Origin of the sequence: Pseudomonas sp. HS6, from assembly GCF_023375815.1 — a bacterium.
Lineage (GTDB): Bacteria > Pseudomonadota > Gammaproteobacteria > Pseudomonadales > Pseudomonadaceae > Aquipseudomonas.
The window spans coordinates 4,398,509-4,454,682 of sequence record NZ_CP067412.1 but is presented as its reverse complement, the minus strand read 5'-3'; the positions used below and the strand labels follow the sequence as shown (position 1 = coordinate 4,454,682).

Sequence of the window (56,174 nt, the reverse complement as noted above, 5' to 3'; positions counted from 1 at the left end):
CGGCCTCGGCGGTTTGAGGTGCGTCTTCTGCGCTGTTTTCGATCTGTGCGAAGGGCGAGGTTACTGGCTCGTTTGTGGCTTGAACCGCCTCAGCAGCGTCTTGATCTTGTGTCAGTTGTTCAGCAGGACTTTCCAGTTCAAGGCTCAGGGTCGTCTTTTTGGCTTCAACATCACTGGAAGGAAATACCAGGAGCGCCAAGCTGAGAAGGGCGGCGATCCCACTCGCGGCAAGCAGGTGGGTCTTCGGGTAAAGCGGTGGCGCTTTAGACGGTTCAGTGGTCATAAGTAGTTTTGACTTTGAAAAGATGAATTGGAAAAGATGAATGACATGATGAAGATGAAATAACTGTATAAAATATAACCAAATCATCTCTGAGGCAAGTCCGCAGGCATCTCGCCCGTGGATTGGTGTCCGTGCGCCGGGCAAAACTTGTAATTGGTGTGCGATCTTGTATGGTTGGTTCCCTTTGAATCTGAGCCTTGCGGGTCTGTTATGAAGTCGGTTGAAGAGCAGCTAGCGCTGATTAAACGTGGTGCGGAAGAATTGTTGGTCGAGTCCGAGCTGATCGAAAAGCTCAAGCGTGGCCAGCCGCTGCGAATCAAGGCCGGCTTCGATCCAACGGCGCCGGATCTGCACCTTGGTCACACCGTGCTTATTAATAAGCTGCGCCAGTTCCAGGAGCTGGGGCATCAGGTGATCTTCCTGATTGGTGACTTCACCGGAATGATCGGCGATCCGAGTGGCAAGAGTGCAACTCGCCCTCCGTTGACCCGTGAGCAGGTTCTGGAAAACGCCGAGACCTACAAGACTCAGGTATTCAAGATTCTCGATCCGGCGAAAACCGAAGTTGCATTCAACTCCACCTGGATGGATCAGATGGGGCCTGCGGACTTTATTCGCCTGACTTCGCAGTACACCGTGGCTCGTATGCTCGAGCGTGATGACTTCGACAAGCGCTACACCACCAATCAGCCAATCGCCATTCATGAGTTCCTCTATCCGCTGGTTCAGGGGTATGACTCGGTTGCATTGCGCGCTGATGTGGAGCTTGGCGGTACCGATCAGAAGTTCAACCTGCTGATGGGGCGCGAGCTGCAGCGTGGTTATGGTCAGGAAGCTCAGTGCATTCTGACAATGCCGCTGCTCGAGGGGCTGGATGGCGTGAAGAAGATGTCCAAGTCGTTGGGCAACTACGTCGGCATCCAGGAAGCTCCGGGTGTCATGTATAGCAAGCTGGTTTCGATCCCGGATGCGTTGATGTGGCGTTACTTCGAGCTCCTCAGCTTTCGTTCGATGGATGAGATCAATGCCTTCCGTGCTGATGTAGAGGCGGGTGCCAACCCTCGCGACATCAAGATCAAACTGGCTGAAGAGATCGTCGCGCGCTTCCATGGCGAAGAGGCTGCTGCCAATGCTCACCGTGGTGCGGGTAACCGTATGAAGGATGGCGAGTTGCCGGATGATTTGCCGGAAGTCGAACTGACAGCTGCCGAAGATATGCCGATTGCTGCCGTCCTTAATAAGGCAGGCCTGGTGAAGAACTCCGCGGCTGCTCGTGATCTGCTGGCTTCCGGTGGTGTGCGTATAGATGGTGAGGTTGTTGATCGCTCCTTTATATATGTACTGGGCGCGACTCACGTTTGTCAGGCCGGCAAGAAGGCTTTTGCCCGGATTACGCTGAAATCCGAGTAAAGTTGAAATTAGGGGTTGACGGCGAATTCTAGATACTGGCGTGATGCGTCACGCCGACGCCGGTTACCAGATCGCCATCGACTGCGCCAAGGAGCAGGGCCTGAACCTGCCAATGATTACTTCGGTTAAAGGAGCCTGAACATGACTGCACTGAACCTGATCCCTGGCCAGCTGAGCCTGTCGCAACTGCGTGACGTCTACCAGAACCCGGTCAAACTGACCCTCGATTACAGCGCCGCTGCGCAGATCGAAGCCAGCGTTGCCTGCGTCGAGCAGATCCTCGCCGAGAACCGCACCGCCTACGGCATCAACACTGGTTTCGGCCTGCTGGCCTCGACCCGCATCGCCAGCGAAGACCTGGAAAACCTCCAGCGCTCGCTGGTGTTGTCCCACGCCGCTGGCATTGGTCAGCCGATCAGCGATGAGCTGGTGCGTTTGATCATGGTGCTCAAGGTCAACAGCCTGAGCCGGGGTTTCTCCGGCATTCGCCGCGTGGTGATCGATGCGCTGATCGCGCTGATCAATGCCGAGGTTTACCCGCACATTCCGCTGAAAGGTTCGGTCGGCGCATCCGGCGACCTGGCACCGCTGGCGCACATGTCGCTGGTACTGCTGGGCGAAGGCAAGGCGCGCTACAAGGGCGAGTGGATGGAAGCGACCGAAGCGCTGAAAGTTGCCGGTCTGACCCCGCTGACGCTGGCGGCGAAAGAAGGTCTGGCGCTGCTCAACGGTACTCAGGTGTCTACCGCATTCGCGCTGCGGGGTCTGTTCGAAGGTGAAGACCTGTTCGCCGGCGCGCTGGCGCTGGGTGGTCTTACAGTTGAAGCGGTATTGGGCTCGCGCTCGCCGTTCGACGCGCGCATTCATGCCGCCCGTGGCCAGAAAGGCCAGATCGACACCGCCGCCGCTTACCGCGATCTGCTGGGTGAACGCAGCGAAGTCTCCGATTCGCACCAGAACTGCGAAAAGGTTCAGGACCCGTACTCGCTGCGTTGCCAGCCGCAAGTCATGGGCGCCTGCCTGACCCAGTTCCGTCAGGCTGCCGAGGTGCTGGTCATCGAGGCCAACGCCGTCTCCGACAACCCATTGGTGTTCGCGGCCGAAGGTGACGTGATTTCCGGTGGTAACTTCCACGCTGAACCCGTGGCCATGGCTGCTGACAACATGGCGCTGGCCATTGCCGAAATCGGCTCCCTCAGCGAGCGTCGTATCTCGCTGATGATGGACAAACACATGTCGCAATTGCCGCCGTTCCTGGTGGCCAATGGCGGCGTGAACTCTGGCTTCATGATCGCCCAGGTGACCGCTGCGGCCCTCGCCAGCGAGAACAAGGCACTGGCTCACCCGCATTCGGTGGACAGCCTGCCAACCTCCGCCAACCAGGAAGACCACGTGTCGATGGCCCCGGCCGCCGGCAAGCGCCTGTGGGAAATGGCCGAAAACACTCGCGGGATTCTCGCGGTGGAATGGCTGGCGGCGGTGCAAGGTCTGGACCTGCGCAACGGTCTGAAGACCTCGACCAAACTGGAACAGGCCCGGGCGATTCTGCGTCGCGAAGTGCCGTTCTATGAGAAGGACCGCTTCTTTGCGCCGGACATCAATACGGCGAGTGAGCTGCTGGCTTCGCGGTGTCTGAACGAGCTGGTTCCCGACAAGCTTTTGCCTAGCCTGTAAGGGCCTCTTCGCGGGCAAGCCCGCTCCCACAGTTGGAATGTCTAGCACTGTGGGAGCGGGCTTGCCCGCGAATCGATTTTTGCGTCGAATAACAATAAATAAGGACGAAAAATGCAGCAGCCAGCAAAAGGTTTGAAACGCGGGCTCTCGGCCCGACACATTCGCTTCATGGCCCTGGGATCCGCGATCGGTACCGGGTTGTTCTACGGTTCTGCCTCGGCCATCCAGATGGCCGGTCCTGCCGTCCTGCTCGCTTACCTGATTGGTGGCGCGGCGGTGTTCATGGTCATGCGCGCCTTGGGCGAGATGGCGGTGCACAACCCGGTCGCCGGCTCGTTCGGGCATTACGCGAGCACCTATCTTGGCCCGATGGCGGGCTTCATCCTCGGTTGGACCTACGCGTTCGAAATGGTCATCGTCGGCATGGCCGATGTGACCGCGTTCGGCATCTACATGGGGTTCTGGTTTCCGGAAGTCTCGCGCTGGATCTGGGTGCTCGGCATCGTTTCGGTGGTCGGCGGCCTGAACCTGTGCAACGTCAAAGTCTTCGGTGAAATGGAGTTCTGGCTGTCGTTGCTCAAGGTTGCAGCTATCGTCGCGATGATCCTCGGCGGCTTCGGCATCATGTTGTTCGGCATCAGTACCGCCTCCGGGCAGGCGACCGATATCAGCAATCTGTGGACCCAGGGCGGCTTCATGCCCAATGGCGTGGGCGGCCTGATCGCCTCGTTTGCGGTGGTAATGTTTGCCTTCGGCGGTATCGAAATCATCGGTGTGACCGCCGGTGAAGCCAAGGACCCGCACCGTGTGCTGCCCAAGGCGATCAACGCCGTGCCGCTGCGCATCCTGCTGTTCTATGTGCTGACGATGCTGGTGCTGATGTCGATCTTCCCGTGGCAGCAGATTGGCAGCCAGGGCAGCCCGTTCGTGCAGATTTTTGACCACCTGGGCATCAGCTCGGCGGCCACGATTCTGAACATCGTGGTGATTTCGGCGGCGGTGTCGGCCATCAACAGCGACATCTTCGGTGCGGGCCGCATGATGTACGGGCTGGCGCAGCAAGGGCATGCGCCCAAAGGTTTTGCTCAGCTATCGCGCAATGGCGTGCCGTGGCTGACGGTGATCGTGATGAGCTGCGCGCTGCTGCTGGGCGTGTTGCTGAACTACCTGATCCCTGAAAACGTGTTCCTGTTGATCGCTTCCATCGCGACCTTCGCCACGGTGTGGGTCTGGCTGATGATTCTGTTCACCCAGGTGGCCATGCGTCGTTCCATGACGGCTGAGCAGGTAGCGCAACTGAAATTCCCGGTACCGTTCTGGCCGTATGCGCCGATGGCGGCGATTGCCTTCATGCTGTTCGTGTTCGGCGTGCTGGGTTACTTCCCGGATACCCAGGCTGCATTGATCGTCGGCGTGGTCTGGATCGTGTTGCTGGTGCTGGCTTATCTGACGTGGGTCAAACCGGCGGCCGGGCAGGCTGCGCGGGTGACCGGCGATCAGCCGGTTTCTCAGTCCTGATCTGAATGAAGGGGCGCCCAGGATTTACCGGCGCCCCCTTCACGCATCATTTCTTCGGCGTTTTGCTGCCGTTGGGGATGTGCAGGTAAGACATCACACTTTCGGTGAGTTCGGTCGCCAGTTTGACCGCTTCCTTGTTGCGCGCCATCACGCCCGCGACCAATCCCTCGATCAACGCCAGCATGGCCACGTTGGAGCTGGTCAGCACCGGATGATCGCAAGGCGCGAACAACACATGCTCGGCGATGCTGGTGAGCGGCGAGGCCGGTGAGTCGGTGATGGCCAGTACCGACGCGCCGCGTTCGTTGGCGAATCGGGCCAGTTGCAGCGTATCCAGGGAATAGCGCGGCAGGGAAATCGCCAGCAACACATCCTGATCGGTGATCGCGGCCAGACGGTACGCAGCGTTTTCGTTGCCGCCCTCCATGCTGATGGCGGTGGCGTCGGCGCAGAACGGCATCAGGGTCGAGGCGGCGAGGCCGGCGAAGTAGACGCTGTTGCCGAACCCGAGGATGTAGATCTTGCGCGCAGTGGTCAGCCGGGTGACGAAGGCTTCGAACGCGTCGGCGTGGTTGTTGGTCGCCGCTGTTTCCAGGTTGCTGCTGGCGCTCTCGATCTGCTCATGCAGGCCAAACGCTCCGCCCGGACGATGAGCCAGTTCATTGCGCAGCTTGTCGACCGGCGACACCATCTGCTGCAACGTCGCCACCAGTTCAGCCCTCATGCCCATGTAGCCACCGAGGTCCATCGCCTTGGCCAGTCGATTGACGGCGGCGGGCGAGGTCGATGTTTCGTGGGCCATTTCTTCGATTGTCAGCGTCGCGGCTTTCAGCGGATGACGCAGGATGAAGTCAGCCACCTTGCGCAGCGATGGCGGCAAATCGGCAACGATTTCCGCCAGTTTGCGCATGACCGGTGCGGCATAGACCGTGGTGTCTTTCGATGGGCTGGGCATATCCGGATCAACAGTTCCTGAACGTGAGAGAAAGGCTGCGCCTGACAAGGTTGGCTGGAGTGTATCCGAAGCCAACCGTTGCGGGACAACGCCGAGCGAGCAGGCTTATTTCAGGCTGCCGGCGAGAAACTGCTGGAGGCGTTCGGATTGTGGATTGACCAGCACTTCACGCGGGTCTCCACGTTCCTCGACCCGCCCTTTGTGCAGGAACACCAGTTGATTGGAGACCTCACGGGCGAAGCCCATTTCGTGGGTAACGACCACCATGGTGCGGCCTTCCTGGGCAAGGTCCTGCATGACCTTGAGCACTTCGCCCACCAGTTCCGGATCGAGCGCCGAAGTCGGCTCGTCGAACAGCATCACTTCCGGCTCCATGGCCAAAGCGCGGGCAATCGCCACGCGCTGCTGTTCGCCACCCGACATGTGGGCGGGCCAAGCATCCTTGCGATGCGCCACGCCGACCTTGTTCAGATAGTGCTCGGCCTTTTCCCTGGCCTCTTTCTTGCCCACGCCCAGCACATGCACCGGGGCTTCCATGACATTTTCCAGGGCGCTCATGTGCGACCACAGGTTGAAGTGCTGAAACACCATCGACAACCGTGAGCGCATGCGTTGCAACTGCCGGGGTTCGGCAGCCTTGAGCCCGCCGAGTTTGTTGGCCACCAGTTTCAGCGGTTCGCCATTGAGCACAATGCTGCCGGCGTTGGGTTGCTCCAGCAGGTTGATGCAACGCAGGAAGGTGCTTTTGCCTGACCCGCTGGAGCCGATGATGCTGATCACGTCGCCGGCCTGGGCCTGCAGGGACACGCCCTTGAGCACCTGGTGGGCGCCGTAGCTTTTGTGCAGGTCCTGAATTTCAAGTTTGTACATGGTGTGAACTCTCTGGCATCAGTCGCTGAGCAAGCGGCCTTGGCGAATAGGGGTGAAACCAGCGACCTTGGCCAGCCACAGACCGGGCTGGGCAAAGCGCAGGCGTTCGCGGGCATAGAGCACGCCGTCGGTGCAGGCGCGGACGATGCTGTGGCGGTCGTTGAGCGGGTCATGGACTTCGAACAGCGGATCGCCGACCTTGACCCGCGCCCCCAGCGGTTGCAGGAAACTGACCACGCCCGGATGCGGCGCACAGGCGTACTGCGCGCCGGCGAACGGCATCGCTTCGCAACGACTCGACGGCGCTGGCGGCCATTCACCGCTGATCAATCCCTGCTCGGCGAGGTAGCCGAGAATCGCCTGCGCGCTGTTGGCACATTGCTCGCGTTCGGTGTCGGCCATGCCGCGCAATTCGATGGTGGTCGCTGCGCAGGCCAAGGGGATGTTGGCTTCCGGGAACAGCTCGGTCAGGCGCAGCCACGGCACCGCGCAGGCCTCGTCGAAGGCACTGCCGCCGGCATCCTCGGCCAACAACGTAACTTCGGCACCGAGACGCGCGGCCAATGAATCCAGGCGTCCCCAGTGTTGCGGCATGGTGTAGAGCAACATCACCGACTCGAAATCGCAGTGCAGGTCGAGCACCACATCGGCGTCACAGGCATGTTGCAGCAACAGGCGGCGCAGGCCATCGAGTTCCGAGGTCGGTGGCGGCATGTCGGCGAGGGTGTCGATCAAGGCGCGGCGGATCAGCGCGACGTTGGCGTCGGCGTCATCGCCCAACCGGCCTTTGAGCAGCGGTGCCACCGCTTCGGCCAGCTCCGGAAAGTCGCGATTGAAGTTCTTGCCGCTGGCGAACTCGAAGCGACCTTGATGGGTGGCCTGGAACATCTGGGCGATGCCGATCGGGTTGGCCATCGGCACCAACTCGATCACCCCGTTCAGGCGGCCCTGAGCTTCCAGTTCCAGCAGGCAGCGCTTGAGTTCGACGGCCACGCGCATCCCCGGCAGCTCGTCGGCATGCAGGGAGGCCTGAATGTACGCCTTGCGCGGGCCGGCGCCAAATTGGAACACCGATAGCGTTCGCTCGGTGCCCGAAGCGCTCCACGGCAACAGGTATTGAATCTTTTCCATGTCAGCTCCTTAGTGCTTGCGCGGTGCCAGGTAGGCCAGCCAGCGGCGTTCGGCCAGCTTGAACAGGCGCACCAGAATGAAAGTCAGGGCGAGGTAGACGAGGCCGGCGGTGATGAACGCTTCGAACGGCATATAGAACCGCGAGCTCACCGTGCGCGCCGCGCCGGTGATATCCACCAGCGTAACGATGGAGGCCAGGCTGGTGGTTTGCAGCATCATCAACACTTCGTTGCTGTACTGCGGCAATGCCCGGCGCAAGGCTGAGGGCAGCAGGATGCGGCGGTACAGGGTCAGGCGGGACATGCCCATCGCCCGGGCGGCTTCGATTTCGCCGTGGGACGTGGACTTCAGGCTGCCCGCCAGCAACTCCGCGCTGTAGGCGCTGGTATTGATGGCGAACGCCAGGCAGGCACAAAACGTGGCACTGGAGAGGTAAGGCCAGAGCACGCTTTGGCGCACCGATTCGAACTGCGCCAGGCCGTAATAGATCAGGAACAGTTGCACCAGCATCGGCGTGCCGCGAATCACGTAGGTGTAGAGCCACGCCGGGAAGCTGAGCAGTGGCGAGCGCGACACTCGCATCAGCGCCAGCGGAACCGCCAGGACCAGCCCCAGGCTCAGGGAAATGAGCAGGACTTTGAGGGTCAACAAGGCGCCGTCGAAATACAGCGGCAGGTTTTCCCAGATCAGGTTGTAGTCGAGCATCATCGGCAGGTTCTCCTCACAACTCGGCGGCTTTGATGCCGACCGAATAGTGTTTTTCCAGGGCGCGCAGCACCAGCAGCGACACGCTGGTGAGCATCAGGTACAGCGCCGCCACCGCAATGAAAAACGTGAACGGCTCGTGAGTGGCGTCGGCGGCGTTCTTGGCCTTGAACATCATGTCCTGCAGGCCGATGACCGAAATCAGCGCGGTGGATTTGGTCAGCACCAGCCAGTTGTTGGTGAACCCCGGAATGGCGAAGCGGATCATCTGCGGCACCAGAATCCGCCAGAACACTTGCGTGCCGCGCATGCCGTAGGCCGCACCGGCTTCCGCCTGACCTTTGGGGATGGCCATGAACGCACCGCGAAAGGTTTCCGAGAGATAGGCACCAAAAATGAAGCCCATGGTGCAGACGCCAGCGATGAAGGGATTGATGTCGATATAGCGGGTGTAACCGCACGCCAGTGCGATGCGGTTCACCAGATCCTGGCCGCCATAGAAGATCAGCAGGATCAACACCAGATCGGGAATGCCGCGAATCAGGGTCGTGTAGCCTTCCCCGAGCATGGCCAGCCATTTGAGCGGCGACAGGCGAAACGCCGCGCCGATCAGGCCCAGGGCAATGGCCAGCGACATGGAAGTCAGGGCCAGGTTGATGGTCAGCCAGGCACCATCGAGAATGCTCGATCCGTAGCCGTGGAGCATGATGAAGTTCCTCAAGCGAGCGCCCGAAGGCGCGCAAGACAAGCCCGAAGGGCGCCCGCAGCGGGCCGGCGCCGGGCGGAGGCGACGGTTTATTCGCCGTAGATATCGAAGGCGAAATACTTGCCCATCACTTGCTGGTATTTGCCGTTGGCGCGGATGGCGTCGATCGCCGCGTTCAGGCGTGCAGCGTTGGCGGTGTCACCCTTGCGCAGCGCGATCCCGGCGCCGCGACCGAAGTATTTCGGGTCGTTGATGTCCGGCCCGGTCAGTGCGAAACCTTGTCCGGCCGGTGTCTTGATGAAGCTTTCGTCGGTGTTGACGATGTCGGCGAGGGTGGCGTCCAGACGACCCGAGGCGAGGTCGAGGAAAGCTTCGTTCTGCGAGCCGTAACGCACCACGACGACGCCGGCCTTTTCCAGTTGCTCGGTGGCAAACCGGTCATAGGTCGATGAGCGTTGCACGCCGAGTTTCTTGCCCTTGAGGTCCACCAGCGGGTCGTTGATCACGCTGCCGGCCTTCATCGCGAACTTGCCTGGCGTGTGGTAGTACTTTTTGCTGAAGTCGACCGACTTCATCCGGTCTTCGGTGATCGACATCGATGACAGCACGGCATCGATCTTGCGCACCTTGAGCGACGGAATCATGCCGTCGAACTCCTGAATCACCCACTCGCACTTGACCTTCATCTCTTCGCACAAGGCGTTGCCGATGTCGTAGTCGAAGCCGCTGACATTGCCTTCCGGCGTTTTGTAGGAAAAGGGTGGGTAGGCGGCTTCGATACCGATACGCAGGCTGTCTTCATCGGCATGGGCCATGAAGCTGAATGCGCACAGCGCCAGAGCACCTAGAAGTTCTGTCTTGTTCATGTTGTCGACTCCTGGGAGGGCGTTAGGGAAACAGGTGCCCGCCATCCGGGATGGCGCGCTGGATCATTCCTGTGATCGGCGAGGCTATAAATGACATGAAATAAATCATTCATCAATACAACTGAAAATAAAAATATCAATTCTGGATCGACGGTCGTTCGCCTATCCCCGTTGAAGATCGGGTACTGCCTATAATGCGAGGCGGTTTTTCATCCACTTCGGGGACACCATGGATCGCTTCCAGGAAATGCAGGTTTTCGCGGCTGTTGCTCAGGAGCAGGGCTTTTCCGCGGCGGCGCGGCGCTTGGGTCTTTCGGCGGCCAGCGTCACCCGGGCGGTGGCGGCGCTGGAGCAGCGGATCGGCACGCAATTGCTGATTCGCACCACCCGCAGTGTGCATCTGAGCGAGGCGGGCCAGCGTTACCTGGAGGACTGTCGGAGGATTCTTGCCGAGGTGCAGGAAGCGGAAGACTCCGCCGCCGGCAGCCACACCCAGCCCCGTGGGCAATTGACGGTGACCGCGCCGGTGTTGTTCGGCGAGTTGTTTGTCACACCGGTGATGGCGGGTTATCTGACGCAGTACCCGGACGTTTCCATCAACGCCTTGTTGCTGGATCGCGTGGTGAGCATGGTCGAGGAAGGGGTCGATGTGGCGATCCGCATCGGTGATTTGCCGGACAGCAACCAGCATGCGATCCGGGTCGGCGAGGTGCGCCGGGTGATCTGCGGCTCGCCGGGGTATTTTGCCGTTCACGGCCGGCCAACCCATCCACAGGCATTGGCGGGTGCGCCGGTGGTGGCGACTTCGGCCATCGGCCAGTTGCGCAGTTGGCCATTTCTGGAGAACGGTGAACCCTTGAGTGTCAGGCCCGAGCCTCGGTTGGTGGTCACCGCCAATCAGGCCGCGATTGCGGCCGCTTGCCTGGGGCTTGGATTGACCCGGGTGCTGTCTTATCAGGTCGCCGGAAAGATCGCCTCCGGTGAGCTGGAAATCGTCCTCGCCGAGTACGAGTTGCCGCCGCTGCCGATCCACGTGGTGTATCAGGGTGGGCGCAAGGCACCGACTCGGGTGCGCAGTTTTGTCGACTACGCTGTGAACGCCTTGCGCGAGCATCCGGCCCTGAAGAACGCGGCGTTATTTCACCCAGAGAAATAATGGATTGCATTTGCTGGTGATTCTGTTGTTTTCGCGATAGGTGGAAAATAGCTGCCACGGCCGCCAACCCTCCTGAGCGGCACCCATGCCCTGCGGAGTCGACCATGCAAGCGATCAAACTCTACAACTTCCCGCGTTCCGGCCACGCCCACCGCGTCGAGCTGATGCTGTCCCTGCTGCAACTGCCGACCGAACTGATCTTCGTCGACCTGGCCAAGGGCGAGCACAAACAACCTGATTACCTGGCGATCAACAGCTTCGGGCAAGTGCCGGCCATTGATGACAACGGCGTGGTGCTGGCCGATTCCAATGCAATCCTGGTGTATCTGGCGCAGAAGTACGGCAACGGTCGCTGGCTGCCGAGCGATCCGGTCGGCGCGGCGCGGGTCCAGCGTTGGTTGTCGGCGGCGGCCGGGCCGATTGCCTTTGGCCCGGCGGCAGCGCGATTGATCACGGTATTCGGGGCAAAACTCAACGCCGATGAGGCGATCACCCGTGCGCACAACCTGCTCAAGGTGATGGACCTGGAACTGGGCAAGACTCCGTTCCTGGTCGGCAGTGAGCCCACCATCGCCGACGTCTCGGCCTACAGCTACATCGCCCATGCGCCGGAAGGCAATGTGTCCCTGGACGACTACGCCAATGTTCGCGCCTGGCTGGCGCGGGTTGAGGCATTGCCCGGTTTCATCGGCATGCCACGCACCGTCGCCGGTCTGCAAACCAGCGCCTGAGGTTCACCATCCAGACTGCGCCGCGGGCGTGGGGGAGAGGTCGTCATGGAACGTTCACCCTGGCACGCCGGCGAGCGACAACTGCAAGCGCAGGTCGGTGTTGCCGAGCGCATGGAGGAATTCGGTCGTAAGGTGATTCGCACCTGGATGCCGGATCAGCACCGTCAGTTCTATCAACAATTGCCGTTCATGTTGTACGGCGCGGTGGGTGCCGATGGCCGTCCGTGGGCCAGTGTGTTGGAGGGCGAGCCGGGTTTCGCGCATTCTCCTGAACCGACGCAATTGCACTTCGACAGTCTGCCCGCCACCGATGACCCGGCGCAGTTGCAGGCCGGCGCGGCGATTGGTTTGCTCGGCATCGAGTTGCACACCCGCCGGCGCAATCGCCTCAACGGCCACATTGGCAATCTGGGTGCGAGCGGTTTCGACTTGACGGTCGATCAGTCCTTCGGCAACTGCCCGCAGTACATTCAGTTGCGCCAGTTCCAGCGGGTGCCGCTGGCGGATCCGCAGACCCGGCGCGCCGAACACTTCGACGGGCTCGATGACGCGGCGGTCGCGCTGATCGAAACGGCCGACACCTTCTTCGTCGCCAGTTATGTCGATGTCGACGGTGAGCGTTCGGTGGATGTTTCCCACCGTGGCGGCCAGGCCGGCTTCGTGCGGGTGGAAGGCAATCGCCTGACCATTCCGGACTTTGCCGGCAATCTGCACTTCAACACCCTTGGCAACCTGCTGCTCAATCCCCGGGCCGGCTTGCTGTTCATCGACTTTTCCACAGGCGACGTGCTGCAGCTCAGCGGTCGCACCGAGGTTATTCTCGACGGGCCACAGATCGCAGCCTTTCAGGGCGCCGAGCGGTTGTGGACGTTCGAGGTGGAAAAAACGGTGCGGCGTCCGGGCGCGTTGGCCTTGCGTTGGCGCTTCGACGGCATGTCGCCGACCAGCCTTCTGACCGGCACCTGGGCCCAGGCCGATGCACGTTTGCAGGCCCAGGCTCTAGGTGACAGCTGGCGGCCGCTGCGGGTGACGCGGATTGAAGCGCAGAGCCGACACATTCGTTCGTTCTACCTCGAACCGGTAGACGGTGCCGGTTTGCCGGTGTTCCAGGCCGGGCAGCATCTGCCGTTGCGCTTCACCCTTGATGGCGAGGTGTTCATCCGCACCTACAGCCTGTCGGGAGCGCCGTCGGACGACTTTTTCCGGATCAGCGTGAAGCGTGAAGGGCGGATATCGACGCATCTGCACGATCAGGTGCGTGTCGGTGATGTACTGGAGGCGCGCTCGCCTCAAGGGCATTTCACCGTGGCGCCGCTGGAGCGTCGGCCCTTGGTGCTGCTGGCAGCCGGGGTCGGGATCACGCCGTTGCTGTCGATGTTGCGAGAGGTGGTGTATCAGGGCCTGCGCACCCGGCGGATTCGTCCGACGCTGTTTGTTCAGAGTTCTCGCAGCCTCGCCGATCAACCGTTTCGCGCGGAGCTGGACCGTTTGCTGGAGGACGCAGGGGACGCCGTGAAGGTGTTGCGAGTGCTCAGCCAGCCGGAGCCCGATCTGATGGAAGGTGAGGATTACGACCTGCACGGGCGCATCGACGGCTCATTGCTGAGGAACCTGCTGGACGTCGAGGACTTCGATCAGATCGACTTTGTGCTCTGCGGCCCCGGCGGTTTCACCCAAGGCCTTTACGACAGCCTGCGCGAACTGGATGTGCGCGACGACCAGATCCACGCCGAAACTTTCGGCCCCTCGACCCTCAAGCGCCAGGCCGATCCGGACGCCATCGTGATCGAGCAATTACCGGCTGCCACCACCTCGGTGCCGGTGGTCTTCGAGCGTTCGGCCAAGGAAGCGCGATGGCAGCCCGATGGCGGCAGTCTGCTGGAACTGGCCGAGAGCCGTGGTCTGCGTCCGGAGTTCAGCTGTCGGGGTGGCTCGTGCGGCACCTGCAAGACGCGGCTTATCAGCGGCGCGGTGAATTATCCACAGCCCCCGGCCGAAGTGCCGGAGGAAGGGCAGGTGCTGATCTGCTGTGCGGTGCCGGCGCAAAGTGCTCAGCCGCTGGTGCTGGATCTATAGAGGGTCAGGCGTAGGACAGCGCCTTTTCCTCCAGCAGTTCCTGATACAGCGCCGTCCACTTGCGGCCCATTTCGTCGGCTGTGAATAACTGCCGGTAACGGGCTTCAGCCTTGACGCCCATTTCGGCGGCGCGAGTCGGGTTTTCCCACAGGGTTCGCATCGCTTCGCGAAACGCCTGTGGATGACTCGGCGGCACGACCAGTCCGGTTTCGTTGTGGATATTGATGTAACTGGTGCCGGTGCCGATCTCGCTGGAGATCATCGGCTTGCCGTACATCGCACCTTCCAGCAGGGAAATGCCGAACGCTTCCGAACGCAGGTGCGACGGGAAGACAATGGCATAGCTCAGTTGCAGCAGCGCGACCTTGTCTTCATCGCTCACGCGTCCCAGGAAGTGGATGTTGCGCAGCCCCAGCGCAGCGGCCTGAGCGTGCAGTTCCTGCTCCAGCGGGCCGGCGCCGACAATCACCACCGGGTAATCCACGTCCTTCAACGCGTCGAGCAGGATGTGCAGGCCTTTGTAATAGCGCATCACCCCGACGAACAGGAAAAACTTATCCCCAAGCTGCTGACGCCAGCGGTTCATGCGTTCGACGTCGGGCTGTGGATAACCGGCCTTGTTCAAGCCGTAGGGGATGACGCGGGTCTTGTCCTGGAACTGCTGCAACACATCGCTGGTGTGCAGGTAGTTCGGTGAGGCCGCGACTATCCGGTCGGCGCTGGCGAGAAAACGGTTCATCAGCGGGCGATAGAGTTTGAGCAGGTTCTTCTGGCGAATGATGTCCGAGTGGTAGGTCACCACACTCGGTTTGTTCACGCCGCTGGCGAAATGCACCAGGTCCATGAACGGCCACGGGAAGTGGTAGTTGATCACGTCGGCTTCGGCGGCCAGTTCGCGAAACTGTTTGAACACGCTCCAGGAAAACCCGGTGGAGGCGAACTGGATGTCGAGCCTGGCGCGATGCACTTCGTGTTGGCCCAGTTGCAGCACGGCAGGCTCGGGATTGGCGCTGAGGGTCAGCACCTGGCCTTCGATGTCATGCTGGGCGCCACTTTCGCAGAGCTGGAAGATCACTTGCTCGATGCCGCCGACCGAGTCAGGCAGGTACGTCTTGAAAAAATGAAGAACTCGCATTCAACCTCCCAAAGCCTGGCGGTAGGCGCCGGCCGTGGCCTGCGCGCAACGCTTCCAGGAAAAAAGCCGTGCCTGCTGCAATCCGGCTTCTCGGCATGCCTGCCAATGCGCTTGATCGTCGATCAGTCGGCCCAGCGCATCGCGCAAGCCTTCTGCATCGTCAGCTTCAATATAGTTGCCGGCGGCACCCGCGACTTCTGGCATCGCCGAGGATCGGGTGACCACCACGGGCGTGCCACTGGCCATCGCTTCCAGCACCGGCAGGCCAAAACCTTCATACAACGAGGGAAAAACCAGCGCCCGAGCGCCGGCCAGCAATTGCGCCACCTGTTCATCCGGCAAATAGCCAAGCAGGCACACATGACCGCTGGCCATGGCTTTGCGCAACTCGTCACTGAACTGCTCGCGCTGCCAGCCGGCCATGCCGACGATCAACAGCGGGAAACGCTGGCGCACGGCTTCGGGCAATAGCGCGTGGGCACGCAGGGCCAGGCTCAGATTCTTGCGTGGCTCCAGGGTGCCGACACACAAAAAATACTCCCGCGCCTCCACGGCATGGGCCTTGAGCACCGCGTCGATGGCTTGCGGCTCGCGCGGATGAAAGCGCTCGGCGACACCCAGGGGCGCCACCACGAAGCGCTCGGCGGGCAGTCCGAAATAGTCTTGGGCTTCGTCGGCGATGGCTTGCGAGTCGGTCAGAATCACCCGCGCCTGCTGGATGCCTTCGGCCAGTCGTCGCTCGATTTCCCTGAGTCGCGCCTGCGGCTGGGTGTCCGGGAAATGCAGGTGCGTCAGGTCGTGCAGGGTGATCACGGTCGGACCGTCGAAGGCCAGCGGCCATAGACTCGGTTCGTGGTACAGGTCGATGTCGGACGCGCGGCCCTGATCAAAGCGCTTCTGCTCCAGCCAGCGGCGGGCCTGATAGGCGCCGGGGATCTTGCGCAGCATTGGGGTCAGACGGGAATAACCGGGCACCGCCGCTTCGGGTAATTGCGAACTCCAGCCCCAGCCGTGGAACAGTGCTACGTCGATATCGGTTTGCGCGTGCAGGGCATTCACCAGTTCGGCGACGTAATGGCCGATCCCAGTGCGCGGCGCCTGGAGAATCCGTGCGTTAAGGGCTATGCGCATGGGACCTCGCTTGCGTCGCGGGGGCTTGCAGCACATGGCGTGCGGTGCGTTCGGCCAATTGCTGACTGGCTTCGCGCCAGCCGATCCATTGCCAGTCGCTCACATTGCGGGCTGCGGGGAATTGGCCGCTGCGCTCGAAGGCCGTGACCAGATCGGCGAGCTGTTGCGGATCGTGCAAATCGAAATAGGCCATGAACTCGCCGCCGATTTCGCGGAACACCGCAATGTCGCTGCCCATTGCCGGCAACCCGCGCTGCATGGCTTCCACCAACGGCAGGCCGAAGCCTTCGACGAAGGACGGGAATACCAATGCCCTGGAACGCGCATAGGCGAGTTCCAGGCTGGTGTCGCTCAGGTCATTGAACATGAACAGGCGCCGGTTCAGTTCGGCGTGGTTGTGCACCCGGGCGAGCAGGGCGTCGCACTTCCAGCCGATGCGCCCGGCAATGCACAGTCGTGCGTTCGAACCGGCCGCCCAGGCACGTTCGAAGGCATCCAGCAGATAGTCGTGGTTCTTGCGCGGCTCGATGGTACTGACCATCAGGAACACCGGCTCCGGTGTGGCGAACAGGCGTTCCAGACGCGGCTCGACGGTAGCCTCTACGCTCTGCAGATCCAGCTCCGACCCGAGGTGGAAATAGTCGAACCAGCGTTTGTCGACCTGTGCCGAACCAAGACGCCGTTGCACTTCCTCGCGGACCTGATCACGCACCGTGGCGGAAATCGCCAGATAGCCGTCGGCGGTGCGGGTGATCCAGTCGAACCATTCGCTGAAAACCTGCACCAGTCGCATGTCATAAAACTGCGGGTGGGTCAGGGGAATCAAATCGTAGATCACCGCAACGATGCCCACGCCTTCGTGCTTGAGCCGTTCGGCATGCAGGAAAAAGTCCGAGTGCCAGGACGAATCGAGCAACACCAGTTGATCGCCCGGCCGGTGTTGCAGCGGCTCGCAGCGCTGCGGCAACTGATAGCGGTTGACCCGTTCGACCAGCCGCAACGGGATGCCGAACAGACCAAACGAAGTCAGGCGATAGCCGACGTACAGGGCCCGTCGTGCCAGTTTGCTTTGGCAACGGCTATCGAGACGCTGATGCAGTTGCCAGAAGCGATGGGCCAGCCGTTCAAGGCGCTCGCCAAACGTGACGATGGCATTGAACAGCGGTGAGTCCAGTGGCGCCAGGCGCGTCACGCGGTACAGCTTGCCCTTGAGCAGAACCACCGGCACGCACTCGACACCTTCGGCGCTCGGCGGCAACTGCTTGATGACGTTGCGCACCACCCGCTGGATCCCCGAATTGACTTTCGGGTGCCGGAATACGTGGGTGCATTCGACCAGCAGGCGGGTCATGGCGCGCGCTCCACGAGGGCTTCGGTGCGCCGGGTGATCGATGTCCTGGCTCCCAGCCACGAACAGCCAACGAAGTCTTCCTGACGGTTGTTGATCACATGGAACACCAGCCCGTAGTCGCGCCATTCGAAATTGCGGTCCAGGTGCGAGTCCAGCCTTGAGAGGCTCAGGGCTACAGAATAATTGCCCTTGCCCAGTCCCATCACGAAAGCAAAGCGGTAGGTAATGCGCTCGCCTGCGTGCAGGTCTTCCAGCGCCTGGTTCTGGCGATGGGTGTTGATACCGTACATGGCCTGCCCGAGGCGATCCTTGATCATGAAGCCCAGCACCAGCCGTTCGATGTCCTGACGGACCTCGACCTGCACCTCCAGCACCACCGGCTGACCGACTTCGGCGGCGTCGATGGCGCGCTCGTGTTCATCGAGCAGGCGCACGCTGAGTATGCCGGCCTCGCCGGTGCCGGACACGGTTTGCACCTGGCCGCCGGGGAGTGTTTCCTGGCGCACCGTCTGGCCTTCGCGCTCGGCAAGCAGGGCGTTGTAGTAATCCATGACCGCTTCGGGCTTGTCGTGCATGGCCATGTGGCCACCTTCGAGCAGGATCGCCGAGTCGCAGATCGACTGAATCGCCGAGCGGTCGTGGGACACGATCAGCAGCGTGGTGCCGGCCTTGCGGAAGCTGCGGATGCGGTCGAAGCTCTTGTGCTGAAAATACGCGTCGCCCACCGACAGTGCTTCGTCGACGATCAAGATGTCCGGGCGGCGCGCGGTGGCGACACTGAAGGCCAGGCGCATTTGCATGCCGCTGGAATAGGTGCGTACCGGATGATCGATGGCCTCGCCGATTTCCGCAAAGCGTTCGATGTCCGGCATCAGGGTTTCGATCTCTTCGACCTGCATACCTAGCAGTTGCCCGGCCATCACGGCGTTCTGTCGGCCGGTGAAGTCCGGGTGGAAACCCATGCCCAGCTCCAGCAGCGCCGCGACCCGGCCCTCGAGTTGAATCTGGCCGCAGGTCGGCTGGGTGGTGCCGGTGATCATTTTCAGCAAGGTGCTTTTGCCGGCGCCATTGACCCCAACTATGCCCACCGCCTCACCGGGAGCGATTTCGAAATTCACATCCTGCAGCACCCAGTGCTGGCGATGCCGGTCTTTCGAAAACGGGATCAGCCATTCGGCCAGGCGACTCCAGCGTGTGGGGTACTGCTTGTAGGCCTTGCCCAAGCCTGTGACGCGTATGTGCCCCATCAGAGTTCATCCACCATTTCGCCAACCCGCCGGCGGAACAGACGCAGGCCGATTACGCAGAACAAAAGACCGATCACAAAGATCGGCAGCAGCGAACTCCACACCGGCCACTGGCCGTAGAGAAACAGGTTCTGGTAACTGCCGATCAGATTGGTCAGCGGGTTGAGCTGCAACAGGCGCTGCACCCACTCGGGCAGGATGCTCAACGGATACACGATCGGTGTCAGCCAGAACCAGAATTGCAGGCAGATGGCGAACAGTTGCCCGACATCGCGAAAGAACACGTTGAGCACGCCGAGGATCATCCCCAACCCAGCGCAAAACAGCACTTGCAGCGCGAGCAGCGGCACCAGTGCCAACAGCGCCATCCCAGGCCAGCGCCCTGTGATCAGCAGGAAACCGATGAACAGGCCGATGATGATTGCGAAGTTGATTCCGGCATTGAGCAGCACGATCACCGGCAGACAGAGGCGCGGGAAGCTGATTTTCTTCAGCAGGTTGGCGTTCTCCAGAAACATGTTCTGGCTGCGCAAGGTGATTTCCGAAAACAGGCCCCAGGTCAGCAGGCCGGCACACAGGTAAACGCTGTAGGCCATGCCATCATCCACGCCGGGCAGACGGGCACGCATGATGTGGGAAAAGATCACCGTGTACACGATGATCATCGACAGCGGGTTGAGTACCGTCCACAGCGCTCCGAACAGCGAATTGCGATACCGCGCTTGAAACTCCCGCTTGACGCTACCGAGGATGAAACCCCGATAGTCGTGAAGCGAGCGGTACAGGGAAAGCAGCATTCACACCGTCCTGCCATATTGGTCTTCGAAGCGGACGATGTCGTCCTCTCCCAGGTATTCGCCACTTTGTACTTCGATGATCACCAGGTCGATCACCCCCGGGTTTTCCAGGCGATGCTTGTGGCCGGCGGCGATGAACGTCGATTCGTTTTTTGCTACCAGCGTGGTGCCGGTGCCGTTGTTGGTGACCTTGGCCATGCCTTCGACCACCACCCAGTGTTCGTTGCGGTGATGGTGCATCTGCAAGGACAGCTTGCCGCCGGGCTTGACCACGATGCGCTTGATCTTGAAGCGCGGGCCTTCCTCCAGCACGGTGTAGGTGCCCCACGGGCGGCTGACCGTGCGGTGCAGGCGATAGGCTTCGTGGGATTTTTCCTTGAGTTGCTTGGCCACCCGTCGCACATCCTGGGCGCGGTCGGCATGGGCCACCAGCACGGCGTCGGCGGTATCGATGACGATCAGATTCTCCACGCCTACAGCGGCCACCAACCGGCCTTCGCTTTGCACGAAGTTGTTGCGGCTGTCGATGAAGATCGCTTCGCCGCTGGCGCGGTTGTTATCGGCATCGGCCGGCACCAGCGCTGCTACGGCGCCCCATGAACCGATGTCGCTCCAGTCGAAACCAGCGGGCACGACCACGACTTTTTCCGAACGCTCCATCAAGGCGTAGTCGATTGAGATGTCGGTGATTTCGGCGAACAGCGCGGGGGAGAGTTCCTGTTGCAGACAGCCGACGGTTTCTACCGGCTCACTGGCAGCCATGCAGGCGCGGGTCTGTTCCAGCAGTTCGGGAGCGTGCTGCTCCAGCTCGGCGATCAGGGTCGCGGTGGTGAAGCAGAACATTCCTGAATTCCACAGGAAGTTGCCGCTTTCCAGATAATGAGTGGCGGTTTGCAGGTCGGGTTTTTCCACGAAACGCTGCACTTTGGCCGCACCTCTGGCATCCAGCGGCGCACCGGTCTCGATGTAGCCGAAGCCGGTTTCCGGGGCGGTCGGTACGACGCCGAAGGTCACCAGATAACCGTCCTTCGCCAGATTGACTGCGTGTTCGACTGCGCTCTTGAACGCGCCTTCGTTGACGATCAAATGGTCGGCAGGCATCACCACCATGATCGCTGCGTCACCGTGCAGAGCTTGCAGCGCCAGCGCCGCTGCCGCGATGGCGGGTGCGGTGTTGCGCCCGGCAGGCTCAAGCAAAAAGTGCCCGCGATGCCGGGACAGTCGCGCGGCCTGATAGTGATCCTTGCTCTGAAAGTAGTATTCGCGGTTGGTCACCGTGACGATGTCGCCCCAGCCGTCCAGCAGACCGGCGGCGCGCCGATAGGTCTTGCCCAGCAGCGACTGGCCGTCGGGCAGGGTCATGAACGGCTTCGGGTGGCCCTCACGGGACACCGGCCATAAACGGGTGCCGGCACCGCCGGACAGAATCACGGGGATCAGCATGGCCTACTCCTTGGCAACGCGTTTCATGTCCGCATCCATCATCATGCGGATCAGGGTGTCGAGGTCGGTCTTCGGTTTCCAGCCCAGCACACGCTGGGCCTTGGCCGGGTTGCCGAGCAGCACTTCAACTTCGGCCGGGCGGAAGAATGCCGGGTCGATCTTCACATAGTCGCGATAGTTGAGACCCACGTGATCGAAGGCGATGCGGCACATCTCGCGCACGGTGGTGGTGACGCCGGTGGCGACCACGAAGTCGTCGGGCTTGTCCTGTTGCAGCATCAGCCACATGGCTTCGACGTAATCGCCGGCAAAACCCCAGTCGCGCTTGGCGTCGATGTTGCCCAGGGCCAGCTCCTGCTGTTTTCCCTGTTTGATCCGGGCGGCCGCGTCGGTGACCTTGCGGGTCACGAACTCGATGCCGCGCAGTGGCGATTCATGGTTGAACAGGATGCCGCTGCTGGCGTGCAGATTGAAACTTTCGCGGTAGTTGACGGTGATCCAGTGGCCATAGAGTTTGGCCACGCCGTAGGGGCTGCGCGGGTAGAACGGCGTGTTCTCGTCCTGTTGCTCGGCCTGGATCAGACCGAACATTTCGCTGGTGGACGCCTGATAGAAACGCGTGTGCGGACTGAACTGGCGGATCGCTTCAAGCAGGTGAGTCACGCCCAGGCCATCGACGATGCCGGTGGTCACCGGTTGGTCCCAGGACGCAGCGACGAAGCTTTGCGCCGCGAGGTTATAAACCTCGTCCGGTGCCGACTTGATGACCGCGCGCTGCACCGAGCAGGCATCGGCCATGTCGCCGTCCAGGTACACGATGTCGGCTTCAACGCCCATCTCCCGCAGGCGCCAGCGCGAATCGCCGCTGCGCCGCGCCACCAGGCCGTGAACCTTGTAACCCTTGTCGAGCAGCAGTCTGGCCAGATAAGCGCCGTCCTGGCCGGTGATCCCTGTGATCAATGCACTTTTTGTCATTCTTGTCGTACTCGATTCTCCCAGTCGGACAGGATCGCCCGCAGGGATTGTTGTATAGAGATTTGTGGCGTCCATCCTGTGGTCTGGGCGAGCCGTTGATGGCTGCCGCAAACGCGACGCTGATCTGCGCGCCGCATGCGCGCCGGATCCTGAACCAGTTGCAACTCGACCTCGGCCAGATCGCCCATTTGTTCGATGAGGCTGCGAATGCTTTGCTCATGACCTGAGCAAATGTTGTAGACCTGTCCCGGGGTGCCTTTTTCCAGCAGTGCGAAATAGGCCGAAACCACGTCGTCGACGTCGAGGAAATCCCGGGTGACGTCGATGTCGCCGACTTCCAGTTGCGGCGCCTGCAGACCCTGCTTGATGCGATTGATCTGCCGTGCCGCGCTAGCGATGACGAAGCTGTCTTTCTGCCCGGTGCCGATGTGGTTGAACGGACGCGCCACCAGCACCGGCCAGTCTTCGCTCAAGCCCCATTGCAGGCAAAGGAATTCGGCGGACAGTTTGCTCACTGCGTAGGGGTTGCGAGGGCAGGGCGGTTGCTGTTCGGTGATCGGCAGAGCGGACTCGCCGACCTGACCGTACACGTCACCGGAACTGACGTAGAGGAACGGGCCCTCGAAGCCACGCGCCTTGAGCGCCTGCAATAAATTGAGGGTGCCGAGCAGATTGATATCGAAGGTGCGCGCCGGGTCACGGAAGGCTTCCGGGACAAAGGTCTGGCCGGCGAGGTGAATCACCGCGTCAGGCAGTTTCGGCCACAGGTCGGCGAGGCTCTCGGGTTGGGTCAGGTCGTAGGCTGAAGCGGCAGGCAGCAGTTCCCACGGCGCATCTTCCCCTTGCAGACGCGACTGGATGTGTTGTCCCACGAAGCCACTGAGGCCCGTGACGAACAGACTCTTTTTCAAACAGCGACCCCTTGGTCTTCAACTTTCACCTTCTCCCACAGGCTGAACGGGAATGTCTGGCAGACCGCTGGCAAAGTCGGGCAGAACGACAGGTGAAGTTTTGTTGTAGTTGTTTGGCTGCCAATCTGTGCCAATTGCGTGACAATTTCAACAGGGCAAATCGTGACTGGTCAGTTCTCGTCAGGGTAGCCGGTTTTTTCTCGCCGGGCGGTTCACGAATCCGCGACGGATGTGTTTAGAATGCCCCTCGTCGCGATCCCGACGGTTTCTTGCACGGATCGCGCGACAGGCAAAAACCGACCATTAAAACAAGAACAGCGATGTGCTCGAAGACGCAGGACGAATCCCGGTGATGCCGGCTCGATCCCAAGCCGGGCCGTCATAGCGTGAGGTCGCCGGGATGGCGGTCTTAGCGTGGGATGCCATGAACTTCATTCTTTACTCGGACGTCAACGACCGTTCCATCAGCCAGAGTCTCGGGCGTCCGGAATACAGTTATTACTTCGTGCTCAAGGCCTATCGCCCGGTGCTGGAAAGCCTCGGTCGGGTGCACGTGGTGTCTCGCGCCGATGAAGTCGATCCGCTCTATCGGCAACTGCTCGCCGCCGGCGAAGACAGTGTGTTCCTGTCCTTCACCCCGCCGCAAAATACTCCGACCGATCTTGAATGCCCGACGATCTGCGTGATCGCGTGGGAGTTCGATTCGATTCCCGATGAGGCGTGGGACGGTGATCAGCGTCAAGACTGGACGCAGATGCTCGCACGACAGGGACGGGTCATTACGCTGTCGAGCCACACCGCACGGGCGATCCGCCGTGCCATGGGCGAAGACTTTCCGGTTCTGGTATTGCCGACGCCGTTGTGGGAAAACTTCGCGGCCATCCGAGAGCAGCACGTCAGCGCGCCGATCAATCCCGGGTCGACCCTGGCGATCAAGGGCTGCATTTTCGACAGCCGCACGCTGGGACTTTCTGCCGATGACCTGCTGCCCAAACCGCTGACCGCCGAACAACTGGCCGACATCGAGGCGCGCCGCCCGCCACCCCTGACACTCAAACGCCGTCTGGTCATCGCTCGTCATTACCTGCGTCTGTGGGCATTGAACCCGAGCGATCAACCCGAGCCCGTAGCCCGCGTGAAATACCTGCATCACGGCTACTGGGAAGGCTTTCGCGATCTGCTCTCGGACAAGGCCCATGCCTGGCTCGAGCGACGCCTGCCGAACATTGCCGGTCCTCATGAAGTCGCAGTGGACGAACCACCGCCCCTGGACCTGCCGGATACCTCTGCAGTGGTCGAAACCACCGTCGATGGCGTGATCTACGTCACTGTGTTCAACCCCAAGGACGGCCGCAAGAACTGGCACCAACTGATCACGGCGTTCTGCTGGGCCTTTCGCGAAACGTCTGACGCGACGCTCGTGCTGAAGATCACCCAGAACGATCTGGCGTCCTACTACAGCGAACTGATGACTTTGCTTGCGCAACTGACGCCGTTCGCCTGCCGGGTGCTGGTGTTGCACGGCTATCTCGATGACCCGCAATACGCGCGGCTCTATCAGGCGGCCAGTTTTTACGTCAACGCTTCACGCTGCGAAGGCCTGTGCCTGCCGTTGATGGAGTTCATGTCCAGCGGCAAACCGGTGATTGCTCCGGATCACACGGCGATGGAAGACTATATCGATGACGCGGTGGCCTTCGTCGTCCAGTCCAGCGAAGAACTGACGATCTGGCCCCAGGACACCCGCATCATCTACCGTACCTTGCGTTACCGGCCGGACTGGGGCTCGCTCAAAAGTGCCTACGAGCACAGCTACCGGGTGGCCAAGGCGCAGCCGCAGGACTATCGACGAATGTCGGTCGCCGCCGTCGAACGCATGCAGGATTACTGCGCCTTCGCCCCGGTACAGCAGCGCCTGGCGGACTTTTTCGGCCTCGTGCCAGGGGCCGCCGACGCAGCGCCCGTGACGGACAACGCCTCATGCTGATCATCATTCATTCGGAAACCAACCAGCACACCATCGCGCAGAATCTTGGCCGCTCCGAGTACAGCTATTACTTCGTGCTCAAGGAATACCGACCGGTGCTCGAGCGCCTCGGGCGAGTGGTGGAAGTGACGGACCCGGCTCGTGAAGTCGACGCGCTGTACCTGGAGTGCCTGGCCCGTGGCGTGCCGTGCGTGTTTCTGTCGTTCTCGCCACCCCACCGCACGCCGATTCATCTGGCCTGTCCGACGCTGCCGGTGTTCGCCTGGGAATTCAGCACCATCCCCAACGAGCCTTTCGACGGCGAGCCACGTAATGACTGGCGCACGGTGCTGCGCGCTTGCGGCGCGGCGATCACTCATTCCAGCTACACGGTCAACGCAGTGCGCGAGGCCGTTGGCGTCGACTACCCGATTGTCGCGGTGCCCGCGCCGGTGTGGGATCGCTTTTCGGCTCGTGGAGAACAGCTGCAAGGCCAGCCTTCGACGGGCCCGGTGCGTCTGAAGATCAAAGGGGTGGTGGCCGACAGTCGCCAGCTCGATCTCGACGCCTTCGGCCCGAAGCATTTGCGCCGCGGCAAGGGCATCGACTTCGAGGCGCCGGTCCGCGAGCAGGAGCTGCTGCTGGACGGCGTGGTATACACCTCAGTGTTCAACCCAGGCGACGGACGCAAGAACTGGGAAGACATGCTCAGTGCATTTTGCGTAACGTTCCGTGAGGTTGAAGACGCAACGCTGGTGCTCAAGCTCACCCACCACGATGCCGAGGAAGCCCTCAGCGACATCCTTCATCACCTGTACAAAAACCGCTCCTACCGCTGCCGCATCGTGCTGATCTACGGCTACCTCGCGGACGCGGACTACGAGCGGCTGGTGCAGGCCACCCGTTACGTGGTGAACACGTCCTACGGCGAAGGCCAGTGCCTGCCGCTGATGGAGTTCATGTCCTGCGGCAAGCCGGCGGTGGCACCGCGCACGACGGCGATGATCGATTATCTGAGCGAAGACAATGCGTTCCTGGTCGAGTCCACCGATGAACTCACCGCGTGGCCCCACGACCCGCGCAAGGCGTTCCGCACGCTGCGCTACATGACCAATTGGGCGTCGGTCTGCGTCGCCTACCGCAACAGTTACGAGGTAGCGAAAAACCAGCCACAACGTTATGCACAACTGTCGGCTCAAGCCGTTCTGAGCCTGCGAGGGTTTTGCAGCCAGGCCGTGGCCGAGCAGCGTTTGCGGGACTTTCTCGCGCAACTGTTCGAACACCGCGCGATGGCCTCCGTCGAGGCTTCCGGCTCATGATCCGCGCATTGATCAGACGCCTGCGCCCGGTCGCGCAACCCGCGCCAGTGCCTCCCCCTGAACCTGTCGCCGAGCGCGGTTCACCGCGGGATATCGGCCTGCTCGACGCGATTCTCGACGGCTGGTTTCGTGGCGAAACCGGCGAGTTGCTCAAGGGTTTCGCCATCGGTGCGGACGATACCCTGCTTGATGTCGGCTGCGGTGAAGGCGTGGCAACCCTGTTTGCGGTGCGCCAGGGTGCGTCGGTGATCTTCACCGACAGCGAACTCGACAAGGTCCGTGAACTCGCGCGGCAGGTCGAGGCGCAATCGACTCAAACAAATCTGGGCCTGGTCAGCAACAGCCTGCCATTGCCGCTGGCCGATGGCTGCGCCAGCAAGGTGGTGTGCATGGAGGTGCTCGAACATATCGACGAGCCCGAACCGTTCATGGCCGAACTGGTGCGCATGGGCCGTCCCGGCGCCCAGTACTTGCTGAGCGTTCCGGCCCCGGTGGGCGAGCATCTGCAAAAAGGTATCGCTCCCGCCAGCTATTACCAGTCGCCCAATCATGTACAGATTTTCACCCCCGAGCGGTTTGCCGCGCTGGTGGAGGACGCTGGACTGGTGATTGAGCATCGTCAGGCCAACGGATTTTTCTGGGTGATGGGCATGATCTTCTTCTGGGCCAGCGAACGGGCGGCCGGTCGAGATCTGGAAGGCGCGGTGCGTGACCGGATCCAGGCGCCGTACCCGCCGCTGATGGAAAGTTGGGCGCGCACCTGGCAAGACTTGCTGGCGCTGCCCGACGGCCCGGCGATCAAACAATTGCTCGATCAGCTGATGCCCAAGAGTCAGGTGATCATCGCCCGCAAACCGCTGCAAACCGCTTCGTCTACCGTCGAACCTCTTTCTGGAGCCACCCCATGCTGAGCCTTTTGAAGAAACTCACGGCGACGACGCCCGCGCAGCCCTCGCTGCCTGCGGCCGAGACGATCAACGCGTTCGACCTCGGCCTGCGCGATGCGATGCTCAGCGGCTGGTTCAACCACGAAACCGGCGAGTTGTACAAAGGCTTCCCGGTATCCGCCGACGACACGGTGCTGGATGTCGGCTGTGGTGACGGCGGCAACATGCAGTTCTGCGGTATGCGTGGGGCAAAACTGATCGTTGCCGACATCGATGCGGGCAAAATCGATGCTGCCCGTCAGCGTCTGAGCGAAACCACGGCGCAAAGCGTCGAGTGCCATGTCACCGATGGAAATCCGCTGCCGATTGCCGACAACACGGCGACTCGCGTGGTGTCTACCGAAGTGCTTGAACACGTCGATGACCCGGCGCAGTTTCTCGCCGAGCTGGTGCGTGTCGGCCAGCCGGGCGCGTTGTACCTGTTGAGCGTGCCGCACCCGAGCTCGGAAAACCTGCAAAAAGACATCGCCGCGCCGGCGTATTTCGAACACCCCAACCACATTCGCATGATCAGCGAAGAGCAGTTCAAGGCGATGGTCAGTGAGTCGGGCCTGGAGATCATCAGCCACAGCCAGTACGGTTTTTACTGGTCGCTGTGGATGCTGCTGTTCTGGGACGCCAAGGTCGATCTGAACAACCCGGATCATCCGCTGCTCAACCACTGGGCCGAAACATGGCAGGCGATCCTCAACTCGCCGCGTGGTGCGCAGATCAAGGAAGCGCTGGACGGCGTCGTGGCGAAAAGTCAGGTGATCATCGCCCGCAAGCCCTGATCCACAGGCTTTTGTGTAACCTTGCAGCCTTGTGAATTTGAAGGTTCGCCAAGGTATGCGGTTTATCGTGGGTCTGCCGGCGCTGCTGGTTTCCTTGCTGTTGCTGGGTGCGTGCAGCCAATCCGACGCGCCGGTGCTCGATCAGCAACTCTACGTCTGGCAACGCCAGTGGACGCCGGCCCATGAGGCGGCGCTCAAGGGCAGCCGCGCAGATTTCTCGACCCTGCGCGTTCTGGCGTTGCAGGCCTTCCCTCCGGCGGGTTGGAGCCGGGCGCGGATCGATCCGCCGTTGCTCAAACGCGATGGCCGGCCGCTGATCGCGGTAATTCGCCTTGATGGTCAGCTTCAAGCGCTGGATCAGGAGCAGGTCACCGCACAGATCCTTCAGGTGATCGATGACTGGCAAACCCGGGGACTTACGCTGTCCGGGATCGAGATCGATCACGATGCCGGCAACGCGCGGCTGCCGGCTTACGCTGACTTCCTGATTCATCTGCGTGCTGCTTTGCCGTCATCACTTCCCTTGAGCATTACTGCGCTGCCAGCATGGCTCGACAGCCCGCAACTGCCGGCGCTGCTGGCAACGGTCGACAGCAGCGTGCTGCAGGTACATGCGGTCAGCGATCCGCGACGCGGTCTGTTCGACCCTGAACAGGCGCGCAACTGGGCGGAGCGTTGGGGGTGGATCAGCGAAAAACCGTTCTACCTGGCCCTGCCGGCTTACGGTATAGCGTTGTTGCCGGACAGCGGTGGCGCGCCGGTGGTGGAAAGCGAGGTGACGCTGGAGCGAGGCGGAGAGCGCCGCGAATTGCTGGCCGATCCGCAGGAACTGAGCCAACTCGCCAAAGCACTGCGCAAGGATCGACCGGCGCACCTGGCCGGGCTGATCTGGTTCCGCCTGCCGCTGGCCAATGACCGCCGGGCATGGAGCCTGACCACGCTGGGTGCCGTGGCCCGAGGTGATGCGCTGTCCAGCAAACTTGACGTGAGTTTCAAGGCGCAAGACGGCCTCTACGACATCACGCTCGGCAATGCCGGCAACCTTGATAGCCCCTGGCCTGCGCGCTTGCTGGTAAAAGCCAGCGGCTGTGAAGGCGCCGATGCGCTCGCCGGTTATGCATTGCAACAGTCAGCGGATCTGCTTACCTTCACCCGCTTGCGCGACGGCCGATTGCCGGCGGGCGGGCAGCGTGCGATCGGTTGGGCACGTTGCGCAAATATTGATCAAGGAGGTTCGCATGTTGACCCGTAACTGGCCCCGCCATCTGCTTTGCCTGAGCCTCAGCCTGCCGCTGGGCTCGGCGCTGGCCTGCGGCCCGGATTTCCCGATGCGTCTGCTCGACGATCGCGGGCAATCGCTGGCGGAACTGCCGGAGGGCAACTTCAAGTTCGAGATCAATCGCCTCGGCAAGACTATTGCCGGGCTGAAGAACGTCACGGCCGTCACCTACAACCCGGACGACATCTATGGCGAACCAAAGGAGCCCGCTGAACAGCGTGAGAAGGCCGAGCAACAGGGCCTGAGCGCGGAGCAGCTGGCCATGGTCAAGCAACTGCGCAGCCTGACCGATGCCCGTGAGGTCGAGGTACAGGGCGCGAGCCTGCCGGCGGAATTGCGTCTGTATATGGCGGGCGCCGTGGCGTTCGGCGCCGGTGATCATCAACTGGCCGTCGAGTATTTCCGCCAATTGCTGGCGCTGCCGGCCGATCAACGCGCGTTGCGCAGCACCTGGGCCGCTTATTCGCTGGGCCGGGCTTACTTTGCCATGAGCAGCGAAGCAGGCGATGCGCTCGAAGCGTTGGAAAACGCCATCGAAGCCTTCCGCCAGACACGGCAACTGAGCATCGACGGTTTCAGCGATCCGCTGGAGCTGGGCGTGGCCAGCCTCGGTGAAGAGGCGCGAGCGCTGCGCACAGCGGGCAGTTGGGACAAGGCCATCGAACTCTATGCCACGCAAAACCTGCACGGCTCGAACGTCGGCTACACCTCGCTGAAGCTGTTGATGAACGATCTGGCCGAAGAACCCGAGGAGCGACTGGAAAAGTTGCTGCGTGGCAAAGCGGTGCAGCAACTGGTGACCGCGTCGCTGATCAGCCGGATCGGCTGGTCATTCGGCGATGAGCCGCCGAACGAGAAAAAACTGATCAAAGCGCTGCAAGAAAGTACGCGCGGCAGCCTCGATAACGCGGATCGTTTGGCGGCAATGAACTATCAACAGGGCGATTACGCCAGTGCCAAGGCGTTCCTCGAACATGCCGGCGACAGCGGCTTGGCGTGGTGGCTGCGGGCGAAACTGGCGGTGCGTGACGGCGATAAAAACGCGGCGGCTGCGGCCTATGCAAAAGCTGCGCAAGCGTTCCCGCAGGGCGAATCCTGGGGCGAGCGGCGTACCGCCGACTGGAATCTCGAATCCCTTCAGCCCAAGTGCCGGGTCGAGGGTGAAAGCGCGATCCTGGCGCTGCAACGTGGCGAGTACCTGCAGGCCTTCGATCAGTTGTATCGCAGCCAGAGCATTTACTGGTTCGACGCCGCGACGGTGGCCGAGCGGGTATTGACGGTTGATGAACTCAAAAACTATGTCGATAAAAATGTGCCGGCACCGCCTGCGCTGAGCCAGCAGGATCGCGACAACTACGTCCCGCTGCCGGTGGCCGCCAGCCTGCGCAATCTGCTGGGCCGGCGTTTGTTGCGCGAAGGACACTACGAAGAGGCGGTCGGTTATTTCGACAATGCCGATCTGCAGCACAAGGCTCGGCTCTATGGCGAGCAACGCCTGAAGGCCGATTCGGCGTGGTGGCCGACCAAGCGTGCCAGCGCGCTGTTCAATGCGGCGTGGACGGCCCGCGAGTGGGGCATGGATATCCTGGGCTACGAAATGGCCCCGGATTACGCGACCTTCGGCGGCAACTTCAGCCTGGAAAATACTGAACTGAAAGTCGGGCCTTTGGTGAGTGAGGCTGAAGTGCAACGGCAGAAGGCCAGCGAAGCGCAGCCGGATGAGCGCTATCACTATCGATTTGTCGCTACGGCTTTGGCCAGTCGTGCGGCGGACAACCTGCCGCACACCAGCCAGGCGTTCGCCGCCGTGTTGTGTTCGGCCGCTGGCTGGAACAGCAGCCTGGAAGAACAGAGCGCGTTGTACAAACGTTATGTCGACGAAGGGCCGTACGTTCTGTGGGCCGTGGATTTTGGCCATCAGTGCCCTTATCCGGACTTCGAAAACGCTGACAAGCGCTATGTCACTCAGGTGACCGACTCGGTGCGTTCGACACTGCGGCCATACAAGTGGCCGGTGCAGATCGGTGCGATTGTGGTCTTCACTGCGGTGGCGTTGTTGCTGATTACCCGCCGCCAGCGCAAGGCCCGCAAAGCCTAAGCCTGCTGGACGAACGTCAGGCGCACGGCAAAACCGATCAACAGGCTGCCGAACAACCACTGCTGCACCCGTTGGGCCGTCGGGCTGTGTTTCAGCCAGCGGCCCAGCGCTGTGCCGAGCAAGGCATAGGCGCTGTCGAACAGCAATCCAGCGGCCACCAGCATCGCACCGAGCACCGCAAACTGCGTCAGCACCGGTGCGCCATCCGCCACGATGAACTGCGGCAGCAGCACCGAGCAGAACAGCAAGGCTTTCGGATTGAGCAGATTGGTCAGCAGGCCACGACGGATCGCTGCGCGCCACTGCCCATGGCCGTCCGTTACGGTGCCGGCGTTCAGATCCGGCAACAGCGTGGTGCGCAGGCATTGAATGCCGATCCACAGCAGGTACGCCGCCCCGGCCATTCGCACCGCATCGAACGTCCACGGCGCAGCCTTGAACAGCGCCGCCAGCCCCAGCGCCGCGAGTGCTACGTGACAGCCTCGGGCGACCGCCAGACCCACCGCTGTGGCGAGTGCTGCACCGCGACCCTGACGGGCACCGGTCTGCAACAGCAGGATCATGTCCGGACCGGGCAGCAGATAGACTACCGCCAAAGCCAGGAAAAACAGCCAGAGACTTGCCATGTCACACCCCCTTTCGTTGTCGATTCGGTGCAACCAGTCTATGACCGAGGGGTAGGGCAGGTGCTTGCGTAGTTCGCTTCTATAACCGTTGAGATTGGCATAACCTGCTTTCTTTTTGCGGTTACACCATCAGGATCTGCCAACCATGAAACTCGACGCCTTCGATCGCAAGATTCTCGCCGCGCTGCAACGGGACGGGCGCCTGAGCAATGTGCAACTCGCGGACGAAATCGGTTTGTCCGCATCGCCGTGCCTGCGTCGGGTTCGGATGCTCGAAGAGGCGGGGGTGATTCGCGGATATCAGGCGAACCTGGACCGTGATGAGGTGGGGCTGGGACTGACGGTGTTCGTCGGGGTCAAGGTGGAACGGCACAACGATGAACAGGCCGAAGCGTTTCATCGGGCGGTGACGGCGTTGCCGGAGGTGATTTCAGCGTTTCTGGTCTCAGGGGAATCGGACTTTCTGCTGCAAGTGGTGGTGCCGGACTTGCGCGCCTATGACCGTTTCCTCACCGGTTGCCTATTGAAGCTGCCGGGCGTGAGCGACATTCGCAGCAATTTCGCGATTCACACGGTGAAGACCCCAGGAGCGTTGCCGCTGGGGCATTTGCCGTCCTGATACTTCCCGCATTGCGCGGGAAGTATCCACAAGCGCTTACATCTGCGTCGCCATGCCCTCGACATTCATTGCTGCCTGGCGCAACGCCTCGGAACGAGTCGGGTGAGGGTGGCAGGTCAGGGCGATGTCCTCGGCCGACGCGCTGAACTCCATGGCCACGCAGTACTCGCCGATCATCTCACTGACGCTCGGGCCGACCAGGTGCACGCCAAGCACTTCGTCGGTGTGCGCGTCGGCGATGACTTTGGCAAAACCTTCGGTTTCGTGATTGATCTTCGCCCGGCTGTTGGCGGTGAACGGGAACTTGCCGACCTTGTAGGCCCGGCCTTCAGCCTTGAGCTGCTCTTCGGTCTTGCCGACGCTTGCCAGCTCCGGTCTGGTGTAGATCACGTTGGGGATCAGGTCGTAGTTGACCTCGCCCGCCTTGCCGACGATGTGCTCGATGCAGGCCATCGCTTCGTCTTCGGCCTTGTGCGCAAGCATCGGCCCGGAGGTGACATCGCCGATCACCCAGACACCGGGTGCTTCGGTGCGATGGTGTTTGTTGGCAAGCATGCCGCGTTTGTCGGTGCTCAGGCCGACGTTCTCCAGGCCCAGGCCTTTGGTGTAGGGGCGGCGACCGATGGCAACCAACACGTAATCGGCTTCCAGTAACTCGGCGGTGCCACCGGCTGCCGGTTCGATGCTCAGTTGCACGCCGTTGGCCGAAGAGGTGGCGCTGGTGACTTTCGAACTCAGTTTGAAGCTGATGCCTTGTTTGCTCAGCGAGCGTTGCAGGGTCTTGCCGGCCTCCCCATCAACGCCCGGGCAGATGCGGTCGAGGTATTCCACCACCGTCACCTGCGCTCCGAGCCGCCGCCAGACTGAACCGAGCTCGAGGCCGATCACGCCGGCACCGATCACCACCAGATGTTTGGGCACTTCGTTCAGGGACAGGGCGCCGGTGGAATCGAGGATGCGCTGGTTATCGATGGCCACGCCGGGCAGGGGAGTGGGTTCGGAACCGGTGGCGATGACGATGTCGGTGGCGTTCAGTTCGATCCGGTTGCCCTGATCGCCGGTCACGCTGACTTTTCCGGGACCGTCGATGTGGCCCCATCCTTTAATCCAGTCGACCTTGTTCTTGCGGAACAGGAATTCGATACCTTTGGTCAGGCCGGTGACGCTTTCGTCCTTCTGTTTCATCATTTGCGCGAGGTTGAGCGTCGGTTTGACCTCGATGCCGAGGTTGGCGAATTCCGCGCCCATCGCCGCGTCGTACAGTTCGGACGCATGCAACAGCGCCTTGGACGGCATGCAACCGACGTTGAGGCAGGTGCCGCCCAGCGTGGCGCGACCTTCCACACACGCGGTCTTGAGGCCCAACTGACCGGCGCGGATCGCTGCGTTATAACCGCCGGGCCCACCGCCCAGAATCACTACGTCATAGTTGCTCATGCGCTTACTCCTGGCTGAAGGATGCGGATCGCTAAAAATTACGTACGTAATATGTGCGTTTCCGGACATTTCGGTCAAGGCTTCAGGAACGCGACAGGTTGTGCATCTTTGAATGTGAAATTGAGTACAAATATTTCACGGATTTCGTTATATCGTAACGAGTTATGCAGTGAGCCAAGGTTTTTGGGGGGTTATGCAAGTAGATCTGGACGTTGATGGCACGCAAGTGACCGGTTTGCCGCGCTTTCAGCAGGCGGCGGCACAGGGTCGCCGATTGCGCCGGTTGGCCATCGGCCTTTGCGGGTTGGCCGTGGCCGGAGTGGTGCTGGCGTTTTTTGTTGGCCTGTTCGCCTCGCAATCGCTGTGGCCGGCGCTGTTGGTCAATCAGAGCGCGGCGTTGCTGGTGCTGGTCGCCGGGCTGCAATCGGCGTGGTGGGTGACCGATTGGCGAGCGCGGGTGATCAACCCGGTGGTGCCGGTGCCTGCTGTCGACGAGCCGCCCGCGCCGGACGGCTGGTACGAGCGGCTGCTGGACCGGTTAAGCCGCCGCAGCCTGCATGTGCTGGGGCAGATCGGCGCGGCGACATTGTGGCTGGGCGGGCTGGCGCTGTTGGTGTTGCTTGGCATCGAGCAGGTGTGGAATCTCACGCTGCAACCGACTGCCGTGGGTTTGTCCGCCTCCGTCAGCGCGGCGATTGCGCTGCTGCTGGCGTTCGGTCTGCTGGTGCTGGAGCGGCAACTGGCTCAGGAAAATCCGGCGCAATGGCCCGAGGCGGGTGCGCTGGCGCAGCTGACGCGCGTGACCATCATCAGTCTGGTGTTGGGTGCGCTGTGCTTGCTATTTGCCAGCGAGAATTCGGTCTGGCCTGTGCGTTTGGCTGTGTTGATCGGCATCCTGCCGGGGCTGGTCGCGCTGGAGTTGTTGCTGCGTGCCGTGCTGTCGCTGTTCAGTCCGCGCCGCGAACAACTTGAACCGGTACTGCTGGCCCGCAGTTTCGTCGCCGATCTGCTGCGCTGGCCGCCGCAACCGTTGCTCGCCTTACAGCACGAATTGCACAACCGCTTCGGTATCGACCTGCGGCAGATCTGGGCCTTCAGCTACATGCGCCGCGCGTTCTTGCCGGTGCTGGTGCTGGTGGCAGCCGTCGGCTGGTTGCTCACGGGCATTCACGAAATCCCGCTGCAAAGCCGTGGCATCTACGAGCGCTTCGGCAAACCGGTGCAGGTGTTCGGCCCCGGTTTGCATGCCGGCCTGCCTTGGCCGCTGGGCCGGGTGTTGAGCGTGGAGAATGGCGTGGTGCACGAACTGGCGACCAGCGTCGGCGAAAACCCGGCGCCGGTTCAGCCGGATCCGGCGGAAGGTCCGGCTCCGATTACCGCTAATCGTCTTTGGGATGCCAGCCACGTCAACGATAAATCCCAGGTCATCGCCAGCAGCCGTGGCGAGCAACAGAGCTTCCAGATCGTCAACATGGACGTGCGTTTCGTCTATCGCATCGGCCTCAGCGATCAGGCGGCGTTGGCCGCGACCTACAACAGTGCGGATGTTCCGACGCTGATCCGCAGCACCGCGAGCCGGATTCTGGTACACGATTTTGCATCGCGCACTCTCGACGGTTTGCTGGGTCAGGACAGGGTAGGGCTGGCCGACGAGATCGGCCGCGCCGTGCAAAGCGATCTGCAGAAACTCGACAGCGGCGTAGAAATTCTCGCCACTGTGGTCGAGGCAATTCACCCACCAGCCGGCGCGGCCAACGCGTATCACAGCGTGCAAGCAGCGCAGATTGGAGCTCAGGCGTTGATCTCCCGTGAGCGTGGCGCGGCGGCCGAAGCGAGCAATCAGGCGCAGTTGCAGGCGAGCCTCGCGCGCGATCAGGCCAGTGCCAATGCCCACGAAACCAGCTCGACCGCCCGCGCAGCGGATCTGAAATTCAGCGCCGAGCAAAAAGCCTACACCAGCGCCGGCCAGGCCTTCGTGCTGGAGCAGTATCTCAGCCAGCTCAGTCAGGGATTGGGCAAAGTCAAACTGTTGGTGCTCGACCATCGTCTGGGCGGCAGCAGCAACGCGCCGACCATCGACCTGCGCACGTTCACGCTGCCGGCTGACCCGACGCCGGCGCGCACCACCGCTCAACCAGGAGCCACCCATTGAGCCAGTCGCATACACACGATCACGATGACCACAGCGGTCACGACCATGCTCATGGCGGCCATCACCATCACGGGCATCATCACCACCATCATGGCGCGCCGGAAGAGGCGGGGCCTTTCCCGTGGAGGCGTATGGGCTGGGCGGTGTTGCTGGTGGCGTTTGCCATCGCAGCGGCAAGTCTGGTGCAGGTGCGCTCCGGAGAAGCCACGGTGATTACCCGCTTCGGCAATCCATCCCGGGTGTTGCTGGATCCGGGTCTGAGCTGGCGTTGGCCGGCGCCGTTCGAAGCGACGATCCCGGTGGATCTGCGTTTGCGCACCACATCGAGTGGTTTGCAGGACGTCGGTACCCGCGATGGTTTGCGCATCATTGTGCAAGCGTATGTCGCGTGGCAGGTGCAGGGCGATGCGGACAACGTTCAGCGCTTCATGCGCGCGGTGCAGAATCAACCGGATGAAGCGGCGCGGCAGATTCGCACCTTTGTAGGCTCTGCACTGGAGACCACCGCCAGCAGTTTCGACCTGGCCAATCTGGTCAACACCGATGCCAATCAGGTGCACATTGCCGATTTTGAAGCGCAGCTGCGTCAGCAGATCGATCAGCAATTGCTCGCCACTTACGGCGTGCGCGTGGTGCAAGTGGGTATCGAGCGTTTGACCTTGCCGTCGGTGACACTCACTGCGACGGTTGACCGGATGCGCGCCGAGCGTGAAACCATCGCTACCGAACGCACGGCAATCGGCAAGCGCGAAGCGGCGCAGATTCGTTCCGGCGCCGAGCGTGATGCGCGAATCGTCCAGGCTGACGCGACAGTGAAAGCGGCCGAAATCGAGGCGCAATCGAGGGTCGAAGCGGCGCAGATTTATGGCCGCGCTTATGCCGGATCGCCGCAGCTGTACAACTTGCTGCGCTCGTTGGACACCCTTGGCACCATCGTTACGCCGGATACCAAATTGATCCTGCGCACCGATGCCGCGCCATTCCGTGTGTTGGTGGACGGTCCGCCGAATATGGACAGCAAGACCGGAACGCAGCCATGAGTGAAGTTCCACGTGGAACAAATTCGTTGAACAGTCCGTGGATTCAGGCGGGACGTCTGGCGTTTTTTGCCCTTTACGCGGTGACGGTGCTGGCCGCGTTAGCCTGGGCATTTTCCAATGTTCGGCAGATCGATCCGCAGAATCGCGCAGTGGTCATGCATTTTGGAGCACTGGATCGCATCCAGAATGCCGGGTTGTTATTGGCTTGGCCGCAGCCGTTCGAACAGGTTGTTTTGCTGCCGGCGGCAGATCGGGTCATCGAGCGTCGAGTGGAAAATCTGCTGCGCAGTCCGGCTGCAATACAGGCGGATCGCGTCGCGACATTCGCCACACCGCTGAGCGATGCTTTGGCCGGTTCCGGTTATTTGCTCACCGGTGATGCCGGTGTCGTGCAGCTGGATGTGCGGGTTTTTTACAAGGTCACCGATCCTTATGATTTTGTGCTGCAAGGCGATCATGTGCTGCCGGCACTGGATCGACTGGTGACCCGCAGCGCGGTGGCACTGACGGCGGCGCGAGATCTGGACACCATTCTGGTGGCGAGACCGGAACTGATCGGCGCCGACAATCAAGCCGCCGAACGACGTGAACGCCTGCGCGGCGATCTGGTGCAAGGCATCAATCGGCGACTGGCCGAATTGAGGGCGAGCGGGCAGGGCATCGGTATCGAAGTGGCGCGGGTCGATGTGCAATCGAGTCTGCCCGAGCCGGCGGTCGGTGCTTTCAACGCCGTGCTGACCGCCAGCCAGCAGGCCGACAAAGCGGTGGCCAATGCTCGCACCGACGCTGAGAAAATCACGCAGACCGCCAACGAACTGGCCGACCGCACCTTGCAGGTCGCCCACGCTCAGGCCGGTGAGCGCCTGGCAAAAGCCTCCGCCGATACCGCGACCGTCATGAGTCTGGCCCAGGCCCGACAGCAGGGCACCGACCCGCAAATGCTGCTGCGCCTGTACCGCGAACGGATACCGAAGATTCTCGGCCAGGCCGGTTCGGTTACCACGGTCGATCCGAAAGACGATTCCCGCCTGATCATTCAGGGAGCCAGTAAATGACCGCCACTACCGCCGCACCGAGTCTGTTGTCCTCGGCCGAGCAACGTCGCGCTGCGCGCCAGTTGACCCTGGCGATGCTTGCCCTCGGCTTGCTCGGGCTGGGTTTGATCTGGCGCTGGTTGATGCCGGAGCAAACCGGCGTCAGTCAGTTGCTGCTCGGTGTTGCTTCTTTGCTGGTCGCGGTGCCGGTGATGCGTTCGGCGTGGTACAGCCTGCGTTATCCGAGCCTGCACGGCATCACCGACCAATTGATCGCACTGGCGATGCTTGGTGCCTGGGCTACCGGGGATCTGCTGACCGCCGCGCTGCTGCCTATCATCATGATCTTCGGCCATGTGCTGGAGGAGCGCAGCGTGATTGGCTCGCAGGAGGCGATTCACGCGTTGGGTCAGCTCACTCGCAGTCATGCACGAAAAATCCAAGCGGATGGCACGGTCATCGAAGTCGATAACGGCACGCTCAAGGCCGGCGACACTGTTGAGGTCCGGGCCGGCGATCGGGTGCCGGCGGATGGTCGGGTGTTGTCCGGCCAGGCCAGCCTCGACACAGCGTCGATCACCGGTGAGTCAGTGCCGGTGGAGGCGGGCGTCGGAATGACCGTGTTCGGCGGGGCGATCAACCTCGATGGTTTGCTGCGTATCGAAGTAACCCGCACTGGCGATGAATCGACCTTGGGCAAAGTCATTGCCTTGATGCAGAACGCCGAGCGCTCGAAGCCGCCGATCACCCGTCTACTGGAACGTTACGCCGGCAGTTACATGGTGCTGGTGTTGCTGCTGGCGGCGGTGACCTGGTTTGTCACCAACGATGCGCAGGCGATGTTGGCGGTGCTGGTTGCTGCGTGTCCTTGTGCGTTGGTGTTGTCGGCACCGGCCACGGCGATTGCCGGCGTGGCGGTCGCGGCGCGGCACGGGATTCTGATCCGCAGTTCGGCTTTCCTTGAAGAGTTGGCTGACCTCACGTCCCTGGTGGTCGACAAGACCGGCACGCTCACGTACGGCACATTGCGTTTGCAATCGATCAACAGCGCGCAGGCGGATCACGATTCAGTGATGGCGCTGGCTGCCAGCCTTGGTGCTGCCAGCAGCCACCCGGTCAGCCGCGCATTGGCCGGACTGGTACACGCGGACAACGTGCTGATGCTTACCGACATTCACGAACGCCAAGGTCTGGGAGTGGTCGCCAAGACGGAGCAGGGTGAAGCGGCACTCGGTCGCCCGGAGCTGTTTGCGCAACTCGGCATTTCGACCACTTCGATTCCCGAGCACGACGGCCCGATTGCCGGCCTGGCGTTGAACGGAGAATTTCTCGCCTGGCTGTTGCTGGCCGACAGCGTCAAACCGGAAGCGCGATTCGCCTTGAGCGAACTGCGCGAGTTGGGCCTCGGTCGGCAACTGTTGCTGACCGGCGACCGTCAGAGCGTGGCGCAAACCCTGGCCCGGGATGTCGGCCTGCATGAAGTCGAAGCTCAGGCGCTGCCCGAAGACAAACTCAATCGAGTGCTGAAGGAAATCGACAACGGTTTCCGGCCGATGGTGGTGGGCGACGGCATCAACGATTCACTGGCACTCAAGGCCGGTGTGGTAGGTGTTGCGATGGGGGCGGGCGGTGCGGATATCGCATTGGCGTCCGCCGACATCGTGCTGATCGGCAGCGACCTGCGCCGACTCGGCACTTGTGTGCGCTTGAGTCGCCAATGCCGGCGCACGTTGCAGGTAAACGTGATCATTGGTCTGGGCTGGACGCTGGCCATCGTCGTGTTCGCTGCGTTCGGCTGGCTGGGCGCGGCAGGGGCGATGATCGCGGCATTGCTGCACAACCTCAGCACATTGCTGGTGTTGGGCAATGCCGGCCGCTTGTTGCGATTCCAGGAGCCGCTACTGAAGCTGAACGAGCAGAACTGATCATTTTTCGAACTGCGCGTCGCGCTTGCAGTCCTTTGAGAAGGCGCACTGAAGCAGGGAGATCGGTGCCGTTCAGCCACGTTGGCTGATAGGTGGCGACTATCGAATCGATAGCCTGCTAATTTTCAAGGATGGTCTACCCTCAGATCAGACGTCTGAAACCAGGGGGATATTCCATGCTCGCGCAACTTCCACCGGCCTTACAGAATCTGCAGCTACCGCTTCGCCTGCGACTCTGGGACGGCCATGAATTCAATCTGGGCCCGACGCCCAGCGTTACCATCGTGGTCAAGGACCCGTCGATGGTGTCCCAGTTTACCCATCCAAGTCTGGACGCGCTGGGGGCGGCGTTCGTCGAGGGCAGGCTCGAACTGGAAGGCTCGATCAGCGAGGTCATCCGGGTCTGCGATGAGTTGAGCACAGCGTTGCTGGGTGACGCGGACAGTCAGCCGGTACGCACCGTGCACGACAAGGAAACCGACGCCAAAGCCATTTCCTATCACTACGACCTGTCCAATGCGTTCTACCAGCTATGGCTGGACAGCGACATGGCGTACTCCTGCGCCTATTTCGAAACCGGCAGCGAAACCCTGGAGCAGGCCCAGCAGGCCAAGTTCCGGCATCTGTGTCGCAAGCTGCGCCTGCAACCGGGCGACTATTTGCTGGATGTCGGTTGCGGTTGGGGCGGTTTGGCGCGTTACGCCGCCCGTGAGTTCGGTGCCAAAGTCTTTGGTATCACCCTGAGCAAGGAACAACTGGCGCTGGCTCGGGAACGCGTCAAAGCCGAAGGCCTGGAAGACCAGATCGAACTGCAACTGCTCGACTACCGCGATCTGCCGCAAGACGGACGTTTCGACAAAGTGGTGAGTGTCGGCATGTTCGAGCACGTCGGTCACGCCAACCTGGCCGAGTACTGCAAAACCCTGTTCGGCGCGGTGAAAGAGGGCGGTCTGGTGATGAACCACGGGATCACCGCCAAGCACACCGATGGCCGTCCAGTGGGACGCGGTGCCGGCGACTTTATCGAGAAGTACGTATTCCCCAACGGCGAGCTGCCGCACCTGGCAATGATCTCGGCCGAGATCAGCGAGGCGGGTCTGGAGATCGTCGATGTCGAAAGCCTGCGTCTGCACTATGCACGCACGCTGGATCACTGGAGCGAACGGCTGGAGGACAACCTCGAAGCTGCCGGCAAACTGGTGCCGGATCAGGCCCTGCGCATCTGGCGACTTTACCTGGCCGGTTGCGCCTATGCGTTTGCCCGGGGCTGGATCAATTTGCACCAGATTCTCGCGGTGAAGGCCCACGCCGATGGTAGCCATGAACTGCCGTGGACCCGCGACGACATTTATAACCCTTGAGTCAGAGAATCGGCGAAATCAGCCGGGCGATCCGCATACCAAGTTGTTGCAGGCGGTGGATCTCCCGACCTTCTTCCTTGGCGATTTCGTAGGCCTGGGCGAAGTCTTCGCTGAGCATCTGTTCCACGTGGCCGGCGAATTCGCTGTCGACCGTCAGCAGCATCACTTCGAAATTCAACCGAAACGAACGGTTGTCCAGGTTGGCGCTGCCGATGGCGCTGATTTCGCTGTCGACCAACACCACTTTTTGATGCAGGAAACCCGGTTTGTAGCGGAATACGCGCACCCCGGCGCGTACCGCTTCGAACGCGTAAAGGCTCGAGGCGGCATAAACGATGCGGTGATCGGGGCGCGACGGCAGCAGCAATCGCACATCGACACCGCGCAGAACGGCGAGGCGCAATGCGGCGAACACTGCTTCGTCGGGGATGAAGTAGGGGCTGGTGATCCACACGCGTTCAGTCGCGGCATGGATGGCTTCGACGAAGAATAGCGAACAGGTTTCGTAGGCATCCGCTGGGCCGCTGGCCAGCAATTGGCAGAGCACGCCGTCGTCCGGGTAAACGTCCGGCAGGATCAGCGGCGGCAGCGTACGCGCGGCCCAGAACCAGTCCTCGGCAAATGACTCCTGCATGCACGCGACCACCGGGCCACGCACCTGAACATGGGTGTCGCGCCAAGGCGCCAGGGGTGGTTTTTCGCCCATGTATTCGTCGCCGACGTTGTGCCCGCCGACGAAGCCGATCATTCCGTCGACCACGACGATCTTGCGGTGATTGCGGAAATTCACCTGGAAGCGATTGAGCCAGCCGCTGCGCGTGGCGAACGCCTTAACCTCGACACCGCCATCGCGCAGGGTTTGCACGTAACTGTGGGGCAAGGCATGGCTGCCGATGCGGTCGTACAGCAGGTGAATCGCGACGCCTTCCGCGGCTTTCTTCAGCAGCAGTTCGTGCAGGCGCTGGCCCAGGCGATCATCGTGAATGATGAAAAACTGAATCAGCACGGCTTCCCGTGCCTGGTCGATTGCGTGGAAAATCGCTTCGAAGGTGGCGGTGCCGTTGATCAGCAATTTCACTTCATTGTTGGCCAGGCACGGCATGCGTCCCAGCTTCGGCATCGCCCGTAATGAGTCGTAGGCGTTCGAGGCCCGAGCGGTCAGGGCTTCTTCTACCCAGGGTCGCCAGTTCAGTTCGGAAACGGCCTGACGCATCTGTTCGTTGGCCTGGCGCCGGGCCTTGATATAACCGTCGAAGGTGCTGCGACCGAACACCAGGTAGGGAATGAGGGTGAGATAGGGAATGAAGATCAGCGACAGCGCCCAGGCGATCGAGCCTTGTGCGGTACGGACGGTCAACACCGCATGGATGGCGGCAATCGTGCCCAGGCTATGTATCAGCGCGATCAGATAACCGAAGATGTGCGGTCCAAAATAATCCATGGGGCAACCTTGCTCCTGAAGATTCAATGCTTAACAGACCATGTTCCTTTGCGGTTGTCGCTATTTTCTTTTTAGCCATGAAAGCAGGCCATGAACCGAAACAAGCGGCCGGCGTCTAACGGCCACTACTGATCAGGAGTTTTTCAATGAACGTTCGTCTGCTGGGTTTGGCGCTGGGTCTGGGGTTGGCCTTGCCGTTGGTGGCTCAGGCGCAAATGCTGCAGCCGGGGTTGTGGGAAATGACGTCGAGCAATGTGAAAGTCGATGATCAGGCCATGGACGTACAATCGATCCTCGGTCAGTTGCAGGGGCAGATGACCCCGCAACAACGGGCGGCGCTGGAGAAGCAGGGGATCAACATCGGTGGCAAAGGCATTCGGGCCTGCCTGACCCCGCAACAAGTGGCGACCAACGATATTCCGCTGGCAGACCCGCAGTCGGGCTGCAAACAGCAGATCACCGAGCGCAACGGCAACCAGTGGAAATTCCGCTTCAGTTGCCCGCGAGCCTCGGGCACCGGTGTGGCGACGTTCGTCAGCGATCGTGAGTTCACCACCATCGCCAACGGCACGTTCAATGCCATCGGCATCAACCAGAAGGGCAGTCTGGAAACCCGCGCCGTGTGGTTGGGTCAGGACTGCGGCACCGTCAAACCAAGAGCCTGAAAATCGAACCGCCCCCACAACAGTGTGGGGGCGGTTTTTTCTAGCGCATGAACCGCAACGGCAATCCCTGACACCCGTCATGCAGCCGATTGTCGTGCCACGCAACCTGTCCCGACACCAGCGTCGTACTCACCCGATGTCGAAAGCTGCGACGGGCAAACGGCGTCCACCCGCACTGCGACAGGATCGGTTGTCGTGATACCGCGACACCTTCTGGTTCTGGCTGAACCAATACCAGATCCGCCCAATAGCCTTCCCTCAGATAACCGCGATCCGGAATGGCAAACAGGTCTGCCACTCGGTGGCTGGTCTTCGCCACCAGCGTGGTGATCGGCAGCACGCCATCCGCTACCAGTTCCAACAACGCCGGCAATGCATGTTGTACCAGTGGCAGGCCGGACGGCGCCTGGGCATACGACAGCTGTTTCTCTGCCCAGGTATGCGGGGCGTGATCGCTGCCGATCACGTCCAGTCGATTGCTCAACAAGGCCAGACGCAGGGCATCGCGATCAGCCTGGATTTTGATCGCCGGGTTGCATTTGATCTGGTTGCCGAAGTCCGAGTAGTCGCGATCATCGAACAGCAGGTGATGCAGGCAGACCTCCGCCGTGATGCGTTTGTGTGCCAGAGGTTTGTCCTCGAACAGCTCCAGCTCTCGGGCGGTGGTCAGGTGCAGCACGTGCAGACGAGTGCCATGGCGTTTGGCGAGTTCCACCGCCAGCGAAGAGGAGCGATAACAGGCGTCGGCATTGCGGATCAGCGCATGAATGTTGGACGGAATATGTTCGCCGAACTGCTCGCGCAATCTGGCGGTGTTAGCCTCGATGCTCGGCGTGTGTTCGCAATGGGCCAGCAGGATCGTCGGCACCTCGGCGAACAATCGCTCCAGCGTCTTGGGGTCATCGACCAGCATGTTGCCGGTCGACGCACCCATGAACACTTTGACCCCGGCCACCTCACTGGGATTGAGCGCCGCGACGGTGTCCAGGTTGTCGTGACTGACGCCGAAGTGAAAGCCGTAGTTGGCCACCGAGTTGATCGCCGCCCGACGCTTCTTGTCAGCCAGCGCTTCGAGGGTGAGGGTGGCCGGGTTGGTGTTGGGCATGTCCATGAAACTGGTAATGCCACCGGCCACGGCTGCGCGGGATTCGGTGTAGATGCTGCCTTTGGTTGGCGAGCCCGGTTCACGGAAATGCACTTGGTCGTCGATCATTCCCGGTAGCAGCCATTGGCCGTTGGCGTCGATTTCCAGCGTGGCGTTTTCACCTTCGATGCTGCGAGCGATCTTGACGATGCGACCGTGGCTGACCAGCAGATCGGCGTCAAACTCACGCCCTTCATTCATCAGACGCGCATTGCGAATCAGCACACTGTTCATGGGATCAGAACTCGTTCTGCAGGGCTTTGTAGCCGCGCACCAGATCGACGTTGGTGCGCGCCACGTCTTCGGAAAACTCCGAAGCGCTGACGCTCACCGGCGGGAATTGCGAGAGGTCGGTGTTCGGGCCGATGCGGGTGGTGGAGGGCACGTAGAATGCGTCCGGCAGATCCCGGCCGTCGACCACCGAGTTGTGCCGCACCACGCAACCGTCGCCGACCACACAATTGAACAGCACACTGTTGAAGCCGATGAACACCCGGTCGCCGACCTTGCATGGCCCATGCACGATCGAGCGGTGGGCGATGGAGCTGAACTCGCCGATGGTCACCGCCGCGCCGGATTTGGAGTGAATCACCACGCCATCCTGGATGTTCGAATTGGCGCCGATGGTGATCGGTTCCATCTCGCCCGAGGCGTCCACTTCGTCGGCGCGAATGACCGCGTAGGGGCCGACGAACACGTTTTCGCCGATCACTACTTTGCCGCAGATGATCGCGGTTTTATCGACGTAGGCAGACTCGGCAATTTGCGGCAGATCGCCGGAAGGATTTTTGCGGATCATGGTTGGCTCAGGGCGTCGTAAAGGGTGTTGAGGTTGTATTCGAACAGGCCGGTGAACGTGCTGGCCGGACCCGATGCGGCGAGGGCGTCGGAGTACAGCGTGCCGCCGATGTGCGCACCGCTTTCCTCGGCGATCTGTTTGAGCAGGCGGGCGTCCTTGATGTTTTCCATGAACACCGCTTTGACCTTGGCCTGACGGATCTGGGTGATCAGTGCGGCGACTTCGGCGGCGGAAGGTTCGCGCTCGGTGGACAGACCTTGCGGTGCCATGAAGTCGATACCATAGGCCTGACCGAGATAACCGAAGGCGTCGTGGCTGGTGACGATCTTGCGGTTGCCCGGCGGCAGCGAACCGAGCTTGGCCTTGGCTTCGGCGAGCAGGGCGTAGATCTGTTTCAGGTAGGCCTTGCTGTTGCGTTCGTAGTCGGCTTTGTTCGCCGGGTCGGCGGTGATCAGCGCCTTGGTGATGTTGGCGACATACAGCTCGGTGTTGGCCAGGTTGTGCCAGGCGTGCGGGTCGGGAACGGTTTCGCCATCTTCATCCAGAGAGCGGGGGATCACACCGTGGCTGGCACTGATGACGGTGGCTTTGGTGTCGGTGCTGGTCACCAGTCGATCGAGCCAAGGCTCGAAGCCCAGCCCGTTTTTCACGATCAGTTTTGCTTTCAGAAGTGCCTTGGCATCGTCCGGCGTCGGTTCGTAGGTGTGGGCATCGGCGTCGGGGCCGACCATGTTGGTGATCTGGATATGCTCGCCACCGACCTGATGCACCATGTCGGCAAGGATGCTGAAACTGGTGACCACCGGCAGTTTCTCCGCCGCCGACAATGACATCGACAGCATCAGGCTGAACAACACAAGTAGAGCGCGCATCGGGAAACACCTCATTGGGATGTGAGCAAGGGCGGGCGGCGCAACAGGCCGTGAACCGGCCCGAGCACGACGGACAACAGGTAACCGACGCCCGCGACCAGCACAATGGCTGGACCGCTGGGCAGCGAGTAGTAGAACGACAACAACAGACCGAGCCATACCGACAGGCAACCAATAACGGCGGCGATGGCGATCAGGATAGGCAGGCGTCGGCTCCAGAAACGTGAAGCGGCGGCGGGCAGCATCATCAGTCCGACCACCATCAGCGCGCCGATGGCCTGGAAACCGATGACCAGGTTAAGCACCACCAGCGTCAGGAACACGCCGTGGGCAATCGGGCCGAGTCGGCTGACGGTGCGTAGAAACAGTGGATCGAGAGTGTCGAGCAGAAGCGGGCGGTAGATCAGCGCCATAGCCATCAGACTCAGCAGCGAAACGCCCAACATGCCGTTAAGGGTTGGTCCGTCGACGGCCAGTGCCGAGCCGAACAACAAGTGCAGCAGATCGAGCCGTTTACCGGCGATGCCCAGAATCAAAACGCCGCTAGCCAAAGAGATCGGGTAAATCGCCGCGAGACTGGCGTCCTCGCGCAGGCCGGTTCGGCGGGTGATCCATGCGGCGAGTCCAGCCATGCTCAGACCCGCGCCGAGGCCACCAAGGGTCAGTGCGGGAAGACTCAGGCCGGCAAACCAGAAGCCGAGCGCGGCACCGGGAAGGATGCCGTGGGCGACGGCGTCGCCGATCAGGCTCATGCGCCGCAGGATCAGAAACACGCCCAATGGCGCGGTGCTGCATGCCAACAGCAAGCCGCCGAGCAGTGCCCGGCGCATGAACACGAACTCAAGAAACGGTTGCCAGAAATGCGCGGCGCTGAGCATCAAGCCACCTGCACGTTGGGTGTTTGCTGGATCAGTTCGACACTGGGGCCGAACACGCAGCCGCTGTGTTTGATCAGCAGCGTTTGTGGAATGTGTTGGCGGACGGCGGCGAGGTCGTGGCCCACCATGACCAGTGTCCGGCCTTGCTCATGCCAGGTATGCAGGTGTTGCCAGAGCAATGCCTGGCCAAGCTCATCGAGGGCGGCATGGGGTTCGTCGAGCAGCAGCAAAGGCGTGTCGGCCAGACTCAGGCGAGCGAGCAGGGCGCGTTGCAGTTCACCGCCGGAGAGGGCCATTAACGGGCGCTGTTCGAGGCCACTCAAGTGCCAATCCTCAAGTGCCTGGGTGAGGCGTTGTGCGCGCAGTTGGGTTGATAGTCGGCGCCCCCAGAAGCCAGCGGCTACCAGTTCCTGAAGACTGATCGGGAATTGGCGGTCCAGGTGCTGTTGCTGGGGGAGGAATGACAAACCGCTTTGGCGAGGGACACCCAATGCGACGGCGCCGGCCAAGGGTCTCTGCAGTCCGGCGATGACTTTCAGCAGGCTGCTTTTACCGCTGCCGTTTACGCCGATGATGGCGGTCAGGCTGCCGCGTTCCAGCTGAAGGCTCAGCGGTGGGGTGAGTGGCTGGCCGGGTGATCCCCAGCTCACGGACTGGAAGCGAATCATGCGGTCTCCCGGCGCCAGTGACTTTCTGCGACCGCATCGTGGGCGTGAAGGCTTTCGGCATGGATCACGCGCAGGTGGAATTCGCGGATGCCGGGTGAGCGACGCAGCGCCAGATTCAGGCGGCGAGCGGCGTCTTCGCAGAACATCAGGTTCTGACCATTGGCAAGGGCGAAGGCTTGTTCGTCGGCGCGTTTTACGGCGGTTTGCACAGCGGTGCCGAGTGCGGCTTCGGCGTCGTTGATGGTCGAGGTCAGCGGCAAACCATCGACGAATTCATCCAGGTGCAGATGCAGTTGCGCGGTGCTGCGTTGGCTGTGAGGTGTTGCGACGATCCCTTGAGTCGAACCCAGCCAGGCCAGAACCTCAGCATGCTGCAACGGCTTGTTGGCGAAATCATCGACGAATTGCTGTTGGATCAACTGCCTCGCCAGAGCGGCAGAACAGGGGCAAGTCGATGAGTAGGCCACTTCGATTTTCAGTTCCACGTGGAACACTGTGTTTTTCAGAGTGGCCGCAATGGTCACCGGGTAGGTTTTCCATCCCGCCAACGGGCTGACCAGTGCGGGCCTTCTGAGCAGCAAATCCGTATGGATATTCAAATAGGCGCTGTTGGCCAGGCCATCATGGCTATCGAGAAAACGCTGCAAAACCTGGTGCAGAAGTGCGGGAGTGAGGTTTTGTTGTTCCAGTATTTCCAGCGCCAGATACAACCGTGACATGTGAATGCCACGGGCTTCGCCGTCATCCAGGCTGACACCGGCGTCGGCTTTTGCTGCCATGCGTTGGCCCTCGATAAAGACAGGTAGAGCTATTCCACGCATCCCCACCCAATCAAGCGGCAAAGCTTGGCGGGCAACTTGCGCGGCGATATCCGGCAGCGTCAGCGCATTCATGTTCAGTACCATCGTGTTGATTGAATTTGATGTTACATTATAACAATTCAAATCACGATGCCTTTTTCATGAACGGGCTTTCATATGCACAGACGCCATTTGCTTAACCTGATGTTGGCCAGCGCCGCCTTGGCTTTTCCTTTCAGCGTCAGCGCCACACAAATTCGAAATGCACGCCTCTGGCGCTCAGATGACAAGCTTCGATTGGTCTTCGATTTGAGTGGGCCGGTGAGCTACAAGACGTTCATGCTGAGTGCGCCGGATCGTCTGATCATTGACTTGAGTGGTGCCAGCTTGAGTGGAGATTTCAGTCAACTGGCGCTCAGCGAAACGGTTATTCGCAGCATCCGCTCAGGACATTTTGGCAAGGGCGATACCCGAATCGTTCTGGATTTGAGTGGCCCGGTTCGGCTCAATACCTTCCTGCTGGCGCCTCAGGATGGGCAGGGGCATCGACTTGTTCTGGATCTTTTGAACGATTCAAAAGTGGCAACGCCTAGCGTTCCACGTGAAACACCCGGGAAAACCAATCATCCGAAACGAGACATTATTGTCGTGGTCGACCCTGGTCACGGCGGCAAAGATCCTGGCGCAGTGGGTGCAAAAGGCGAGCGTGAGAAAGACGTTGTGCTCTCGATTTCACAGCTGCTCGCACGTCGCTTGAGGCGGGAAAAGGGCTTCGATGTGAAGCTCGTGCGCAACGACGATTTCTTCGTGCCGCTGCGCAAGCGCGTTGATATTGCCCGTCAACACAAGGCTGATATGTTCATTTCGGTGCACGCGGATGCCGCTCCACGTCTGACCGCTTCGGGCGCCTCGGTGTATTGCCTGTCTGAAGGTGGCGCGACGTCGGCCACCGCGCGTTTCATGGCTCAGCGGGAAAATGGCGCGGATCTGCTCGGTGCAACCAGCCTGCTGAATCTGAAGGATAAGGATCCGATGCTCGCCGGGGTCATCCTCGACATGTCGATGAACGCCACCATCGCCGCCAGTTTGCAGTTAGGCAGCACGGTGCTGGGGAGTCTGGCGGGCATCACCACGCTGCATCAAAAGCGTGTGGAACAAGCAGGATTTGCGGTGCTGAAGTCACCCGATGTGCCGTCGATTCTGGTGGAAACCGGGTTCATTTCCAACGCGCGGGACAGTCAGCGGCTGGTCACGGCACGCCATCAGCAAGCGGTTGCTGACGGATTGTTTGAAGGGTTGCAGCGTTATTTCCAGAAAAACCCACCGGCCGACAGCTATATCGCCTGGCAGCAGGAGCAGCAACAAGCGCGTGTCTAGCAGCCTGTAAGTCGGCTGCAGATGAACTTCCCGGTGCTTCCGCCGGAGCTGGAGAAGCGGTTGATCGTCGTCCAGCCCACCCGGCGGTTGTAGCCAACCCAGGCTTCGCCGTCGGAAGCGATTCCTGTGAAGAACGTCAGCTGCCCGTAAATGCTGTTGGTTTGCGCCCAATAACGCTGGCCAATTTTTTCGAAGCCCCGCAAGTAAATCGTCTTGCCGGCGGTGTTGACGCTATAGGCATTGCCATTGGCATCGACACACGCCAGCAGGTTCGCGCTGCGCGTACAGGTGGCGAGCCCAGGGATCTGTGCCCACGTATCGAACGTCAGCAAAACCAGACCAAAGAGTGAGCATTTCAGCGCAGTTTTCATGAGATGGCTCGACGGCGAAGTGTTTCCAGCTTCCAGCTCTTTGTCATTTCCGGCAAGAAGAAAGTGGATCTTTAATATTGTTATACTATAACATAAATTCAATCGGGCTTTCCGTGGCTCCTGTTTTCAAGCGTCTGCTTCTCTGACGGTCTCGTCGAAGCCCAAGAACGCCTGCCGCCGAGAGCGTTTCCTGCGTTTAGCTACCGTTTGATGAGGTTTACCCCATGTCTTCCCCGCTTCCCGTGACCGTTTTATCCGGCTTTCTTGGCGCCGGAAAAAGTACACTTTTGAATTACGTACTACGTAACAGAGACGATCTTCGTGTGGCGGTGATCGTCAATGATATGAGCGAAATCAACATTGATGGCAGCGAAGTTCAGCGTGATGTCGACCTGAACCGCGCAGAAGAAAAACTCGTAGAAATGAGCAACGGCTGTATCTGCTGTACGTTACGCGAAGACCTTCTGGAGGAGGTCGCCAAACTGGCGCGGGAAGGTCGCTTCGATTATCTGCTGATCGAATCCACCGGCATTTCCGAGCCACTGCCGATTGCCGAGACCTTCACCTTCCGCGACGAGCAGGGCCAAAGCCTCGCGGACATCGCTCGCCTCGACACCATGGTCACTGTAGTCGACGGCCTGAATTTCCTGCCTGATTTCCAGGCTGCCGAAAGCCTGGCCTCCCGTGGCGAAATTCTTGGAGAAGAAGATGAGCGTTCGATCACCGATCTGTTGATCGAACAGATCGAGTTCGCCGACGTTCTGTTGATCAGCAAGATCGATCTGATCAGCAGCAGCGAACGGGATGAGCTGATGGCGATCCTCAAGCGGCTGAACGCAAATGCCGAGATCCTCCCGATGGTGATGGGCGAAGTGCCGCTGGAGAAGATCCTCAACACCCACCGCTTCGACTTCGACAGGGCTGCAACGGCCCCGGGCTGGCTTCAGGAATTACGCGGTGAACATGTGCCGGAAACCGAGGAATACGGCATCGCGTCCACGGCTTACCGCGCGCGTCGACCCTTTCACCCTCAGCGTTTTTTCGACTTCATCGATCGGCCTTGGCTGAACGGCAAGTTGCTGCGCTCCAAAGGTTTCTTCTGGCTTGCGAGCAAGCCCACGGATGCCGGCAGTTGGTCGCAGGCCGGCGGCTTGATGCGCCACGGTTTCGCCGGGCGCTGGTGGCGTTTCGTGCCGAAGAATCAGTGGCCACAGGATCAGGAAAGCACCGCTGCGATCATGGAAAGCTGGACCGCCAGCGTAGGAGACTGCCGCCAAGAGCTGGTGTTTATCGGTCAGAACATCGATTTCGCACAACTCATGTCAGCCCTGGACGACTGTCTGCTGAACGATGCGGAGATGGCCCTCGGTGTCGAAGGCTGGCGATTGCTGGCCGATCCGTTCGGCCCCTGGCATGACGAGGCCGCGTGATGCTTGCCCTCAAACCGCTGCAAAGCAGAACGCGTCAGCAAGTCCTCGGCCCGACCCCGCAAGCGCTGGCGAGCATTCTGGAAGATGAAATCAACCTAGCTGTCTGGCAGCGGCAGCTTCCGCTGCATGTCGCCGATTTTGCGAAGTTATTGCTGTCGCTGGATGAGCCCTACGCCGAAGCGCTGAGTCTCGAATTACACGACGAAGACACCGAGCCAGACCTGACCGGCCTGGCCAGCGGATTCCGCGATCTGGAAGGCTACGAAGGCTTTATCTCCGACCTGAAATGGCTGGTCAGCGCCTTCGCCTGCCTGCTCGGTGCACGGAGGATCGGCCTACGCTTGCGTGTGCTGGACAAGGCGATGTGCCCGCGTTTTCACGTCGATCATGTGCCTGTCCGGCTGATCACCACCTACGCCGGCGTTGGCAGCGAGTGGCTGAAGGAAGGGGAAATGGATCGCCAGCAACTGGGAAAACCACTCGCCGAACCGCAGGAAAAGTCGCAGATTCAGCAATTGGTCAGCGGCGAAGTGGCGCTGCTCAAAGGGGAGAAGTGGCACGGCAACGAAGGTTTCGGCCTGATCCATCGTTCTCCGCAACCGGCTTCGGGTGAACGGCGTCTGATGCTGACCCTCGACTGGCTGGGCTGACGCCTCACGGTTTGAGCCAGTTGCCCTGGCTCTGGCTTTCGCAGTACGGCTTCAAATAGGCCGCATCGGTGGCCACGCCGTAATAGTGGATATCCTGGCGATAAGGCATATTGGCGACTTGCGCATTGCTGCATACGCCAAAAGCCCCGGTTGGGCACTGATCGACGTATTGCACGTCGACTTTTTGCCCCGCCAGCGTGGGTTGGCAGAAGCCGTCATTGAACAGTTTCTCCGGGATGTTGCGGTTCTGCTGGCAGACCTTCACGTCGAGGCGTTCCGCCTGGCTGTGCACCACACAAGCCTGGGCCAGCGCCTCGCCCGACACCAATGCCAACAGCAACGACCATCCCATCCACCGCATTCCCGACCTCCAGAAAACCTTGATCATGTTGCAGAACATTCCCACCCACGTCATCGCAGGCCCCTTGGGCGCCGGCAAGACCAGCCTGATCCGCCAGCTCATGGCGCAGCGACCGGCCGGTGAGCGCTGGGCGGTACTGATCAACGAGTTCGGCCAGATCGGCCTCGACGCTGCGCTGTTGACCCGGGACGCCGATGGTATCGCACTGGGCGAAGTGGCCGGGGGGTGTTTGTGTTGCGTGAACGGTGCGCCGTTTCAGATCGGGTTGGGACGATTGCTGCGCAAGGCTCAGCCGGATCGCCTGTTCATTGAACCCTCCGGTCTGGGGCATCCGGCGCAGTTGCTGCAACAACTGAGCGAGGTGCCATGGCAAGGCGTTCTCGCCGTTCAGCCCTGCGTTCTGGTGCTGGACGCCCTGGCACTGGCGGCGGGCAAGACACTACCGCCGGCTCAACGGGAGGCGATCCCGAATGCCGGCCTGCTGGTGTTGAACAAAGCGGAAAACCTCGATGAACCCATGCGGGAGCAGATCGCCCGTCAGTTGCCGTCCGTCAGGCTGATCTGGACGCAACAGGCGTCATTGCCCCTGAGCGAGTTGCCGGGTGTGGCGGCAAAAGCGCAAGAGGGTGTGGATAAGTTGATCGTGCCCAAGGGGCTGGCGCAGATGCCGGCCGTCTGGAACGATCCGGCTTTGCCGATTTGCCTGAGTCAGGTGCAAGAGAGCGGCTGGAGCATCGGCTGGCGCTGGCACCCAAGCCAGGCATTTGATGTGATTCGCATCACTCAGTGGCTGGAATTCCTGCAATGGCGCCGGGCGAAGCTGGTTATCCACAGCCAGGATGGCTGGCAATCAGCCAATGCCCTGGATAACGCCAAACTGGACTGGCAGCCCAGCGAGTGGCGCAAGGATTCACGGATCGAACTGATTTTCGACCAGCCGCAGGCGATCGATAAGTTGCAGGCGGGATTGGCCGGCTGTCGGATTCACGTTACCTAGTTCAAGGCTTCCACTTGGTGTGTTCCTGGCGCCACTGGCTGAGCTCGATGACCTGCGCCGTCGGCTTGACCACTTCCACTACCGGCGGGGTGTCGTCGAACGGTGCCGGGTAAGGCGCCAGTTCGATTTGCGCGCTGTGGGGGCCGAACTGGGTGATGGTGCCGTTGTGACGGGTTTCGCCGGTCACGGTGAATTCGAAGTTGTAGACCCGGGCCAGACGCCGACGCCCGCTGGCATCCTTGATGAAGCCGATCTTCTTCAGCGCCACGTTGCCGTCGAGCAGTTCGACGCCGACATTGACGCAATGCTGCTTGACCCGTTCCAGCGCCCGTTCACGCAGGCCGTGGTTGTGCCATAGCCAGGCGCCAGCAACGGCGAACAGCATCAGCACGAAAATGTTTTCCAGGGTCAACATCAACAAAAACTCCAAAAGTTGGCACCAGCTTAACTGCGTCGCCGGTCTGTCGTACAGGCTGTGTTTCGTCGCATACTGCGCGGCTTGAATTTCAATCGTTTTACGGAAAAACCCGAATGAAACGTACGCCTCATCTGCTCGCCATCCAGTCCCATGTGGTGTTCGGCCACGCCGGCAACAGCGCTGCGGTTTTTCCGATGCAGCGGGTCGGGGTCAATGTCTGGCCGCTCAACACCGTGCAGTTCTCCAACCACACTCAATACGGCCAGTGGGCCGGGGAAGTGCTGGCACCGCAGCGGATCCCGGAACTGGTTGAAGGCATCGCCGCCATCGGTGAGTTGGGCAATTGCGACGCAGTACTGTCCGGTTATCTCGGCAGTGCGGCGCAGGGCCGGGCGATTCTCAGTGGCGTGGCGCGGATCAAATCGGTCAATCCCAAGGCGTTGTACCTGTGCGACCCGGTGATGGGCCATCCGGAGAAGGGTTGCAGCGTACCGGCTGAAGTCAGTGACTTCCTGCTCGACGAAGCCGCAGCGGTGGCGGACTTCATGTGCCCGAACCAGCTGGAGCTGGACAGTTTCTCCGGGCGCAAGCCGCAGTCGTTGTTCGATTGCCTGGCGATGGCAAGGGCGCTGCTGGCGCGAGGGCCGAAAGCGGTGCTGGTCAAACATCTGGATTACCCGGGGAAACCGGCGGATGGCTTTGAAATGCTGCTGGTGACGGTCGAGGGCAGTTGGCACCTGCGGCGCCCGCTGCTGGCGTTTCCGCGTCAGCCGGTCGGTGTAGGCGATCTGACGTCCGGTCTGTTTTTGGCGCGGGTGCTGCTCGGCGACAGTCTGGTGGCGGCGTTTGAATTCACCGCGGCAGCCGTGCATGAAGTTCTGCTGGAAACCCAGGCCTGCGCCAGCTATGAGTTGCAACTGGTGCGGGCGCAAGACCGGATTGCGCATCCTCGGGTGAAATTCGAGGCCACGCCGATCAGTCTGTAAGACCGCGTTGCCCCCATTCGCGAGCAAGCCCGCTCCCACAGAGGGAGCGCATTCCAAATGTGGGAGCGGGCTTGCTCGCGAAAGCTATCTACAGAGCGCCTTGGATCGAAGGGCTGATCAGGCGTCGCCCTTGATTTCCTGATAGCGCTTTTCCAGCTCCTGGCGAATCTGCCGGCGCTGCTGGGCCTGCATGTAGCGGCGTTTGTCTTCGCTGTTCTGCGGTTGCAGCGGTGGCACGGCGGCCGGTTTACGCTGATCGTCCACCGCAACCATGGTGAAGAAGCAGCTGTTGGTGTGGCGCACCGAGCGCTCGCGGATGTTCTCGGTCACCACTTTGATGCCGACTTCCATCGAGGTGTTGCCGGTGTAGTTGACCGACGCCAGGAAGGTCACCAGTTCGCCGACATGGATCGGCTCGCGGAAAATCACCTGATCCACCGACAGGGTCACCACGTAGCGGCCGGCGTAGCGACTCGCGCAGGCGTAGGCCACTTCGTCGAGGTATTTGAGCAGGGTGCCGCCGTGGACATTGCCAGAGAAGTTGGCCATGTCGGGGGTCATCAGTACCGTCATCGACAGTTGGGCGTTTCCGGGTTCCATAACGTTCTCACGGGTCAAGGCAGGGTTGCTGGAAGAAGCACCTCTGCGGGTGCCTGGTCGCTTTTCAAAA

The 56,174-nt window shown here is 61.2% G+C and carries 52 protein-coding genes (1 of these 52 cut by a window edge); 24 read left to right on the top strand and 28 right to left on the bottom strand.

The features are described 5' to 3' along the window. On the bottom strand, nt 1-283 hold the 5' end (the start) of the coding sequence (locus JJN09_RS20130) for a peptidoglycan DD-metalloendopeptidase family protein (protein WP_249483270.1). It extends 1,142 nt beyond the left edge of the window; the window shows 283 of its 1,425 coding nt (coding positions 1-283); the start codon lies at nt 281-283; its stop codon lies beyond the left edge, outside the window. A 210-nt stretch (nt 284-493) separates the two neighbouring features. Between JJN09_RS20130 and tyrS the strand changes: the two genes are divergently transcribed. The 3 genes from tyrS to JJN09_RS20115 all read left to right on the top strand — a co-directional run bounded on the left by tyrS (nt 494) and on the right by JJN09_RS20115 (nt 4,885). Further along, nucleotides 494-1,693, top strand: a complete 1,200-nt coding sequence (gene tyrS, locus JJN09_RS20125) for a tyrosine--tRNA ligase (protein WP_085731729.1) — start codon at nt 494-496, stop codon at nt 1,691-1,693. A gap of 141 nt (nt 1,694-1,834) precedes the next feature. After that, the gene (gene hutH / locus JJN09_RS20120; protein WP_249483268.1) at nt 1,835-3,367 is read left to right on the top strand and encodes a histidine ammonia-lyase; all 1,533 of its coding nucleotides are present in this window, start codon (nt 1,835-1,837) and stop codon (nt 3,365-3,367) included. A 111-nt stretch (nt 3,368-3,478) separates the two neighbouring features. Beyond that, nucleotides 3,479-4,885, top strand: a complete 1,407-nt coding sequence (locus tag JJN09_RS20115) for an amino acid permease (protein WP_249483266.1) — start codon at nt 3,479-3,481, stop codon at nt 4,883-4,885. A gap of 46 nt (nt 4,886-4,931) precedes the next feature. Here the strand turns inward: JJN09_RS20115 and JJN09_RS20110 are convergent, their stop codons facing one another. The 6 genes from JJN09_RS20110 to JJN09_RS20085 all read right to left on the bottom strand — a co-directional run bounded on the left by JJN09_RS20110 (nt 4,932) and on the right by JJN09_RS20085 (nt 10,118). After that, entirely contained in the window at nt 4,932-5,840 is a 909-nt protein-coding gene (locus JJN09_RS20110) for a MurR/RpiR family transcriptional regulator (RefSeq protein WP_249483264.1), read from the bottom strand. 105 nt (nt 5,841-5,945) lie between these two features. Continuing rightward, nucleotides 5,946-6,710, bottom strand: coding sequence for an ABC transporter ATP-binding protein (locus tag JJN09_RS20105; RefSeq protein ID WP_134828591.1), 765 nt, complete (start codon nt 6,708-6,710; stop codon nt 5,946-5,948). An 18-nt stretch (nt 6,711-6,728) separates the two neighbouring features. After that, nucleotides 6,729-7,841 carry a succinylglutamate desuccinylase/aspartoacylase family protein gene (locus JJN09_RS20100; RefSeq protein WP_249483262.1) on the bottom strand — a complete coding sequence of 371 codons (1,113 nt, stop codon included), beginning with the start codon at nt 7,839-7,841 and terminating at the stop codon, nt 6,729-6,731. Nucleotides 7,842-7,850: 9 nt separating this feature from the next. Continuing rightward, entirely contained in the window at nt 7,851-8,549 is a 699-nt protein-coding gene (locus tag JJN09_RS20095; RefSeq protein WP_102622635.1) for an ABC transporter permease, read from the bottom strand. A gap of 13 nt (nt 8,550-8,562) precedes the next feature. Continuing rightward, nucleotides 8,563-9,252, bottom strand: coding sequence for an ABC transporter permease (locus tag JJN09_RS20090; RefSeq protein ID WP_096817045.1), 690 nt, complete (start codon nt 9,250-9,252; stop codon nt 8,563-8,565). Nucleotides 9,253-9,341: 89 nt separating this feature from the next. Then, nucleotides 9,342-10,118 carry an ABC transporter substrate-binding protein gene (locus JJN09_RS20085; RefSeq protein WP_249483260.1) on the bottom strand — a complete coding sequence of 259 codons (777 nt, stop codon included), beginning with the start codon at nt 10,116-10,118 and terminating at the stop codon, nt 9,342-9,344. A gap of 229 nt (nt 10,119-10,347) precedes the next feature. On the opposite strand from JJN09_RS20085, the gene JJN09_RS20080 reads away from it, so the two are divergent. The 3 genes from JJN09_RS20080 to JJN09_RS20070 all read left to right on the top strand — a co-directional run bounded on the left by JJN09_RS20080 (nt 10,348) and on the right by JJN09_RS20070 (nt 14,081). Further along, nucleotides 10,348-11,274 carry a LysR family transcriptional regulator gene (locus tag JJN09_RS20080; RefSeq protein WP_249483258.1) on the top strand — a complete coding sequence of 309 codons (927 nt, stop codon included), beginning with the start codon at nt 10,348-10,350 and terminating at the stop codon, nt 11,272-11,274. A gap of 104 nt (nt 11,275-11,378) precedes the next feature. Further along, nucleotides 11,379-12,005, top strand: coding sequence for a glutathione S-transferase family protein (locus JJN09_RS20075; protein ID WP_249483256.1), 627 nt, complete (start codon nt 11,379-11,381; stop codon nt 12,003-12,005). 45 nt (nt 12,006-12,050) lie between these two features. Beyond that, the gene (locus JJN09_RS20070; RefSeq protein WP_249483254.1) at nt 12,051-14,081 is read left to right on the top strand and encodes a pyridoxamine 5'-phosphate oxidase family protein; all 2,031 of its coding nucleotides are present in this window, start codon (nt 12,051-12,053) and stop codon (nt 14,079-14,081) included. 4 nt (nt 14,082-14,085) lie between these two features. Here JJN09_RS20070 and JJN09_RS20065 read toward each other — a convergent pair whose 3' ends face one another. From JJN09_RS20065 to JJN09_RS20030, 8 genes are read right to left on the bottom strand one after another with little or no spacing between them, the layout of a single operon-like run. Then, nucleotides 14,086-15,216, bottom strand: coding sequence for a glycosyltransferase family 4 protein (locus JJN09_RS20065; protein ID WP_249483252.1), 1,131 nt, complete (start codon nt 15,214-15,216; stop codon nt 14,086-14,088). Next, the gene (locus JJN09_RS20060; protein ID WP_249483250.1) at nt 15,217-16,347 is read right to left on the bottom strand and encodes a glycosyltransferase family 1 protein; all 1,131 of its coding nucleotides are present in this window, start codon (nt 16,345-16,347) and stop codon (nt 15,217-15,219) included. Then, the gene (locus JJN09_RS20055; protein WP_249483248.1) at nt 16,331-17,698 is read right to left on the bottom strand and encodes a glycosyltransferase family 1 protein; all 1,368 of its coding nucleotides are present in this window, start codon (nt 17,696-17,698) and stop codon (nt 16,331-16,333) included. The genes JJN09_RS20060 and JJN09_RS20055 overlap by 17 nt, the downstream gene beginning before the upstream one ends. Next, a complete protein-coding gene (locus JJN09_RS20050) occupies nt 17,695-18,945 on the bottom strand; it encodes an ABC transporter ATP-binding protein (RefSeq protein WP_249483247.1) in 1,251 nt (416 codons plus the stop codon). Before JJN09_RS20050 ends, JJN09_RS20055 begins: the two co-directional genes overlap by 4 nt. Further along, a complete protein-coding gene (locus tag JJN09_RS20045; RefSeq protein WP_249483246.1) occupies nt 18,945-19,742 on the bottom strand; it encodes an ABC transporter permease in 798 nt (265 codons plus the stop codon). Before JJN09_RS20045 ends, JJN09_RS20050 begins: the two co-directional genes overlap by 1 nt. Next, nucleotides 19,743-21,185 (bottom strand): mannose-1-phosphate guanylyltransferase/mannose-6-phosphate isomerase, encoded by a 1,443-nt coding sequence (locus JJN09_RS20040; protein ID WP_249483244.1) that lies wholly within the window; start codon nt 21,183-21,185, stop codon nt 19,743-19,745. It abuts the gene before it with no gap. A 3-nt stretch (nt 21,186-21,188) separates the two neighbouring features. Further along, nucleotides 21,189-22,160 (bottom strand): GDP-mannose 4,6-dehydratase, encoded by a 972-nt coding sequence (gmd, locus tag JJN09_RS20035; protein ID WP_249483242.1) that lies wholly within the window; start codon nt 22,158-22,160, stop codon nt 21,189-21,191. Beyond that, entirely contained in the window at nt 22,157-23,071 is a 915-nt protein-coding gene (locus JJN09_RS20030) for a GDP-mannose 4,6-dehydratase (protein WP_249483240.1), read from the bottom strand. Before JJN09_RS20030 ends, gmd begins: the two co-directional genes overlap by 4 nt. Before the next feature lie 424 nt (nt 23,072-23,495). Between JJN09_RS20030 and JJN09_RS20025 the strand changes: the two genes are divergently transcribed. Genes JJN09_RS20025 through JJN09_RS20000 form a run of 6 tightly spaced genes read left to right on the top strand, consistent with a single transcriptional unit; the run spans nt 23,496 to nt 31,453 of the window. Then, nucleotides 23,496-25,058, top strand: coding sequence for a glycosyltransferase (locus JJN09_RS20025; RefSeq protein ID WP_249483238.1), 1,563 nt, complete (start codon nt 23,496-23,498; stop codon nt 25,056-25,058). After that, nucleotides 25,052-26,356, top strand: coding sequence for a glycosyltransferase (locus JJN09_RS20020; RefSeq protein WP_249483237.1), 1,305 nt, complete (start codon nt 25,052-25,054; stop codon nt 26,354-26,356). The genes JJN09_RS20025 and JJN09_RS20020 overlap by 7 nt, the downstream gene beginning before the upstream one ends. Continuing rightward, the gene (locus JJN09_RS20015; RefSeq protein ID WP_249483236.1) at nt 26,353-27,267 is read left to right on the top strand and encodes a bifunctional 2-polyprenyl-6-hydroxyphenol methylase/3-demethylubiquinol 3-O-methyltransferase UbiG; all 915 of its coding nucleotides are present in this window, start codon (nt 26,353-26,355) and stop codon (nt 27,265-27,267) included. The genes JJN09_RS20020 and JJN09_RS20015 overlap by 4 nt, the downstream gene beginning before the upstream one ends. Continuing rightward, nucleotides 27,261-28,076, top strand: a complete 816-nt coding sequence (locus JJN09_RS20010) for a class I SAM-dependent methyltransferase (RefSeq protein WP_249483235.1) — start codon at nt 27,261-27,263, stop codon at nt 28,074-28,076. Before JJN09_RS20015 ends, JJN09_RS20010 begins: the two co-directional genes overlap by 7 nt. Before the next feature lie 55 nt (nt 28,077-28,131). Then, the gene (locus JJN09_RS20005; RefSeq protein ID WP_249483234.1) at nt 28,132-29,328 is read left to right on the top strand and encodes a DUF3142 domain-containing protein; all 1,197 of its coding nucleotides are present in this window, start codon (nt 28,132-28,134) and stop codon (nt 29,326-29,328) included. Beyond that, nucleotides 29,315-31,453 carry a hypothetical protein gene (locus JJN09_RS20000; protein ID WP_249483233.1) on the top strand — a complete coding sequence of 713 codons (2,139 nt, stop codon included), beginning with the start codon at nt 29,315-29,317 and terminating at the stop codon, nt 31,451-31,453. Before JJN09_RS20005 ends, JJN09_RS20000 begins: the two co-directional genes overlap by 14 nt. Here JJN09_RS20000 and JJN09_RS19995 read toward each other — a convergent pair. Beyond that, nucleotides 31,450-32,079, bottom strand: a complete 630-nt coding sequence (locus tag JJN09_RS19995; RefSeq protein WP_096817074.1) for a LysE family translocator — start codon at nt 32,077-32,079, stop codon at nt 31,450-31,452. The genes JJN09_RS20000 and JJN09_RS19995 overlap by 4 nt on opposite strands. 145 nt (nt 32,080-32,224) lie before the next feature. Between JJN09_RS19995 and JJN09_RS19990 the strand changes: the two genes are divergently transcribed. Beyond that, the gene (locus tag JJN09_RS19990) at nt 32,225-32,698 is read left to right on the top strand and encodes an Lrp/AsnC family transcriptional regulator (RefSeq protein WP_007954205.1); all 474 of its coding nucleotides are present in this window, start codon (nt 32,225-32,227) and stop codon (nt 32,696-32,698) included. 36 nt (nt 32,699-32,734) lie between these two features. Here JJN09_RS19990 and lpdA read toward each other — a convergent pair whose 3' ends face one another. Continuing rightward, complete coding sequence (lpdA, locus tag JJN09_RS19985; protein WP_249483231.1) at nt 32,735-34,135, bottom strand: dihydrolipoyl dehydrogenase; 1,401 nt, start codon at nt 34,133-34,135, stop codon at nt 32,735-32,737. A gap of 193 nt (nt 34,136-34,328) precedes the next feature. Here lpdA and hflK (JJN09_RS19980) point away from each other — a divergent pair, with 193 nt between their 5' ends. From hflK (JJN09_RS19980) to cfaB, 5 genes are all read left to right on the top strand, one after another. Further along, nucleotides 34,329-36,287: a protease modulator HflK gene (hflK, locus tag JJN09_RS19980; RefSeq protein ID WP_249483229.1), complete on the top strand. Its 1,959-nt coding sequence runs from the start codon at nt 34,329-34,331 to the stop codon at nt 36,285-36,287. Beyond that, nucleotides 36,284-37,327, top strand: a complete 1,044-nt coding sequence (gene hflC, locus JJN09_RS19975) for a protease modulator HflC (RefSeq protein WP_249483227.1) — start codon at nt 36,284-36,286, stop codon at nt 37,325-37,327. Before hflK (JJN09_RS19980) ends, hflC begins: the two co-directional genes overlap by 4 nt. After that, entirely contained in the window at nt 37,324-38,382 is a 1,059-nt protein-coding gene (gene hflK / locus JJN09_RS19970) for a protease modulator HflK (protein WP_249483225.1), read from the top strand. Before hflC ends, hflK (JJN09_RS19970) begins: the two co-directional genes overlap by 4 nt. Then, the gene (locus tag JJN09_RS19965) at nt 38,379-40,286 is read left to right on the top strand and encodes a heavy metal translocating P-type ATPase (protein WP_249483224.1); all 1,908 of its coding nucleotides are present in this window, start codon (nt 38,379-38,381) and stop codon (nt 40,284-40,286) included. The genes hflK (JJN09_RS19970) and JJN09_RS19965 overlap by 4 nt, the downstream gene beginning before the upstream one ends. Before the next feature lie 176 nt (nt 40,287-40,462). Further along, nucleotides 40,463-41,647, top strand: a complete 1,185-nt coding sequence (gene cfaB, locus JJN09_RS19960) for a C17 cyclopropane fatty acid synthase CfaB (RefSeq protein ID WP_249483222.1) — start codon at nt 40,463-40,465, stop codon at nt 41,645-41,647. A 1-nt stretch (nt 41,648) separates the two neighbouring features. Here the strand turns inward: cfaB and cls are convergent, their stop codons facing one another. Then, on the bottom strand, nt 41,649-43,088 hold the full coding sequence (gene cls / locus JJN09_RS19955; RefSeq protein WP_249483220.1) for a cardiolipin synthase: 1,440 nt from the start codon (nt 43,086-43,088) through the stop codon (nt 41,649-41,651). Between the two features lie 146 nt (nt 43,089-43,234). Between cls and JJN09_RS19950 the strand changes: the two genes are divergently transcribed. Continuing rightward, nucleotides 43,235-43,753 (top strand): DUF3617 domain-containing protein, encoded by a 519-nt coding sequence (locus JJN09_RS19950; protein WP_249483218.1) that lies wholly within the window; start codon nt 43,235-43,237, stop codon nt 43,751-43,753. 40 nt (nt 43,754-43,793) lie between these two features. Here JJN09_RS19950 and JJN09_RS19945 read toward each other — a convergent pair whose 3' ends face one another. Genes JJN09_RS19945 through folE2 form a run of 6 tightly spaced genes read right to left on the bottom strand, consistent with a single transcriptional unit; the run spans nt 43,794 to nt 49,007 of the window. Further along, a complete protein-coding gene (locus JJN09_RS19945; RefSeq protein ID WP_249483216.1) occupies nt 43,794-45,131 on the bottom strand; it encodes a dihydroorotase in 1,338 nt (445 codons plus the stop codon). Nucleotides 45,132-45,135: 4 nt separating this feature from the next. Continuing rightward, a complete protein-coding gene (locus JJN09_RS19940; protein ID WP_249483214.1) occupies nt 45,136-45,696 on the bottom strand; it encodes a DapH/DapD/GlmU-related protein in 561 nt (186 codons plus the stop codon). After that, nucleotides 45,693-46,568 (bottom strand): metal ABC transporter substrate-binding protein, encoded by an 876-nt coding sequence (locus tag JJN09_RS19935; protein ID WP_249483213.1) that lies wholly within the window; start codon nt 46,566-46,568, stop codon nt 45,693-45,695. Before JJN09_RS19935 ends, JJN09_RS19940 begins: the two co-directional genes overlap by 4 nt. Nucleotides 46,569-46,579: 11 nt before the next feature. Further along, nucleotides 46,580-47,446 carry a metal ABC transporter permease gene (locus JJN09_RS19930; RefSeq protein ID WP_249483211.1) on the bottom strand — a complete coding sequence of 289 codons (867 nt, stop codon included), beginning with the start codon at nt 47,444-47,446 and terminating at the stop codon, nt 46,580-46,582. Then, a complete protein-coding gene (locus JJN09_RS19925; protein ID WP_249483210.1) occupies nt 47,446-48,114 on the bottom strand; it encodes a metal ABC transporter ATP-binding protein in 669 nt (222 codons plus the stop codon). The genes JJN09_RS19930 and JJN09_RS19925 overlap by 1 nt, the downstream gene beginning before the upstream one ends. Beyond that, on the bottom strand, nt 48,111-49,007 hold the full coding sequence (gene folE2 / locus JJN09_RS19920) for a GTP cyclohydrolase FolE2 (RefSeq protein ID WP_249483208.1): 897 nt from the start codon (nt 49,005-49,007) through the stop codon (nt 48,111-48,113). The genes JJN09_RS19925 and folE2 overlap by 4 nt, the downstream gene beginning before the upstream one ends. 84 nt (nt 49,008-49,091) lie before the next feature. Here folE2 and JJN09_RS19915 point away from each other — a divergent pair, with 84 nt between their 5' ends. Further along, complete coding sequence (locus JJN09_RS19915) at nt 49,092-50,291, top strand: N-acetylmuramoyl-L-alanine amidase (RefSeq protein WP_249483206.1); 1,200 nt, start codon at nt 49,092-49,094, stop codon at nt 50,289-50,291. Here the strand turns inward: JJN09_RS19915 and JJN09_RS19910 are convergent. Next, complete coding sequence (locus JJN09_RS19910) at nt 50,288-50,662, bottom strand: glutamine synthetase (protein WP_249483204.1); 375 nt, start codon at nt 50,660-50,662, stop codon at nt 50,288-50,290. The genes JJN09_RS19915 and JJN09_RS19910 overlap by 4 nt on opposite strands. A 224-nt stretch (nt 50,663-50,886) precedes the next feature. Between JJN09_RS19910 and zigA the strand changes: the two genes are divergently transcribed. Beyond that, nucleotides 50,887-52,092 (top strand): zinc metallochaperone GTPase ZigA, encoded by a 1,206-nt coding sequence (zigA, locus tag JJN09_RS19905; RefSeq protein ID WP_249483202.1) that lies wholly within the window; start codon nt 50,887-50,889, stop codon nt 52,090-52,092. Next, complete coding sequence (locus tag JJN09_RS19900; protein WP_249483200.1) at nt 52,092-52,742, top strand: DUF1826 domain-containing protein; 651 nt, start codon at nt 52,092-52,094, stop codon at nt 52,740-52,742. Before zigA ends, JJN09_RS19900 begins: the two co-directional genes overlap by 1 nt. 4 nt (nt 52,743-52,746) lie before the next feature. On the opposite strand, the gene JJN09_RS19895 is transcribed toward JJN09_RS19900, so the two are convergent. After that, complete coding sequence (locus tag JJN09_RS19895; protein WP_249483199.1) at nt 52,747-53,103, bottom strand: NADH:ubiquinone oxidoreductase; 357 nt, start codon at nt 53,101-53,103, stop codon at nt 52,747-52,749. A gap of 25 nt (nt 53,104-53,128) precedes the next feature. On the opposite strand from JJN09_RS19895, the gene JJN09_RS19890 reads away from it, so the two are divergent. Then, nucleotides 53,129-54,100 carry a GTP-binding protein gene (locus tag JJN09_RS19890; protein ID WP_249483197.1) on the top strand — a complete coding sequence of 324 codons (972 nt, stop codon included), beginning with the start codon at nt 53,129-53,131 and terminating at the stop codon, nt 54,098-54,100. Between the two features lies 1 nt (nt 54,101). Here JJN09_RS19890 and JJN09_RS19885 read toward each other — a convergent pair whose 3' ends face one another. Continuing rightward, entirely contained in the window at nt 54,102-54,515 is a 414-nt protein-coding gene (locus JJN09_RS19885; protein WP_249483195.1) for a DUF3301 domain-containing protein, read from the bottom strand. Between the two features lie 116 nt (nt 54,516-54,631). Between JJN09_RS19885 and pdxY the strand changes: the two genes are divergently transcribed. Further along, nucleotides 54,632-55,504: a pyridoxal kinase PdxY gene (pdxY, locus tag JJN09_RS19880; RefSeq protein WP_249483193.1), complete on the top strand. Its 873-nt coding sequence runs from the start codon at nt 54,632-54,634 to the stop codon at nt 55,502-55,504. Between the two features lie 117 nt (nt 55,505-55,621). Here pdxY and JJN09_RS19875 read toward each other — a convergent pair whose 3' ends face one another. Next, nucleotides 55,622-56,104: an acyl-CoA thioesterase gene (locus JJN09_RS19875; RefSeq protein ID WP_003229693.1), complete on the bottom strand. Its 483-nt coding sequence runs from the start codon at nt 56,102-56,104 to the stop codon at nt 55,622-55,624. Nucleotides 56,105-56,174 lie beyond the last annotated feature (70 nt).

Coding starts and splice junctions, on each gene's coding strand:
- tyrS (WP_085731729.1), top strand. CDS start 494: ATGAAGTCGGTTGAAGAGCAGCTAGCGCTGATTAAACGTGGTGCGGAA.
- hutH (WP_249483268.1), top strand. CDS start 1,835: ATGACTGCACTGAACCTGATCCCTGGCCAGCTGAGCCTGTCGCAACTG.
- JJN09_RS20115 (WP_249483266.1), top strand. CDS start 3,479: ATGCAGCAGCCAGCAAAAGGTTTGAAACGCGGGCTCTCGGCCCGACAC.
- JJN09_RS20110 (WP_249483264.1), bottom strand. CDS start 5,840: ATGCCCAGCCCATCGAAAGACACCACGGTCTATGCCGCACCGGTCATG.
- JJN09_RS20105 (WP_134828591.1), bottom strand. CDS start 6,710: ATGTACAAACTTGAAATTCAGGACCTGCACAAAAGCTACGGCGCCCAC.
- JJN09_RS20100 (WP_249483262.1), bottom strand. CDS start 7,841: ATGGAAAAGATTCAATACCTGTTGCCGTGGAGCGCTTCGGGCACCGAG.
- JJN09_RS20095 (WP_102622635.1), bottom strand. CDS start 8,549: ATGATGCTCGACTACAACCTGATCTGGGAAAACCTGCCGCTGTATTTC.
- JJN09_RS20090 (WP_096817045.1), bottom strand. CDS start 9,252: ATGCTCCACGGCTACGGATCGAGCATTCTCGATGGTGCCTGGCTGACC.
- JJN09_RS20085 (WP_249483260.1), bottom strand. CDS start 10,118: ATGAACAAGACAGAACTTCTAGGTGCTCTGGCGCTGTGCGCATTCAGC.
- JJN09_RS20080 (WP_249483258.1), top strand. CDS start 10,348: ATGGATCGCTTCCAGGAAATGCAGGTTTTCGCGGCTGTTGCTCAGGAG.
- JJN09_RS20075 (WP_249483256.1), top strand. CDS start 11,379: ATGCAAGCGATCAAACTCTACAACTTCCCGCGTTCCGGCCACGCCCAC.
- JJN09_RS20070 (WP_249483254.1), top strand. CDS start 12,051: ATGGAACGTTCACCCTGGCACGCCGGCGAGCGACAACTGCAAGCGCAG.
- JJN09_RS20065 (WP_249483252.1), bottom strand. CDS start 15,216: ATGCGAGTTCTTCATTTTTTCAAGACGTACCTGCCTGACTCGGTCGGC.
- JJN09_RS20060 (WP_249483250.1), bottom strand. CDS start 16,347: ATGCGCATAGCCCTTAACGCACGGATTCTCCAGGCGCCGCGCACTGGG.
- JJN09_RS20055 (WP_249483248.1), bottom strand. CDS start 17,698: ATGACCCGCCTGCTGGTCGAATGCACCCACGTATTCCGGCACCCGAAA.
- JJN09_RS20050 (WP_249483247.1), bottom strand. CDS start 18,945: ATGGGGCACATACGCGTCACAGGCTTGGGCAAGGCCTACAAGCAGTAC.
- JJN09_RS20045 (WP_249483246.1), bottom strand. CDS start 19,742: ATGCTGCTTTCCCTGTACCGCTCGCTTCACGACTATCGGGGTTTCATC.
- JJN09_RS20040 (WP_249483244.1), bottom strand. CDS start 21,185: ATGCTGATCCCCGTGATTCTGTCCGGCGGTGCCGGCACCCGTTTATGG.
- gmd (WP_249483242.1), bottom strand. CDS start 22,160: ATGACAAAAAGTGCATTGATCACAGGGATCACCGGCCAGGACGGCGCT.
- JJN09_RS20025 (WP_249483238.1), top strand. CDS start 23,496: ATGAACTTCATTCTTTACTCGGACGTCAACGACCGTTCCATCAGCCAG.
- JJN09_RS20020 (WP_249483237.1), top strand. CDS start 25,052: ATGCTGATCATCATTCATTCGGAAACCAACCAGCACACCATCGCGCAG.
- JJN09_RS20015 (WP_249483236.1), top strand. CDS start 26,353: ATGATCCGCGCATTGATCAGACGCCTGCGCCCGGTCGCGCAACCCGCG.
- JJN09_RS20010 (WP_249483235.1), top strand. CDS start 27,261: ATGCTGAGCCTTTTGAAGAAACTCACGGCGACGACGCCCGCGCAGCCC.
- JJN09_RS20005 (WP_249483234.1), top strand. CDS start 28,132: ATGCGGTTTATCGTGGGTCTGCCGGCGCTGCTGGTTTCCTTGCTGTTG.
- JJN09_RS20000 (WP_249483233.1), top strand. CDS start 29,315: ATGTTGACCCGTAACTGGCCCCGCCATCTGCTTTGCCTGAGCCTCAGC.
- JJN09_RS19995 (WP_096817074.1), bottom strand. CDS start 32,079: ATGGCAAGTCTCTGGCTGTTTTTCCTGGCTTTGGCGGTAGTCTATCTG.
- JJN09_RS19990 (WP_007954205.1), top strand. CDS start 32,225: ATGAAACTCGACGCCTTCGATCGCAAGATTCTCGCCGCGCTGCAACGG.
- lpdA (WP_249483231.1), bottom strand. CDS start 34,135: ATGAGCAACTATGACGTAGTGATTCTGGGCGGTGGGCCCGGCGGTTAT.
- hflK (WP_249483229.1), top strand. CDS start 34,329: ATGCAAGTAGATCTGGACGTTGATGGCACGCAAGTGACCGGTTTGCCG.
- hflK (WP_249483225.1), top strand. CDS start 37,324: ATGAGTGAAGTTCCACGTGGAACAAATTCGTTGAACAGTCCGTGGATT.
- JJN09_RS19965 (WP_249483224.1), top strand. CDS start 38,379: ATGACCGCCACTACCGCCGCACCGAGTCTGTTGTCCTCGGCCGAGCAA.
- cfaB (WP_249483222.1), top strand. CDS start 40,463: ATGCTCGCGCAACTTCCACCGGCCTTACAGAATCTGCAGCTACCGCTT.
- cls (WP_249483220.1), bottom strand. CDS start 43,088: ATGGATTATTTTGGACCGCACATCTTCGGTTATCTGATCGCGCTGATA.
- JJN09_RS19950 (WP_249483218.1), top strand. CDS start 43,235: ATGAACGTTCGTCTGCTGGGTTTGGCGCTGGGTCTGGGGTTGGCCTTG.
- JJN09_RS19945 (WP_249483216.1), bottom strand. CDS start 45,131: ATGAACAGTGTGCTGATTCGCAATGCGCGTCTGATGAATGAAGGGCGT.
- JJN09_RS19940 (WP_249483214.1), bottom strand. CDS start 45,696: ATGATCCGCAAAAATCCTTCCGGCGATCTGCCGCAAATTGCCGAGTCT.
- JJN09_RS19935 (WP_249483213.1), bottom strand. CDS start 46,568: ATGCGCGCTCTACTTGTGTTGTTCAGCCTGATGCTGTCGATGTCATTG.
- JJN09_RS19930 (WP_249483211.1), bottom strand. CDS start 47,446: ATGCTCAGCGCCGCGCATTTCTGGCAACCGTTTCTTGAGTTCGTGTTC.
- JJN09_RS19925 (WP_249483210.1), bottom strand. CDS start 48,114: ATGATTCGCTTCCAGTCCGTGAGCTGGGGATCACCCGGCCAGCCACTC.
- folE2 (WP_249483208.1), bottom strand. CDS start 49,007: ATGAATGCGCTGACGCTGCCGGATATCGCCGCGCAAGTTGCCCGCCAA.
- JJN09_RS19915 (WP_249483206.1), top strand. CDS start 49,092: ATGCACAGACGCCATTTGCTTAACCTGATGTTGGCCAGCGCCGCCTTG.
- JJN09_RS19910 (WP_249483204.1), bottom strand. CDS start 50,662: ATGAAAACTGCGCTGAAATGCTCACTCTTTGGTCTGGTTTTGCTGACG.
- zigA (WP_249483202.1), top strand. CDS start 50,887: ATGTCTTCCCCGCTTCCCGTGACCGTTTTATCCGGCTTTCTTGGCGCC.
- JJN09_RS19900 (WP_249483200.1), top strand. CDS start 52,092: ATGCTTGCCCTCAAACCGCTGCAAAGCAGAACGCGTCAGCAAGTCCTC.
- JJN09_RS19895 (WP_249483199.1), bottom strand. CDS start 53,103: ATGCGGTGGATGGGATGGTCGTTGCTGTTGGCATTGGTGTCGGGCGAG.
- JJN09_RS19890 (WP_249483197.1), top strand. CDS start 53,129: ATGTTGCAGAACATTCCCACCCACGTCATCGCAGGCCCCTTGGGCGCC.
- JJN09_RS19885 (WP_249483195.1), bottom strand. CDS start 54,515: ATGTTGACCCTGGAAAACATTTTCGTGCTGATGCTGTTCGCCGTTGCT.
- pdxY (WP_249483193.1), top strand. CDS start 54,632: ATGAAACGTACGCCTCATCTGCTCGCCATCCAGTCCCATGTGGTGTTC.
- JJN09_RS19875 (WP_003229693.1), bottom strand. CDS start 56,104: ATGGAACCCGGAAACGCCCAACTGTCGATGACGGTACTGATGACCCCC.